The sequence below is a fragment of the Labilibaculum sp. K2S genome, assembly GCF_030372765.1.
Lineage (GTDB): Bacteria > Bacteroidota > Bacteroidia > Bacteroidales > Marinifilaceae > Labilibaculum.
This window is the reverse complement of the sequence record NZ_JAUCMW010000026.1, coordinates 1-57,671: the sequence shown is the minus strand read 5'-3', so window position 1 is coordinate 57,671 and position 57,671 is coordinate 1. Positions and strand designations below refer to the sequence as shown.

The 57,671-nt window shown below is 36.3% G+C and carries 50 protein-coding genes (1 of these 50 running past the window's edge); 34 read left to right on the top strand and 16 right to left on the bottom strand.

The window, feature by feature from the left end; translation table 11 throughout:
* A protein-coding gene (locus QUH73_RS19065) for a hypothetical protein (protein WP_289532035.1) crosses the window boundary here: on the bottom strand, positions 1–1,384 show its 5' portion. The gene continues 665 nt to the left of window position 1, outside the view; the window shows 1,384 of its 2,049 coding nt (coding positions 1–1,384); its start codon is at positions 1,382–1,384; its stop codon lies off the left edge, out of view.
* A 276-nt stretch (positions 1,385–1,660) separates the two neighbouring features.
* On the opposite strand from QUH73_RS19065, the gene QUH73_RS19060 reads away from it, so the two are divergent.
* The 17 genes from QUH73_RS19060 (at position 1,661) to QUH73_RS18980 (ending at position 25,537) form a co-directional block, all read left to right on the top strand.
* Positions 1,661–2,368, top strand: coding sequence for a YebC/PmpR family DNA-binding transcriptional regulator (locus QUH73_RS19060; protein ID WP_289532034.1), 708 nt, complete (start codon positions 1,661–1,663; stop codon positions 2,366–2,368).
* Positions 2,369–2,711: 343 nt separating this feature from the next.
* Positions 2,712–3,488, top strand: a complete 777-nt coding sequence (locus QUH73_RS19055; RefSeq protein ID WP_289532033.1) for an enoyl-CoA hydratase/isomerase family protein — start codon at positions 2,712–2,714, stop codon at positions 3,486–3,488.
* A gap of 136 nt (positions 3,489–3,624) precedes the next feature.
* A complete protein-coding gene (locus QUH73_RS19050; protein ID WP_289532032.1) occupies positions 3,625–4,953 on the top strand; it encodes a 3-hydroxyacyl-CoA dehydrogenase family protein in 1,329 nt (442 codons plus the stop codon).
* A 178-nt stretch (positions 4,954–5,131) separates the two neighbouring features.
* Complete coding sequence (locus QUH73_RS19045) at positions 5,132–6,376, top strand: thiolase C-terminal domain-containing protein (RefSeq protein WP_289532031.1); 1,245 nt, start codon at positions 5,132–5,134, stop codon at positions 6,374–6,376.
* Between the two features lie 104 nt (positions 6,377–6,480).
* Positions 6,481–7,620 (top strand): acyl-CoA dehydrogenase, encoded by a 1,140-nt coding sequence (locus tag QUH73_RS19040; RefSeq protein WP_289532030.1) that lies wholly within the window; start codon positions 6,481–6,483, stop codon positions 7,618–7,620.
* 166 nt (positions 7,621–7,786) lie between these two features.
* Entirely contained in the window at positions 7,787–8,536 is a 750-nt protein-coding gene (locus tag QUH73_RS19035) for an electron transfer flavoprotein subunit beta/FixA family protein (protein WP_289532029.1), read from the top strand.
* A 98-nt stretch (positions 8,537–8,634) separates the two neighbouring features.
* Positions 8,635–9,600, top strand: a complete 966-nt coding sequence (locus QUH73_RS19030; RefSeq protein WP_289532028.1) for an electron transfer flavoprotein subunit alpha/FixB family protein — start codon at positions 8,635–8,637, stop codon at positions 9,598–9,600.
* Positions 9,601–9,658: 58 nt separating this feature from the next.
* Entirely contained in the window at positions 9,659–10,918 is a 1,260-nt protein-coding gene (locus QUH73_RS19025) for a 4Fe-4S dicluster domain-containing protein (protein ID WP_289532027.1), read from the top strand.
* Positions 10,919–10,990: 72 nt separating this feature from the next.
* Positions 10,991–11,788 (top strand): (Fe-S)-binding protein, encoded by a 798-nt coding sequence (locus QUH73_RS19020; protein WP_289532026.1) that lies wholly within the window; start codon positions 10,991–10,993, stop codon positions 11,786–11,788.
* A gap of 16 nt (positions 11,789–11,804) precedes the next feature.
* Entirely contained in the window at positions 11,805–15,155 is a 3,351-nt protein-coding gene (locus QUH73_RS19015) for a methylmalonyl-CoA mutase family protein (RefSeq protein ID WP_289532025.1), read from the top strand.
* A 108-nt stretch (positions 15,156–15,263) separates the two neighbouring features.
* Positions 15,264–16,871: a carboxyl transferase domain-containing protein gene (locus QUH73_RS19010; RefSeq protein WP_289532024.1), complete on the top strand. Its 1,608-nt coding sequence runs from the start codon at positions 15,264–15,266 to the stop codon at positions 16,869–16,871.
* A 50-nt stretch (positions 16,872–16,921) separates the two neighbouring features.
* Complete coding sequence (locus QUH73_RS19005; RefSeq protein ID WP_289532023.1) at positions 16,922–17,722, top strand: enoyl-CoA hydratase-related protein; 801 nt, start codon at positions 16,922–16,924, stop codon at positions 17,720–17,722.
* A 34-nt stretch (positions 17,723–17,756) separates the two neighbouring features.
* Positions 17,757–19,736 (top strand): acetyl/propionyl/methylcrotonyl-CoA carboxylase subunit alpha, encoded by a 1,980-nt coding sequence (locus tag QUH73_RS19000; RefSeq protein ID WP_289532022.1) that lies wholly within the window; start codon positions 17,757–17,759, stop codon positions 19,734–19,736.
* 71 nt (positions 19,737–19,807) lie between these two features.
* Positions 19,808–21,625, top strand: a complete 1,818-nt coding sequence (locus QUH73_RS18995) for an acyclic terpene utilization AtuA family protein (protein WP_289532021.1) — start codon at positions 19,808–19,810, stop codon at positions 21,623–21,625.
* Between the two features lie 128 nt (positions 21,626–21,753).
* Positions 21,754–22,899 carry an acyl-CoA dehydrogenase family protein gene (locus QUH73_RS18990; protein WP_289532020.1) on the top strand — a complete coding sequence of 382 codons (1,146 nt, stop codon included), beginning with the start codon at positions 21,754–21,756 and terminating at the stop codon, positions 22,897–22,899.
* 106 nt (positions 22,900–23,005) lie between these two features.
* Positions 23,006–24,082, top strand: coding sequence for a butyrate kinase (gene buk, locus QUH73_RS18985; RefSeq protein ID WP_289532019.1), 1,077 nt, complete (start codon positions 23,006–23,008; stop codon positions 24,080–24,082).
* Between the two features lie 345 nt (positions 24,083–24,427).
* Positions 24,428–25,537 carry a hypothetical protein gene (locus QUH73_RS18980; protein WP_289532018.1) on the top strand — a complete coding sequence of 370 codons (1,110 nt, stop codon included), beginning with the start codon at positions 24,428–24,430 and terminating at the stop codon, positions 25,535–25,537.
* Positions 25,538–25,695: 158 nt separating this feature from the next.
* Here the strand turns inward: QUH73_RS18980 and QUH73_RS18975 are convergent, their stop codons facing one another.
* The 9 genes from QUH73_RS18975 to QUH73_RS18935 all read right to left on the bottom strand — a co-directional run bounded on the left by QUH73_RS18975 (position 25,696) and on the right by QUH73_RS18935 (position 32,822).
* Entirely contained in the window at positions 25,696–25,881 is a 186-nt protein-coding gene (locus QUH73_RS18975; RefSeq protein ID WP_289532017.1) for a hypothetical protein, read from the bottom strand.
* Positions 25,882–26,061: 180 nt separating this feature from the next.
* The gene (locus QUH73_RS18970; RefSeq protein WP_289532016.1) at positions 26,062–26,376 is read right to left on the bottom strand and encodes a heavy-metal-associated domain-containing protein; all 315 of its coding nucleotides are present in this window, start codon (positions 26,374–26,376) and stop codon (positions 26,062–26,064) included.
* A 21-nt stretch (positions 26,377–26,397) separates the two neighbouring features.
* The gene (locus QUH73_RS18965) at positions 26,398–28,617 is read right to left on the bottom strand and encodes a TonB-dependent receptor (protein ID WP_289532015.1); all 2,220 of its coding nucleotides are present in this window, start codon (positions 28,615–28,617) and stop codon (positions 26,398–26,400) included.
* Between the two features lie 161 nt (positions 28,618–28,778).
* On the bottom strand, positions 28,779–29,216 hold the full coding sequence (locus QUH73_RS18960; RefSeq protein WP_289532014.1) for a hypothetical protein: 438 nt from the start codon (positions 29,214–29,216) through the stop codon (positions 28,779–28,781).
* Positions 29,217–29,418: 202 nt separating this feature from the next.
* Positions 29,419–30,033, bottom strand: coding sequence for a cytochrome b/b6 domain-containing protein (locus tag QUH73_RS18955; RefSeq protein WP_289532013.1), 615 nt, complete (start codon positions 30,031–30,033; stop codon positions 29,419–29,421).
* A 1-nt stretch (position 30,034) separates the two neighbouring features.
* Entirely contained in the window at positions 30,035–30,997 is a 963-nt protein-coding gene (locus QUH73_RS18950) for a cytochrome c3 family protein (protein ID WP_289532012.1), read from the bottom strand.
* Between the two features lie 92 nt (positions 30,998–31,089).
* Complete coding sequence (locus QUH73_RS18945) at positions 31,090–31,494, bottom strand: c-type cytochrome (RefSeq protein WP_289532011.1); 405 nt, start codon at positions 31,492–31,494, stop codon at positions 31,090–31,092.
* A gap of 30 nt (positions 31,495–31,524) precedes the next feature.
* Positions 31,525–32,439: a DUF5777 family beta-barrel protein gene (locus tag QUH73_RS18940; RefSeq protein WP_289532010.1), complete on the bottom strand. Its 915-nt coding sequence runs from the start codon at positions 32,437–32,439 to the stop codon at positions 31,525–31,527.
* An 11-nt stretch (positions 32,440–32,450) separates the two neighbouring features.
* Positions 32,451–32,822 (bottom strand): hypothetical protein, encoded by a 372-nt coding sequence (locus tag QUH73_RS18935; protein WP_289532009.1) that lies wholly within the window; start codon positions 32,820–32,822, stop codon positions 32,451–32,453.
* Between the two features lie 399 nt (positions 32,823–33,221).
* On the opposite strand from QUH73_RS18935, the gene QUH73_RS18930 reads away from it, so the two are divergent.
* Positions 33,222–33,863: a Crp/Fnr family transcriptional regulator gene (locus tag QUH73_RS18930; RefSeq protein ID WP_289532008.1), complete on the top strand. Its 642-nt coding sequence runs from the start codon at positions 33,222–33,224 to the stop codon at positions 33,861–33,863.
* A 36-nt stretch (positions 33,864–33,899) separates the two neighbouring features.
* Here QUH73_RS18930 and QUH73_RS18925 read toward each other — a convergent pair whose 3' ends face one another.
* Together QUH73_RS18925 and QUH73_RS18920 are read right to left on the bottom strand one after the other, a co-directional pair.
* Positions 33,900–34,868 carry a CobW family GTP-binding protein gene (locus tag QUH73_RS18925; protein ID WP_289532007.1) on the bottom strand — a complete coding sequence of 323 codons (969 nt, stop codon included), beginning with the start codon at positions 34,866–34,868 and terminating at the stop codon, positions 33,900–33,902.
* A 12-nt stretch (positions 34,869–34,880) separates the two neighbouring features.
* Positions 34,881–35,396, bottom strand: a complete 516-nt coding sequence (locus QUH73_RS18920; RefSeq protein WP_289532006.1) for a nitroreductase family protein — start codon at positions 35,394–35,396, stop codon at positions 34,881–34,883.
* Positions 35,397–35,549: 153 nt separating this feature from the next.
* Here QUH73_RS18920 and QUH73_RS18915 point away from each other — a divergent pair, with 153 nt between their 5' ends.
* The 3 genes from QUH73_RS18915 to QUH73_RS18905 are packed head-to-tail and all read left to right on the top strand — an operon-like array spanning position 35,550 to position 38,041.
* Positions 35,550–36,692: an MFS transporter gene (locus QUH73_RS18915; RefSeq protein WP_289532005.1), complete on the top strand. Its 1,143-nt coding sequence runs from the start codon at positions 35,550–35,552 to the stop codon at positions 36,690–36,692.
* Between the two features lie 2 nt (positions 36,693–36,694).
* A complete protein-coding gene (locus tag QUH73_RS18910) occupies positions 36,695–37,546 on the top strand; it encodes a hypothetical protein (protein ID WP_289532004.1) in 852 nt (283 codons plus the stop codon).
* 6 nt (positions 37,547–37,552) lie between these two features.
* Positions 37,553–38,041 carry a YchJ family protein gene (locus tag QUH73_RS18905; RefSeq protein WP_289532003.1) on the top strand — a complete coding sequence of 163 codons (489 nt, stop codon included), beginning with the start codon at positions 37,553–37,555 and terminating at the stop codon, positions 38,039–38,041.
* A 128-nt stretch (positions 38,042–38,169) separates the two neighbouring features.
* Here the strand turns inward: QUH73_RS18905 and QUH73_RS18900 are convergent, their stop codons facing one another.
* Positions 38,170–38,829 (bottom strand): hypothetical protein, encoded by a 660-nt coding sequence (locus QUH73_RS18900; RefSeq protein WP_289532002.1) that lies wholly within the window; start codon positions 38,827–38,829, stop codon positions 38,170–38,172.
* Between the two features lie 173 nt (positions 38,830–39,002).
* Between QUH73_RS18900 and dapA the strand changes: the two genes are divergently transcribed.
* The 13 genes from dapA (at position 39,003) to QUH73_RS18835 (ending at position 55,305) form a co-directional block, all read left to right on the top strand.
* Positions 39,003–39,890 carry a 4-hydroxy-tetrahydrodipicolinate synthase gene (dapA, locus tag QUH73_RS18895; RefSeq protein WP_289532001.1) on the top strand — a complete coding sequence of 296 codons (888 nt, stop codon included), beginning with the start codon at positions 39,003–39,005 and terminating at the stop codon, positions 39,888–39,890.
* A gap of 405 nt (positions 39,891–40,295) precedes the next feature.
* A complete protein-coding gene (locus QUH73_RS18890; protein WP_289532000.1) occupies positions 40,296–41,078 on the top strand; it encodes a hypothetical protein in 783 nt (260 codons plus the stop codon).
* Positions 41,079–41,596: 518 nt separating this feature from the next.
* Positions 41,597–43,690 carry a hypothetical protein gene (locus QUH73_RS18885; RefSeq protein ID WP_289531999.1) on the top strand — a complete coding sequence of 698 codons (2,094 nt, stop codon included), beginning with the start codon at positions 41,597–41,599 and terminating at the stop codon, positions 43,688–43,690.
* Positions 43,691–43,715: 25 nt separating this feature from the next.
* A complete protein-coding gene (locus QUH73_RS18880; RefSeq protein WP_289531998.1) occupies positions 43,716–44,777 on the top strand; it encodes a DUF6340 family protein in 1,062 nt (353 codons plus the stop codon).
* Between the two features lie 88 nt (positions 44,778–44,865).
* Complete coding sequence (locus QUH73_RS18875; protein ID WP_289531997.1) at positions 44,866–46,104, top strand: M48 family metallopeptidase; 1,239 nt, start codon at positions 44,866–44,868, stop codon at positions 46,102–46,104.
* Positions 46,105–46,108: 4 nt separating this feature from the next.
* Complete coding sequence (locus QUH73_RS18870; protein ID WP_289531996.1) at positions 46,109–47,347, top strand: competence/damage-inducible protein A; 1,239 nt, start codon at positions 46,109–46,111, stop codon at positions 47,345–47,347.
* 253 nt (positions 47,348–47,600) lie between these two features.
* Positions 47,601–48,935, top strand: coding sequence for a TolC family protein (locus QUH73_RS18865; RefSeq protein ID WP_289531995.1), 1,335 nt, complete (start codon positions 47,601–47,603; stop codon positions 48,933–48,935).
* 26 nt (positions 48,936–48,961) lie between these two features.
* A complete protein-coding gene (locus tag QUH73_RS18860) occupies positions 48,962–50,047 on the top strand; it encodes an efflux RND transporter periplasmic adaptor subunit (RefSeq protein WP_289531994.1) in 1,086 nt (361 codons plus the stop codon).
* A gap of 34 nt (positions 50,048–50,081) precedes the next feature.
* The gene (locus QUH73_RS18855) at positions 50,082–53,312 is read left to right on the top strand and encodes an efflux RND transporter permease subunit (protein ID WP_289531993.1); all 3,231 of its coding nucleotides are present in this window, start codon (positions 50,082–50,084) and stop codon (positions 53,310–53,312) included.
* Positions 53,313–53,341: 29 nt separating this feature from the next.
* On the top strand, positions 53,342–53,650 hold the full coding sequence (locus QUH73_RS18850) for a hypothetical protein (RefSeq protein ID WP_289531992.1): 309 nt from the start codon (positions 53,342–53,344) through the stop codon (positions 53,648–53,650).
* Positions 53,651–53,670: 20 nt separating this feature from the next.
* Entirely contained in the window at positions 53,671–53,859 is a 189-nt protein-coding gene (locus QUH73_RS18845) for a YgaP family membrane protein (RefSeq protein WP_289531991.1), read from the top strand.
* Between the two features lie 138 nt (positions 53,860–53,997).
* The gene (locus QUH73_RS18840; RefSeq protein ID WP_289531990.1) at positions 53,998–54,828 is read left to right on the top strand and encodes a YecA family protein; all 831 of its coding nucleotides are present in this window, start codon (positions 53,998–54,000) and stop codon (positions 54,826–54,828) included.
* 15 nt (positions 54,829–54,843) lie between these two features.
* On the top strand, positions 54,844–55,305 hold the full coding sequence (locus tag QUH73_RS18835) for a hypothetical protein (protein WP_289531989.1): 462 nt from the start codon (positions 54,844–54,846) through the stop codon (positions 55,303–55,305).
* A 29-nt stretch (positions 55,306–55,334) separates the two neighbouring features.
* On the opposite strand, the gene QUH73_RS18830 is transcribed toward QUH73_RS18835, so the two are convergent.
* From QUH73_RS18830 to QUH73_RS18820, 3 genes are all read right to left on the bottom strand, one after another.
* Entirely contained in the window at positions 55,335–55,733 is a 399-nt protein-coding gene (locus tag QUH73_RS18830) for a hypothetical protein (protein WP_289531988.1), read from the bottom strand.
* A gap of 60 nt (positions 55,734–55,793) precedes the next feature.
* Entirely contained in the window at positions 55,794–56,195 is a 402-nt protein-coding gene (locus QUH73_RS18825; protein WP_289531987.1) for a hypothetical protein, read from the bottom strand.
* Positions 56,196–56,429: 234 nt separating this feature from the next.
* Positions 56,430–57,602, bottom strand: a complete 1,173-nt coding sequence (locus QUH73_RS18820; RefSeq protein ID WP_289531986.1) for a DUF418 domain-containing protein — start codon at positions 57,600–57,602, stop codon at positions 56,430–56,432.
* Positions 57,603–57,671: the final 69 nt, after the last annotated feature.

The following is a 57,671-nucleotide window of genomic DNA, read 5'->3' as shown; positions in this document are numbered from 1 at the left end:
GAGCCTTTTGACCTTTGGCAGCACCGCCCCAGGCGTGTCCCGAGCCTCTTGCCGGATCAACCGCAATATGATCACCCAACCATTGTGCTCTTTCCTTATCGTAACCCAGTTTTACCAATAGATTTGGTAAATCTGCTTCCAAAGCAACCGCGTTAGGGTACAATTTACGGGTCTGGGCATCCAGTTTCGACTCATCCATTCCGCTGCGGGCTTTAAAACCATCGTACCAAATGTCGAAAGGCTCCAAATCACGACCTAATCTTTGCTTAATTAGTTCACCAACTTTTTTAGTTTCCTCGGAGCGCATAAAATCCGTAAAGATTTTTTCAGTTGCTTCCGCAGATATTTCTTTGGCACCATCATATTGTCTTTTGATGAAGGTATTCTGATCCGGATAGTAAGAATCGATTGCCTTATTGGCATGGAAATTATTCAGAATTTGCTGATATCTTTCATTTGGTTCAGGAGCAGCTTCAATTGTTTTTCCATCCTGATAAACCAGATTGGTATACGGATCCCATTCCAAATTCCCATTGTTAATCACCTTTTCAGGGATTTCCTGAGAGATAATGCGCTGCATCACCTGATAAATCATCTTCTGCTTTTCTAAACCATCCTTTTTGTTGGCATAGTTGGCTTTAAGCTCATCACGCAGGTTCCAGTGCGACAAAAGAACTTTGTCTTCAGGGAAGAAACGATTTCCTTCAGCATCAGTTAAATGACCTACATAAATGTTGTAATCCATAATGTAAACATCCGATTCGGCAGCAACCTTACCTGCTTCCTGTAAAAGTTCTGCAGGAACTCGGGCTGTAAAATAATCACCCAAACGGGCATAAGCCCATTGCTGACGAGTCCACTTCTTAGCATTTGCTTCTTTTTCGTCCAAACTAAAGGGCGGAAAATTCAAGGCAATAATAAAAGCAATTTTATTTTGGTAGAAATCATTCATCCAGTGCGAATCTACGCTGTAAGCACCAAATGCATTATCAATAGCATGTTGTTCGAAGGTGTTCAAGTGCACCGGTTCCAGTAACTCAAGAGTAATTTTGTTGAAATTACCGGTGATGATCTCAATGTTTCTTGAAATCTTTTGAAAAACAAGTTCTCTTTCCTCCTGATCGGAGATATAGTTTTCTTTACAGAAGGTTTTAAAATCTTCTTCTGAGCCATCACTGTCGCGCCAAAGGTTGGCGGCATGTTTTACGCCTTTTTCCATAAGGGATTTGTTTGTGCCTGCATTTGAATTTCCAAGCTCATCAGTTACCTGAGCTATGGTTTTGGCCGAAATAGCAGAGACATCTGCCTTTTTATCCATTTTTACTTGATTTCCGCAGGAGGACAGCAGTAATGCTGCAGAAAACAGAATGATCATCTTTTTCATTTGATTAGGGTTGTTATTTGTTTGACTATGTATCGCTAAAAATACGAATTCAAGCTCATTCAAACAATGAGCTTTTTCATGCTTTATAGTTGCGTAGAGGGACCGAAAACAGAAAAAATGAAATGCAATTTGTGCTGTAAATAAATCATTGAAACACAACATTTATAATTCACTCTTTTACCCAAACTTCATTTACTATTTTAAAAAAAATGTACTTTCGTTTTACAGATTGAATAACATGTGCTATTTTTGCGCAAAATATTATATACATAAATTATGGGAAGAGCATTTGAATTTAGGAAAGCGCGAAAGTTTAAGCGTTGGGATAAGATGGCCAAAGCCTTTACACGAATAGGAAAAGATATCGTGATGGCAATAAAAGAAGGTGGCCCTGATCCGGCAACGAATTCTCGTTTGCGTGCAGTTATTCAAAATGCGAAGGCAGTAAACATGCCTAAGGATAATGTTGAAAGAGCAATTAAAAAAGCAACTTCTAAAGATCAGAAGGACTATAAGGAAATTATTTACGAAGGATATGCTCCGCATGGTATTGCTGTTTTAGTTGAAACTGCAACCGATAACCACACCAGAACGGTAGCAGATGTTCGTTCTTATTTTTCAAAATGCAAAGGTAGTTTAGGTACTGCCGGTAGTGTTGAATTCATGTTTGAACACAAATGTCATTTTCAGATTGAAAACAAAGGTCAGGATATTGAAGAGTTGGAGTTCGAATTAATCGACATAGGAGTTGAAGAGGTATTTGCAGAAGACGAAGGAATTATGCTTTACGGTAATTTCCCTGATTTTGGAAAAATACAAGCTTACCTGGAAGAAAACGAAATTGAGGTAATTTCATCAGGTTTCGAAAGAATTCCAATGGATACTAAAGAATTAACGGAGGAACAAGTTGCTGATGTTGAAAAATTGCTGGAGAAACTCGAAGACAATGACGATGTTCAGAATGTTTACCACAATATGGCATAAGAAAATCGTCGTTTAATTTATAATTTCATGATATAGAGCCTGATTCGTTTAACGGATCAGGCTTTTTTATTATACTAAGGTGTAGAAAAAGAATTAAGGGTCTTTTTTTGACTTTTTTTATTTTCTTAAAGCCTTGTAAATGTTGGGGGTGTGAGCTAAAGTCGTGTCAGTCAGAAATCTTACCTTTTGAAAGTTAAGAGTTTTTATTATATTTAGATATGTAGATGAAAAAACATCTAATAACACACCTATGAAACCTTCATCTTTGAATAATTGTGAATTCTATTTTAAAATTCAAAGCATGATAAGTTCCATGTGGCAACTATAATTGAATTATATACACATGCACTTTAATTATTTAAAATTTGAAAAAAGAGACAAAATAGGAATTTTGACTCTTAACCGTCCTGAAGCCTTGAACGCCTTAAATGAGGGTGTTTTTAAAGAGCTGGACTGTTTTTTTAACAGCAAAGAAATTATCCAAAGCATTAGAGTATTAGTAATTACGGGAGAGGGCAAAGCCTTTGTTGCCGGTGCTGATATTAAAGCCATGCAGGAATATTCTCCGCAGGCAGCCTATGATTTTTCTGAAATAGGAAAACAGGTTTTTGATCAGATTGCTAATTTGGAGATACCGGTTATTGCTGCAATTAATGGTTTTGCCCTTGGGGGAGGGTTGGAATTGGCACTATCATGTGATATACGTGTAGCCAGTGAGAAAGCCAGGTTGGGTTTGCCTGAAGTGAATTTGGGTCTGATACCCGGATTTAACGGTACACAAAGATTGCCGCGTTTGGTTGGAGCCGGAAATGCCATGTATCTTATGATGCTTGGAGAAGGCATAACAGCTGAAGAAGCCTATCAATTGGGAGTGGTTCAGAAATTGGCGCCACCCGAAACACTTCTCGAAGTGAGTTTGGATTTGGCCGGAAAAATAGCCTCTAAAGGTTCCAATGCCGTGCGGTTAATTAAAGAAATGGTTCGCGAAGGTTTGGAGTTGTCGGGCAAAGATGCAGGCAAAATGGAATCCAAAGAATTTGGCCGTCTTTTTAAGGAGGATCAGACCGAAAGGGAAGAAGGCATAAGCGCCTTTTTAGAGAAGCGAAAACCAAACTGGTAACAATCAAAAATTGTAGGGAGGTTTATTGTTCTTGGAACAATAAGCAGGAAGTGCAGATGGGTTTTTGATTTAGCTCAAATGGGAAACATGTATCACATCAAATAATCGTAAAATCAAAATTTAAACAATAAACAATATGGATTTGATCCGAAAAATGGAAAATGTTAGTGTATTGGGTGCCGCAGGAAAAATGGGAAGCGGTATTCTTGTTTTATTATCTTTTGAAATGGCCAAATTAAAAATTGGCCAAAAAGAAGATAAGGACTTTGTCTTAAACGCTGTTGATGTATCACAATCAGCTTTAAACAGCTTATTGGGTTACGTAAAATCACAATTGGTAAAGCACGCAGAAAAAAATATAGTTGAATTACGAACCTGGTACGAGGATCGTGAGGATTTGATTGATAATGATGAGATTATCAGTCAGTTTGTATATGATGTGATGGAGATGATACAAACATCAACCCGTATAGAAACTGCTTATGACTCTCAATTGATATTTGAAGCCATAAAAGAGGATAAAGCTCTAAAAGTAAAATTGTTTTCTCAAATCAAAAAAAATAATCCTGATGCTTGGTTTTTAACCAATACTTCATCCATTCCAATTGGTGAAATCGAAAAGGAAGCTGGATTGAAAGGTGATATCATTGGTTATCATTTTTACAATCCTCCGGTAATTCAAAAATTGCTGGAGATCATTAAAACGGATCATACGAATGATGATTTAGCTGCCTTTTCGGTGAATTTAGCCAAATCGATGCGCAAAATTGTCGTTCAGTCAAGAGATGTTGCCGGTTTTATAGGAAATGGTCACTTTATGCGTGATGCTTTGTATGCGCTTAAATTGGCAGAAGAATTAGCAAAAACAGAAGGATGGGCAAAGGCCTTTTTCTTAATTGATACCATAAGCCGGGATTTGCTGGTGCGGCCAATGGGAATTTTCCAATTGCTGGATTATGTGGGAATTGATGTTACCCGATTTATTTTGGAGAGTATGCAGCCCTCATTTCCGAATGAAAAATTATCACATGCAGCCTTGAATCAATTGTTTGATAACGAAGTGAAAGGTGGTCAGTTCGCTGATGGTTCTCAAAAGAACGGTATTTTCAAATATCAGAAAGGTAGAATTACAGAAGTTTATGATTTGGAAAACGCGAAGTACGTTCCAACTGAGAATATTGAAATGGATTGTGCTGCCTTACTGGGAGAACTGCCAACGCTTAAAATCTATTGGAAATCTGTTGTTCGTGATGTGAAGAAAGCCGATCATTTAAAGAAGTTTTTTAATGAACTGCATCAAATAGATAGTGTTGGCGCGAATTTGGCGATTGCGTACGGTAAAAATTCCAAAGCAATTGGTCTGATGCTTGTTGATACAAAAGTTGCGGAATCAAAAGCCGATGTAAACACTGTTTTGCAAACAGGTTTCTTCCATGCCTACGGACCTATTAACGATTATTTTTAAACTGGATTATAAATGTTAGAAGTGAGATTCATAAAACAGATCTCGCTTTTAACACTGAATTAATGTTTGATTTACTGGATTGCCGAAATTTTATTTGTAACCGATACTAGATGATTATCTGATGTTCTGAAATTTTTCTCACTCACATCTCATATCTGTTATCTCATATTTATAAAGAATGAACGTTTTACGCAAAAAAATATACATGCTGGCCGGTTACAATACCATTTCGATGGGAACCGGCAGAAATGAATTTCATCCCAAGAAGCCTCGTCCTGGTCTGGAACACTATATTCAGGAAGCCGGTCAGGCAACTTTAAAAATGATTGGCGGTGCTAAAAATGTTGATGAAGGAGTAATCGGGAATTTTATGGCTTCGCGCTTTAATAAGCAAGCCAATTTGCCTGCTTTTTTGCCAATGATTGATGCGGGATTGAAGTACAAACCATCCGTTAGCGTGGAAGGTGCTTGTGCATCAGGCGGTTTAGCGCTGACTACAGGAATGAAATCGATTCTTGCAGAAACGGCTGATGTGGTGCTTGCTCTTGGTTTTGAAGTTCAGAATAGCATGAAAGCCATGTATGGAGCGGATGTTCTGGCTGGTGCCGGATGGCAAAAAACACGTAAAGAGGGACATGCATACTTTTTTCCGGGTGTGTTTAGTGACCGGGCAGGTGCTTACTACGAGAAATTTGGCAGGGAAATTACCCGCAAAGCCATGGCGAAGTGGTATTGCAATGCTATTGAAAATGCACGTTTGTGCAAAACAGCACAGGAATTTCATAATACAAATATGGATTTGGAAGGGACAGCAAACACTCCTGTAAATCCAAGAGCATTTGTGGATCATTTAAATGTTTTTGATTGCTCTAAAGTTTCCGACGGAGCTTCGGCGATCGCAATAGTGTCAGAGGAAGGATTAAAAAGAATTGGATTAAATGCAAAAGATGCAGTTGAAATTGTTGGTTTCGCTCATGTTGCAGCAGATATCACTCAAAAACCAGAGGTAATGACCGGTTTAACGACCATGAAGGTGGCCGTAGAAAAAGCGATGCGAATGGCTGGGATTACTATTGATCAGTTAGGAACTGTGGAAGTTCATGATTGTTTCTCTATTGCCGGAATAATGGCTATTGAGGCTATTGGTTTAGCCGAAGAAGGAAAAGGTCCTGAATTTGTTTTGGAGGGTCACACCTCCAGATGCGGGAAAATACCAGTAAACACAACGGGTGGTTTAATTGGTTGGGGGCATCCAACCGGAGCTACCGGAGTTCATCAGGCTGTAACTATTTGGGAGCAATTAACAGGGAATGCCGGAGAGGCACAAATTGAAATCATCAAGGAAAGACCCTATGCAATGTCTGTGAATATGGGGGGAGATGATAAGTCTTTAGTTGCTGTTGTTTACAAACGGGGGGAATAAATGGATGTATTACTGAATAATTAAATTGTTACATCATGTAAATCAGCTAAAAACTAATTACTATCAGCTAATAGCTTTTAATATCACACCTAAAAATTAAAACTATGAATTTTGAATTTACCGAAGAGCAGTTAATGATACGGGATGCTGCACGGGATTTTGCACAACGCGAGCTGTTACCCGGAGTAATTGAACGAGATGAGAAATCAGAGTATCCAACTGAGCAGGTGAAACGTTTGGCGGATTTAGGTTTTCTGGGAATGCTTGTTGGATTGGAATACGATGGTGGTGGAATGGATACCATATCCTATGTTTTGGCAATGGAAGAAATTTCAAAGGTCGATTCCTCGGTTTCTGTAATCATGTCGGTAAACAATTCATTGGTTTGTTGGGGGGTTGAAAAGTATGGTACAGAAGAACAAAAACAGAAATTCTTAAAACCAATGGCCCGGGGTGAGAAAATAGGAGCCTTCCTGTTATCGGAACCTGAAGCAGGCTCTGATGCAACTTCACAAAGAACTACTGCTGTTGATATGGGAGACCATTATCTGGTAAATGGTACAAAAAATTGGATTACAAACGGCAAAACGGCTTCTACTTACATTGTAATGGCTCAAACCCATCCCGAATTAAAACACAAGGGAATTAATGCTTTGCTTGTCGACTCCAAATCGGAAGGGATTACTGTTGGACCACATGAAAATAAAATGGGAATGCGGGCATCAGATACCTGTTCCGTAATGTTCAATAATGTTAAAGTCCCAAAGGAAAATCGTTTGGGTGAAGAAGGCTTTGGATTTAAACTGGCTATGCAATCGCTGGAAGGCGGTAGAATAGGGATTGCTTCTCAGGCTCTTGGAATTGCTTCCGGAGCCTACGAGCTGGCATTAAAATATGCTCAGGAAAGAAAAGCTTTCGGGAAAGAGATTATTCATCATCAGGCAATCGCATTTAAATTAGCCGATATGGCCGTTGAGATTGAGGCTGCGCGCTTTTTCTGTTTAAAAGCAGCCTGGTTAAAAGATCAGGGCAAACCGTACGGACAGGCAAGTGCCATGGCTAAATTATATGCTGCCGAAACTGCAATGAAGGTAACCACTGAGGCAGTTCAGATTCACGGAGGATACGGATATGTAAAGGAATATCATGTAGAACGCTTAATGCGTGATGCAAAATTAACTCAGATTTACGAAGGTACTTCTGAGATTCAAAAGATTGTAATTTCAAGAGGATTAATGGATTAATAGAATGCTTGCAATACATTCTTACTTGTTGTAAAATGTTCTTAGTAAGTTTCTTGACGTATTTTTAATGAATAGATAGTTTAAGTTGATTGTTAATATAAACTGCTGTAGCCGGAATTAGTTTTTACACTACTATTTCGGTACCGGATACAAAAAATAAATGCATATGAAGATACTGGTCTGTATAAGTAACGTTCCTGATACCACAACTAAAGTGAAATTCAAGGAAGATAATACTCTGTTTGATGACTCAGGTGTTCAGTGGATCATTAATCCATGGGATGAGCTGGCATTAACCCGGGCTTTGGAATTGAAAGAGGATGCCGGCAATTCGGTAGATGAGGTTTGTGTGATTCATGTCGGCGGTGCGCAAACTGATGCAACCTTACGAAAAGCACTTGCTATTGGTGCTGATAAGGCGTTTCGTATTGATGCCTGTGCAGCAGATGCATACTATGTGGCCGGACAAATTGCATCATATCTAAAGGAGAATCCATTCGATATTGTTTTTAGTGGAATAGAATCAAGCGATTACAATGGATCATCAGTAGGTGCAATGATTGCAGAGTTTATGGATTATTCTGGAGTTTCGTCTGTAACCAGTGTAAATCTTGATGGTGATGATGTTATTCTTTATCGGGCTATTCCAGGAGGAAAGCAAAAAATAAAGACCGGAGTACCATTGGTTGCTGTAGTTCAGAAAGGAATTGCAAAGGAACCAAGGATTCCTGCTATGCGTGGAATAATGATGGCACGTAAGAAACCTTTGGAGGTGATAGCGGCAACAGAGATGGAAATGCTGACTAAATCGATAAAATTTGAATTGCCAAAAGCCAAAGGAGCTTGTAAAATGATTGATCTAGAGAATGTTGAAGAGTTGGTTAAGCTGTTGAAAAACGAAGCTAAGGTATTGTAAGTGATATAATTATAATAATTAATAAATGTTGATGGATTTTGATTGTGAATTTAGTTTCATTTCTAAGATCTATTATCTCATATCTAAAAGAAAAGCTTATGTCAGTAATTGCATTTGCCAAAAATTGGAACGGGAAATTTAAGAATTCCACCTATGAATTGGTATCCTATACGAAAAACTTAGCCAGCCAATTAAATACACAGCTTATTGTTGTTTCTATTGGCGAGGTAAAGGAGGAAGAATTAAAAAGTTTGGGGAAATATGGTGCGGAGAGAATTATTTCCGTGAATGATTCTCAAATGAATACGTTAACAAGCCGTGTTTATGCTCAGGTAATTTCTGAATTAGCAGAAAAAGAAGGCGCAGACACAATTGTTATGAGCGATAATGAGAGTGGTAAAGCCATAGCTCCAAGAATTTCAGTTAAAATGAAAGCAGGAATGGCATCTGCCGTTTTGGAACTTCCGATATCGATGAATCCGTTTGTAGTTAAAAAAGGTGCTTTTTCAGGAAAAGCCTTAGAATATGTTCAAATTGATTCACCCGTAAAAGTGATAACCATTGCTAAAAATTGTTTTGGTTTTATCGAAGATCAGGTTGATGTATCGATTGAAGAATTTTCGTCGCATTTGGATGCTGCTCTTTTTAAAATTCAGGTTCTGGAGGAAGAAAAGCAGACAAATAAAGTGAACCTTGCTGATGCAGATATTGTTGTTTCGGCTGGTAGAGGGATGAGAAGTCCCGATAATTGGGGTGTTGTGGAAGAGCTTGCAGACGTGTTGGGAGCAGCAACGGCTTGTTCACGTCCGGTTTCGGATGAAGGATGGCGCGGACATGAGGAGCATGTTGGACAAACAGGGAAAGTAATAGCACCGAATTTATACTTCGCAGCAGGTATTTCCGGCGCAATACAGCACGTTGCAGGTATCAGCAGGAGCAAATGTATTGTTGCCATTAACACAGATCCGGAAGCACCTATTTTTGGTGTTGCTGATTATGGGATCATTGGTGATGTTATGGAAGTATTGCCAAAATTGACAGAAGCAGTTCGAAATTCAAAATAATAATAAGCCTGTGAAAGAGTGCTAAGTGTTTGTTACTAATTATATTAATTATTGAATCATGATAAAACAAATCCTCTTCATCATCACATTATTGATCACATTTGGCGTGTTTGCCTATTCAGTAACGCGTTTGTGGGGATTCTTTCGCTTGACAAAGCCAGCTTATCCAATTAAAAATATTGGAGCGAGAATTTCCCATACTTTGAATGTGGCATTTGGGCAAGCCAAAATATTTCGGAAGCCTGTCATTGGTTTGATGCACGCATTGGTGTTTTGGGGTTTTTTAGTGATCACTCTTGGCAGTATCGAGATGGTTGTGGATGGCGTTAGCGGATTGGACAGGGCTTTTGCCTTTACAGGATGGTTTTATGATGTGGTGATAGCTTCCGGAGATGTATTTGCCTTGTTGATTATCATTTTTATCAAGCTTTTCAGCATTCGCAGAATGTTTTTAAAGGTGAAACGCTTTTCTGGAGTGGAAATGACTTCCAAAGCCAATTGGGATGCTCAATTGTCCTTATTCTTTATTGGATTTTTAATGGTTTCCCTGATTTGTTTCAATATGGGATACATTAGCAATCATCCAAATGGATATGAAGGCGTTTATCCTGTTTCTGCCACTTTGGTGAATTTATTCGGCTGGGATTTTAGCTGGCTTCAAGAGCCGGGATGGTGGGTGCACATTTTATTGATATTCACATTTGCTAATTATCTGCCTTATTCGAAGCATTTTCATGTTTTTCTATCTATCCCTAATGTGTTTCTGGCGAATTTGGAACCAATTACAAAATATCCAAATTTAGAAAGTATAACCCGTGAAGTGAAGCTAATGCTTGATCCGGAAACTGCCTATGACGAAAATGCAGAAGTAGCCCGTTTTGGAGTTAAAGACGTTGAAGATGTGAGCTGGAAGAATTACATGGATTCCTTATCCTGCACACAGTGTGGCCGATGTACGGATGTCTGTCCTGCTAATATAACAGGAAAGCTTTTGTCTCCAAGGAAAATATTTGTTGATCTGCGAAAGCGAATGGATGAGAAAGGACCCTTGGCAATTGCAGGCAAGGAAGATAATAAATCACTCTTGCGCGATTACATTTCCGAAGAAGAGATTTGGGCTTGTACAACCTGCAATGCCTGCGCTCAGGAATGTCCGATAGATATTAGTCATCCTAATTTAATTATGGATATGAGAAGGTATTTGGTGATGGAGGAATCCGCAGCGCCAGCTGGATTAAATGTCATGTTTGCAAACATTGAGAACAATGGTGCACCCTGGCAATTCTCTCCCGAGGATAGAATGAAATGGACTGAATAATTATTTTAACTAGTTGTTGTGAAGTTGATTGATGTATTTTAAGATAAGTTGTACTTTAATTACTGTTTTGAAATGACAATAGAAACAAAAATAGATGTGCCTGTAATGGCGGATGTAACAGCGAAAGGTGAAAAGCCTGAATATTTGTATTGGGTTGGTTGTGCCGGAGCTTTCGATGACAGATATCAGAAAGTTGCACGGGCATTTGCAAAAATATTGAATCATCTTGGTGTAAGTTATGCTGTTTTAGGGAAAGAGGAAAGTTGTACTGGCGATGCTGCTAAGCGTGCCGGGAACGAAATGCTTTTTCAGATGCAAGCCATGCAAAATATTGAAATTCTTAATGGATACGAGGTGAAGAAGATCATCTGTACTTGTCCGCACTGCTACAATACATTGAAAAATGAATATCCTGACTTGGGTGGAAACTACGAGGTGATCAATTACGCGGTGTTTTTAGATGAGATGATTCGAACAGGGAAACTGAAACTGGAGAACAATCCATTTAAAGGCGAAACCATCACTTATCACGATCCATGTTATCTGGGAAGAGGAAATGGAATATATGATGCACCGAGAAATGTTGTGAAAGCAGTTTTTGGGGAAGTGAAAGAGATGAAACGGGCGAGAAGCTACGGTCTGTGCTGTGGCGCAGGAGGTGCTCAAATGTTTAAGGAAGCTGAAAAAGGAGATAAGGAAGTCAATATTGAGCGTACCGAGGAGATTATCGAGCGGAAAGTAGATAAAGTTGCATCAGCTTGTCCGTTTTGCATGACTATGTTGACGGATGGAATTAAATTAAAGAACAAAGAAGCGGAATTGCAAAATTTAGACATAGCAGAAATTATTGAGAAAGCCTTGAACTTATAGACTTTACAACTAAAGCATGACAGCAAATACGACATACAAGCTTAAAAATACGGTTCGAATTGTAACAGCAACTTCGCTTTTCGATGGCCATGATGCATCGATTAATATCATGCGAAGAATTATTCAGGCTTCGGGTGCTGAAGTGATTCATTTGGGACACAACCGCTCTGCCGAAGAGATTGTAGATTGTGCTATTCAGGAAGATGTACAAGCCATTGCCATAAGCTCTTACCAGGGTGGACATATGGAATTCTTTAAGTACATGTATGATTTATTGCAACAGAAAAATGCCGGACACATTCAAATTTTTGGAGGTGGCGGAGGAGTTATTCTACCATCTGAAATTAAAGAATTGGAAGCTTACGGAATTGCTGGTTTGTATTCTCCTGATGATGGTCGTAACCTTGGTTTGCAGGGAATGATTAATGAGGTTTTGGAGCAATCGGATTACTCATTGAATGATTTTGATTTGCCAAAAGCATCAGAAATTACAAGTGAAAATGTTAATTTACTATCAAGGTTAATCACCTTGGCTGAACATGATCTGCTTCAGGATTCGGATTTGTATCTTGAATTGAAGAACAGCGCTAAGGTCAATCACACGCCCGTAATTGGAATTACAGGTACAGGTGGTGCCGGAAAGTCTTCCTTAACGGACGAACTGATTCGCAGGGTTCAGATCGATTATCCTGAATTGAAACTGGCAATTCTTTCTGTAGATCCTTCAAGGAAAAAGAGTGGAGGTGCATTGCTTGGTGATCGAATCCGAATGAATTCCATTCATCATCCGAACATTTATTTGAGATCTTTGGCTACACGCCGTGCCAATCTGGCATTGTCTAAACATGTTGATGATGCTTTGATTTTAATGAAATCGGCAGGATTTGATTGTATTTTTCTTGAAAGTTCAGGAATTGGACAGTCGGATACTGAAATTGTGGATCACAGCGATGTGAAAGTGTATGTGATGACGCCCGAATTTGGGGCGGCAACACAGTTGGAGAAGATCGATATGCTTGATTTTGCTGATTTAATTGCCATCAACAAATTCGATAAGCAAGGGGCACAGGATGCTTTGCGCGATGTGAAAAAGCAATATCAACGAAACAACCTCCTCTGGGATCGAAATCCGGACGATATGCCGGTTTATGGAACAGTGGCCTCTCAGTTTAACGATCATGGCGTAAACGAGCTTTATCACGCCTTAATTCAGTTTTTAAACTCAAGTAATGCTACCGGATTTGCTCAGAATGGAAAACCTCTTCTTGAGGCGAGTCAAAAGATAGAAATTGTACCACCAGCCAGGGTAAGATACCTCTCAGAGATCTCCGAAACCGTAAGAAGATACAACAGAAAGGTGGAAGAGCAATCTGAATTAGCAGATCAATTGTATGCTTTAGATAAGTCTATTGAAATATTTGAAGATGATGGCGTTAAGGATGCTTTATTAGGAAAAAAACAATCTCTTTCGAAAGATTTTAAGCATCAGAATATTATAGATTCCTGGGAAGAAAAGAAAAAAAGATACAAAGAGGATATTTTCAAATATAAAGTTCGTGGTAAGGAGTTATTGGTGGAAACACATTTTGAAACTCTTTCGCAGACCAGAATCCCTAAAATCGTATTGCCGAGCTATAGAAGTTGGGGCGATATCGTAAAATGGAATCTAAAAGAAAATGTTCCCGGTGAATTTCCTTACGCAGCAGGTGTTTTCCCGTTCAAACGGGAAGGGGAAGACCCAACAAGAATGTTTGCAGGAGAAGGAACTCCCGAAAGAACGAACAAGCGATTTCATTATTTGGCGGCTGGTCAGCCTGCAGTTCGATTATCAACCGCATTCGATTCGGTTACTTTGTATGGTGCAGATCCTGATTACCGGCCGGATATTTACGGAAAAGTTGGTAATGCCGGAGTTTCTGTCGCTTCATTGGATGATGCCAAGAAACTATACAGCGGTTTTGATTTGTGCGATCCGAAAACTTCGGTATCCATGACGATTAATGGGCCGGCTCCAATGTTGGTAGCCTATTACATGAATGTAGCTATCGATCAGGAATGTGAGAAATATATTCGGGAACATGGACTGGAAGAAGAGGTTAAAGTAAAACTTGAAGTAATCTTCTCTGGGAAAGACAGAGTCTATTATGTAGGCGATTTGCCAAAAGAAAATAACGGATTGGGACTGTTGTTGTTAGGAACAACCGGAGATCAGGTATTGCCTGCTAAGGTTTATCAGAAAATTAAGGAAGAAACCATTTGTAAGATTCGGGGAACGGTTCAGGCAGATATGCTGAAAGAGGATCAGGCGCAGAATACCTGTATATTTTCTATTGATTTTGCTCTGAAAATGATGGGAGATATTCAGCAGTATTTCATCGAAAATCAGATTCGGAATTTTTATTCGGTTTCTATTTCCGGATATCATATTGCGGAGGCAGGAGCCAACCCGATTACTCAATTGGCTTTTACATTATCAAACGGATTTACCTTGGTTGAATATTACATTTCAAGAGGTATGAAGGTTGATGATTTTGCACCGAATCTTTCCTTCTTTTTCTCCAATGGAATGGACCCGGAATATACGGTAATCGGTAGGGTAGCGAGAATAATATGGGCGAAGGCCATGAAATATTTATATAAGGCCAATAATCGCTCCCAAAAACTGAAATATCATATCCAAACTTCGGGCAGATCGCTGCACGCACAAGAAATCGAATTCAACGATATCCGAACTACATTGCAGGCTTTAACCGGAATTTATGATAATTGTAATTCGCTTCATACGAATGCTTACGATGAGGCTATCACGACACCAACCGAAGAGTCGGTAAGAAGGGCAATGGCGATACAAATAATCATTAATAAAGAACTTGGTTTAGCCAAAAACCAGAACCCTTTGCAGGGATCATTCATTATCGAAGAATTAACCGATTTGGTTGAGGAAGCTGTCATGGTAGAATTTGATCGATTAACGGAGCGCGGCGGTGTATTGGGAGCTATGGAAACCATGTATCAAAGAGGCAAAATACAATCAGAATCTCTTCAATATGAGAGTTTGAAGCATAGTGGTGAATTACCAATTGTTGGTGTGAATACATTTTTAAGCTCAAAAGGTTCTCCTACAGTTCAGCCAAAGGAAGTTATTCGTTCCGATGAGGAAGAGAAAATCAATCAGGTGAAATTTAAAGACTTAGTGCAGACTAATCAGAAGGAAAAGGCTGTAAAAGCATTGGAAGAGTTGAAAGAGACAGCCTTGAGGAATGAAAATATATTTGCCTCCTTAATGGAAGTTTGCAAATTCTGTACATTAGGTCAGATAACCAATGCTTTATACGAGGTTGGTGGTCAGTACCGACGAAATATGTAATTATTCAGTAGGGACACAAGATCTTGTGTCCTGAATAAAATAATTCATTTTTTTAGAATTAATTAAGAATAAAAGATCTGATTAAACCGAAGTAAAAACAATATAGCTTTGAATCAAATAGAATCAAAAATAAACGTAAACTCTGCGGATTTCTTGAATAATAAGAAGTCTTACGAGAAATTGATGAAAGAATATCGCCATCGATTAAAGTCAATAATGCATGGTGTTGACGAAAAAGCCAAAGAGCGTCATTTGAAGCGCGGAAAGTTATTGGTAAGAGATCGCATTGAGTTATTATTGGATAAGAATACGCCTTTTTTAGAACTCTCAGCAATGGCTGCCTGCGATCAATATGAAAATCAATTTCCTTCAGCAGGCATTGTGACTGGTATTGGCGTAATTCATGGCAGAGAGTGTGTGATCGTTGCTAATGATGCAACGGTGAAAGGCGGTACATACATCAAGGAAACCATCAAGAAGCACATTCGGGCACAGGAAATTGCCATGGAAAATCATTTAGCTTGTATCTATATGGTCGATTCGGGAGGTGTTTTTCTTCCTGAGCAATCGAAGGTATTTCCTGATAAGTATGATTTTGGACGGTTTTTCTTCAATCAATCGAAAATGTCGGCCAAAGGAATTCCTCAAATCTCCATTGTAATGGGATCGTGTACCGCAGGTGGTGCCTATGTGCCGGCCATGAGTGATGAAACCATTATTGTGAAAGGACAAGGAACCATTTTTATTGGCGGACCACCATTGGTGAAGGCTGCAACAGGTGAGGATGTTACTGCTGAGGAATTGGGCGGAGCTGAAATGCATACTTCTATTTCCGGGGTAGCAGATCATTTGGCTGAAAATGACAGACATGCGGTTCAAATATGCAGAAATATATTTGAGTCGATGCCGAAAGTTCGAAAAAAAGGCTTGGAGCGTGAAGAGGTGAAAGCACCCGTGTATCCTGCTGATGAATTGTACGGATTGGCTCCAATTGATCTGAAAAAGGCCGTTGATGCCAGAGAGCTCATAGCCAGAATTGTGGATGGAAGTTCTTTTCAGGAATTTAAAGAGCGTTATGCACCAACCATAGTTACTGGTTTTGCAAAGATCATGGGTTTTCCGGTAGGCATTATAGCCAACAACGGCATTATTTTCTCTGAAACATCGCTGAAAGCAGCACATTTTATTGAATTGTGTTGTTTTCGTAAGATTCCATTGATCTTTCTGCAGAATATTACTGGTTTTATGGTGGGAAAAGAATATGAGCACAAAGGAATTGCCCGCGATGGAGCCAAAATGGTTCATGCAGTTGCAAATGCTCAGGTTCCTAAATTCACGGTAATTGTTGGCGGCTCTTTTGGAGCAGGAAACTATGCAATGGCAGGACGGGCTTACGAACCCAGATTGTTGTTTATGTGGCCCAATGCCAAAATTTCGGTAATGGGTGGCGAACAGGCGGCAGGTGTTTTGGTACAAGTGAAAGAACAACAACTTCAGAAAAGCGGGAAAGAATTCCCGAAGGAAGAACAAGATCAGTTGAAAAACAGCATTTTAGCTAAATATGAAGAGGAGGGTTCAGCCTATTACAGTACATCACGTTTGTGGGACGATGGGATAATCGATCCAGCCGATACAAGAAAAGTCTTGGCAATGGGAATAGCAGCTTCAGTAAATAAAGAGTTTGGTGAGCCTGATTTTGGAGTGTTTAGGATGTAATTGAATTTTTTAAGTCTCTTTTAGGGGATTTAGGGGTAAATAAAAAGAAAATGAAACAATTTAAAACCATAGAATTTACTATAGAAGATAAAATCGGAACGATCATGTTGAATCGTCCCGAGATACACAATGCCTTTAATGAGGTGATGATTGGCGAAATAATTGATTGTTTTGAAGAAATTGAAAAGATGAATTATGATATCATTCGTGTGGTGCTGATGAAGGGAAAGGGAAAATCATTTTGTGCCGGAGCAGATTTAAAATGGATGAAAGGCGTTGCCAATTATTCTTATCAGGAAAACTATTTGGAGAGTTATAAGTTATCAATGTGCTTTAATGCTGTTTATTCCTGCAAGTTTCCGACTATTGCTGTTGTGCATGGTGCTGCAATTGGCGGGGCGAATGGATTATTGGCAGCCTGTGATTTTGTTCTGGCACATAAGAATACCGTTTTCTCATTAAGTGAAGTGAAAATCGGCATTGTTCCGGCTTGTATTTCTCCTTACGTGATGAAGCGTGTTGGTGAATACAAATCGAAAGAGTTGATGCTTACCGGAATGAGATTGGATGGGAAAGAGGCGCAGAAAGCAGGTTTGGTGAATTGGTCTTACAGAGATAAAAAGCTGAATGCCAAATTGGAAGATCTGATTTCAAAATTAAAATCGAGTGGACCTATTGCAGTTTCTACCTGCAAGCAATTGCTTTACGATGTGGAGAATGTTTGGAATCACGAAGAAGCGATGGAAAATACAGCCAAAATGATTGCAGAACTTCGCCAATCAGATGAAGGTCAGGAAGGAATGAATTCATTTTTGGAGAAACGAAAACCTAATTGGCTAATTGAGAATTAATAATTTGTAATTATTAATTACTAATTGAATTTGAATGTACTACAAAAGACTATTAATAGCGAATCGTGGCGAAATTGCCCTTAGAATCATGCGAACAGCAAAAGATTTGGGTATACATACCATTGCCTTATATTCTGAACTCGATAGGCAGGCAGAGCACGTATTGCAGGCCGATGAGGCATATCCTTTAAAGGGAAATAATTTACAGGAAACATATCTGAATTTAAATCAGATCGTTGAAATTGCACGAAAAGCAAAAGCGGATGCTATTCATCCGGGATATGGGTTTTTAGCTGAGAATGCTGTTTTTTCTCAATTATGTGCCGATAATGGAATTGATTTTGTGGGTCCGGATGCTAATGCAATCGAATTGATGGGGAATAAGGTAAATGCCCGTGAATTTGCGAAAACCATAGGTGTTCCTGTGTTAGAAGGTGTTGTTGGAGACTCTGTGAAATTGATAGAGGAAGCGGGAAAAATGCAGTTTCCACTTTTGATTAAAGCTGCTGCAGGTGGCGGTGGCAAGGGAATGCGGATCGTTCATAAAAAAGAAGAATTACAAGCAGCTTTGGAGTCTACATCGCGCGAAGCTGCAAGCTATTTTGCTGATGGCACCGTTTTAATTGAAAGATACATACAAAATCCACGACATATTGAAGTTCAGATTTTAGCTGATCAGCATGGAAATGTGGTGCATTTATTTGAGCGGGAATGCTCGATACAGCGACGCTTTCAAAAGGTGATTGAAGAAGCTCCTTCGCCAACATTAACGCCTGAATTGAGGAAGGAAATGGGGAACATGGCTGTTTTCCTGGCTCAGGAAATGAATTATACCAATGCGGGAACTGTAGAATTCTTGGTAGATGAAGACTTGAATTACTACTTTCTGGAGATGAATACAAGAATTCAGGTAGAACATCCGGTAACGGAAATGATAACCGGAATTGATTTGGTGGAAAAACAGTTGTCGATAGCTTCGGGGCGAAAATTGAAGTTGAGACAGGAAGATATTCACATGAAAGGCCACGCCATTGAAGCCAGAATCTATGCTGAAGATCCTGAAAAGGGGTTTATTCCATCTCCTGGAGAAATTAGTTTTTACAAATCACCAAAATTGTTTGATGGTCGATTGCGTTTGGATTCTGCTATAGTGGGGGCATGCACGATTCATCCTGATTACGATCCGATGATAGCAAAATTGGTAGTTTGGGACGAAAACAGGGATCTGGCAATTGAAAGATTGCATCATGCCTTACACAATTATGAGATACACGGGATCAAGAATAACATCATGTACTTGCATACATTGCTGAATACTGATCATTTCAAACAAAATAAAATTTCAACACATTTTTGTCAGGATCATAACGATGAACTGATGCGGAAAATGAAGGATGATAAGCTTGAAATACCAGCATTCCTTTTTCAAATCAGCTTTGCATTGTTTGAGTTGAACAGAGAGAAGGTCGATTCAATTTGGGAAGAGATTGGCTATTGGAGACAGCAGGGAACAAAACTTAGAATTGTAGATGAGGAAGTACTTGATATTGAAATAATCAGTGAAAAACCATATAACATCAAAATTTCAAACTCTTATTATATTGTTGATAATGTGAGTATTGATGGCTTTCAATTGATGTTGGAGTTTAATGGTGTTAGATATCAGTTTTACCAGTCGAAAAATACAGAGGGAAAGAGTTTTGTGAGTTGTCAGGGGATAGTTCGTGAGATGATTCGATGGTCGGAGATTCAATCCAATATAGCAGATGTTGGGCTTTCTGATCAGAAAGAAGGTGATGGAAGAATTTTATCACCAATGCCTGGCAGAGTTGTTAAGATTGAAGCCAAAACGGGACAAATCGTGGCTAAAGGTGATGTACTGATTATTGTGGAAGCCATGAAGATGGAAAATAGTATTCGTGCTCCTTTTCAAGGGAAAGTTGAAAGTGTATTGGTTTCTGAAGGAGATCAGGTTAAGAATAGAACAGAATTGATAAAGTTAATGATGGATTAAACAGATCAGGTTATATGTTAACCTGAAAACTAAGCATATATTATTTTGAATTTAACGCCAAATCAAAAAATATGAAGGATAAAATCAGAATTGCAAATGCCGGTGGTTTCTGGGGCGATGACCTTGGAGTACTAAGAAGACAGTTGGAAGGTGGAGATGTGGACTACATATCTTCTGATTTTTTAGCTGAAGTAACAATGAGTATTCTTCGTAAACAACAGTTAAAAAACGAATCTTTGGGCTATGTCACTGATTTTGTTGATCAGATTGTGGATGTAGCTGATTTGATGAAAGAGAAAGGTGTAAGAATGATTACAAATGCCGGAGGAATTAATCCAATAGGCTGTGCTCGTAAAATTCTTTCGGAATTGAAAAAGAAAGGGGTTTCGATTAAAATTGCTGTAGTCGAGGGGGATAATATCATTGAAAGAATAGACGAGTTTTATCCTGCCAAAACCAGTTTTAAGAACATGGATACCGGAGAGGATTTTCAGGACATTTTCGAAAATATACAAAGTGCAAATATTTATTTAGGTGTGCCTCCTTTGTTGAAGGCTTTGGAGAGTGGTGCAGATTTGATACTGGCTGGCCGCGTAACCGATACCTCGGTAACTATGGCACCAATGATCTATGAATTGGGCTGGAAACTGGATAATTGGGATCAATTGGCTGCAGGTTTGGTGGCTGGCCATATTATCGAATGCGGAGCGCAATCAACAGGTGGGAATTTTACCGATTGGCAAAAAGTAAAACGTTGGGATAACATGGGATATCCTATAGTTGAAATGAATAAAAATGGTGAATTTTCTGTCTACAAGCATGAGAATACAGGCGGGTTAATTAGTATTGATACAATTCGCGAGCAATTGGTATACGAAATGGGTAATCCAGCTCAATATATCAGTCCAGATGTTGTTGCCGATTTTAGTCAGTTAGTGCTCGAAGAGCAAGGTGAAAATAGAGTATTGGTGAAGAATGCAAAAGGTCACCCTTCCACGCCGTATTTGAAAGTTTCAATGGCATTTGAAGATGGATACAAGGCAACAAGTTCTATTGTGATTAGTGGTGGAAAAGTATTGAACAAAGCGCAGGAGTTTGAAAAAATATTCTGGCAACGATTAAAGCATACTTATTTAAAGAAAAATACTGAATTTGTTGGGTACAACGCCTGTCATCAGCATCTGGCTGAGGATATTGATCCCAATGAAATATTACTGCGCTTATCTGTTTATGATACTGATGTATCAAAAATAAAAGACTTTTCGATGAGTATTGCTCCCTTGATCCTGAGTGGGCCTCCGGGAGTTGCCGTAACGGGTGGCAGGGCGAGAATGCAGCAGGTAATTACTTATTGGCCTACTTTAATCCCAAAAACTTGTATCTCATCAATGGTATATGTTTTGAATGAAGATGGTGAAATTAAAGAAACATCAGAAATACCTTCTGTTTTAGGAAATGAACAGGAATTAGTAGTTGCACAATCATCGAATTTTGATCATGACAATGTGAAAAAAACGAAAGGTGTAAAAATGTGTGCTGTTCCATTTCGGGAAATTTGTCTGGCCCGTTCCGGAGATAAAGGAGATACCGTAAATATTGGAGTATTGGCTCGATCGAAAGCGGTATATGAATTTTTAAAGACGGAATTAACTTCAGAGAGAATTACTGATATGTTTTTCGGCTTATCAAAAGGAAAAGTCACAAGATTCGAAATTGACAATTTAATGGCATTGAATTTTCTGTTGGAAGAAGCTCTTGATGGTGGAGGAACAAAATCATTAATGATTGATGCTCAGGGTAAAACATTTGCATCTGCACTTTTGAATCAAGAAGTTGTGGTTCCTGAGGATGTTCTTGCTACTATATTATCTGGGGAATTTCAAAAATAAATCCAGAATGGAATTTGCGAAATGATTGATAGTTGCTAACTTAATATTTGTGAATGAGGAAGCCTAAAGATTGAAGTAACAGACATATTTTCTCATTTCTGAATTATTAATTACTAATAGAAATAGATATGTTTCCATATTTGAATGATGAACATGATACGATAAGAAAGGCTGTTCGGGATTTTGCCGAACGGGATATAAAACCATTGGCTCAGGAATTAGACGAGAAAGAGGAGTTTTCTATTGAATTAACACGAAAAATGGGCGAAATGGGATTGTTTGGCATGACACTTCCTGAAAAATATGGCGGACACAGTACCGATTATTTGTCTTATATTATTGCAGTCGAAGAAATTGCAAGAGTTGATGGTTCACATGCAGCCACACTTGCTGCTCATAATTCGCTGGGAATAGGGCCATTGTATGAATTTGGCAGTGAAAAGCAAAAATTAAAATACCTTCCCGGACTTTGTTCTGGCAAAGAACTGTGGGCTTTCGGATTGACAGAACCTGAGGCTGGTTCTGACTCCCGTGGATCAAAAACATTTGTAAAAGACATAGGAGATCGTTGGGAGATTAACGGTTCTAAGATTTTTATTACCAATGGATCAACCCCTTTGTGTTCTGGTGTTACAGTTCAGGCAGTAACAGCAATAAATGGCAAAGAGAAAGAATTTAGCACTTTTATTGTTGAAAAAGGAACACCGGGTTGGAAATCCAAAACCATGCATGGCAAAATGATGTGGAGGGCTTCGGATACCTCAGAAATGTTCTTTGATGCTTGCCGCATACCCAAAGAAAATATGTTGGGAGAACGGGGAATGGGATCCAAAGTAATGCTAAAAACTTTGGATTCAGGAAGATTATCCATTGCTGCCATGGGACTTGGATGTGCTCAGGGTGCCTACGAATTGGCTCTTGCTTATGCAAAAGAGAGAAAACAATTTGGAAAAACACTTTCGAAATTTCAAGCTGTTTCTTTTAAACTGGCTGATATGGCATTGAAAATTGAGTTAGCGAGAAACCTGTTGTACAAAGCATGCTGGTTGAAAGATACAGGGAAAGAATATGGAAAAGAAGCGGCCATGGCTAAGTTGTATTGTTCAGAAATTGCGAAGGAAGTTGCAGACGAGGCAGTTCAAATTCACGGTGGATATGGTTTGATGAAAGAATATCCGGTGGAACGGTTTTATCGTGATCAGCGCCTTCTTCAAATTGGAGAAGGAACATCTGAAATTCAAAGATTGGTTATTTCAAGATATATTGGATGTTGAGATGTATTACAATGGAATGCATGTAAAATAAACTAAAACAAAAGACGAATTGTCAGAGACTGTTGTCTCCAACTTTAAATCATATAACAACACTAATATTAACACTATGAGTAGAGAACTGATACTTGCCTTAAATCCGCGAATGCAATTTACACGAATAGCTGTTTATCGGATGAATTCTCCGGTTTTTTTAAAGAAAATTAACCATAAGCCAGAGGAGATCGGTGATTTTAAATGCTTTTGCGATCAAACAAAATACCGGGCAAAGGTGATTATGGATGAGTTAAAGGCCAATGATATTTCTATTGATGAAATAAAAATTATTATTGGCAGAGGAGGACTTATCAAGCCAGTAAAATCGGGCGTTTACCGCGTTAATGAGGCAATGATTAAAGACCTTTCGAATTGTGAGTTCGGCAATGACGTTGTGAACCTTAGCGGATTACTCGCCTATACTATTTCGGAACAAATTGATGGTGCAGAAGCTTTTGTTGCCGATCCTGTTGTGGTTGATGAATTAGAAGATATAGCAAGAATAACAGGTCGCCCTGAGTTTAAAAAACGTTCTATTTTTCATGCTTTAGATCAGAAAACAAGTGCAAGAAGATATGCTCAGAGTATTTATAAGAAATATGAAGAATTGAATCTGATTATTGCTCACTTAGGGGGAGGTATCAGCATTGGAGCTCATAAAAAGGGGAGAGTAGTAGATTCAAATCAGGCATACGATGGTGATGGTCCGTTTTCACCGATTAGAAGTGGAAGTTTGCCTATGGGTGAAATGATTCAAATGTGTTTTTCAGGAAAATACACTCAGGAAGAGATGATGAAAATGCAGACAGGTGAAGGTGGTTTGTATGCTTATTTTAAAACTTATAGTGGATTTGATGTTTGTAAAATGAGAGATGCAGGTGATTCTAAAGCTAAAGAGGTATTATCGGCAATGGCTTATCAAGTGGCTAAATCAATAGGTTCAATGTATCCTGTATTTGGAGGTGAAGCTGTTGATGCTATAATTATTACCGGTGGTTTGGCTAAAGATGAAACATTGGTGAAAGAAATAAGAGGAAGAGTTGAAAAAATTGCCTCTGTTACTATCTACCCTGGAGCAGAAGTACTAAGTGCTCTTAGTGATTATGGTAGAATGATTTTGAGAAATGAGACAGAAATATTAGATTACTAGAAGAACTTATTTTAATTTATTATCAATAAGAATCAGCTTCGGCTGATTTTTTTATGCCTGAAACAAAACGAATTCCTTGTTTTTGTTCAGTTTATTGCTGATATATCACTGATACACAATGTTTTGTAAGTATGTTCGATAAAAATCGTCCTTTGAATGATAAATGTCGATTTAAAAACCAAATTCCTCGTTTTTTAAACAAAACAAACCTCTTTCCTGTAGTTTATAAATCTCGCCAGCCATTTATTGATAAGGCATTTGCATTCATATATATTTAAAAAGTATAAAGAGTGTACTCTTTGTGTCAAAAATGGAACTACTAAATTTAATCTTATATTTTTTATTATGAAGAAAACTCGCTCATTTTTTCAATTTGTAGGAATTGGAGTTTTTGCAATTTCTCTGTCAATAGCTGGTTGTACAAAAGAAGGACCTATGGGACCAGCAGGTGCTGATGGCACAAATGGAATTGATGGAACCGATGGAAATTCAACCTGCTTAGATTGCCACTCTGGAGATACCAGAGCAACTATTGAATCACAATTTGCTATGTCTGTTCATAGCAGTGGTATCAATGCAGTTGATTATGCCGGAGGAAATGCTTCCTGTGCACGCTGTCATTCGCATCAGGGTTTTGTGCAGTATGCCAATACCGGTACTGTTGCAGGAGCTATTACAAACCCAACTGCATGGGAATGTGCTACCTGTCATGGGTTACATGAATCATTTGAAGCAACAGATTATGCTTTAAGGCTAAAAGATCCTGTACACCCAATATTCGATCCTGCAATAACAATGGATTTAGGAGGAAACTCAAATTTATGCGCGAATTGTCATCAATCAAGAAGAGCTGAGCCTATTATTGACAAACCGGGTGATACATACAAAATTACCAGTACTCATTACGGACCTCACCACGGAGCACAGGCTAATGTTGTTGCAGGTGTTGGTTTTGCTGAAATTGAAGGTTCTGTTGCTTATCCTATAGCTGGTTCTGCTACTCATTTAGCTCAGGCTTCTTGTACTGGTTGTCATATGGCAGAATTTGATAATGAAAAAGATCAAGGAGGGCATACATATAATCCTTCTCTTTTAGCATGTAATACATGTCATGGTGTTACAGAGACAGATTTCAATTATGGAGGAGTACGATCAATTGTTGAAGGCCAACTTGAAACTCTAAGAGATGAATTAGTTCGTTTAGGTGTTGTTGAGTTTGCTCAAGAGTCTGTTTATGAGTTAAATGAAGAGACAGGTCTTATTGAATTAGTTGCACTTCCAGGAGAATACGTTCCAGTAGTAGGAACTTATCCTATGGTTCAGGCACGTGCATTCTTTAACTGGGCTGGATTAGAAGAAGATCGTAGTTTAGGAGTACACAATCCAAAATATGTGAAAGCTTTATTACAAAATTCAATTGAAGCTTTAGAAGCTGAGCCTACTCCAGGGAGTTAATTTACTTACAATATAACTAATAAAAGAAGTTGCTCATCTGATAAGATTGAGCAACTTCTTTTTTGCAATATTGAAGATAAGAGCTTCGATAAACTTCCTTACTATATTTTACTCTTCTCTCTGCTTATTGTTCTGGCAGAACTTCTTCTTGTGCTGGTCTAAATACCAAAAACGCCTAAAATTCCTCTGGTTAATTCACGAATAATGGTTGTACCAATAGAACTGGTCATGATTTTTTTCAAACTAATTTTTCTCTCCTCTCTTGGTTCTTGGAGTCGCCTTACGTCTGGCTGTTTCTTCTTTATCTTCTTTCTCTTTTCCCAGCATTGTTCAATTCGCTTCATCAATATTTCGTGGGCGCTTTCGCGATCTATTTAAATTATTTGCAAATTTGAGATAGCCACTCCTAAACAAGCAAGCTTAGGGTGTGAATTAAAGAATAGAGAGAAGCATCTTGAAGTGAGAATAAAAAAAACCGAGAAATTTCTCGGTTTTAAAAATAGTGAAATTCAAATGTAAAGTCATTATTCCTTTAGTTCTTGTACTTTAAATTCTAATTTTTCGACAGCCTTTTTTAATTTTTCTTTGCTGGTTACTTTAGTTTTGAAAGTAATACTTACCTGTTGTTTTTTGAAATCAACTTTCAAATCTTTAACGCCTTTTTCGAAAGGAATATTTTTTTCAATTTTGCTGGTGCATCCCACACAATCCATTTCTACCTTGAATATAACGGTGTCAACTTTCTTCTCTTTTTGGTTGCCTGCAAAAACAGTAGAGGTGATTAATAGGAAACTAAGAGCTACAATTGTTCTTTTTAAAATCTGTAATAGGTTTTTCATGATATTTGTTTTAATTATTTGTTATTCAATTGTTAAGCGAACACCTAAATAAATTTTTCGCTCTTGTATTGGTCCCCAAATCATTGAAGCATCAAAGTGTTCCTTAAAAGGATTTTCAGCTTCGATAATTGGATTCTTTTGAGTGTAATTGCCCAAATTTTCAGCTCCAAAATATAATTCCCAAATGCGAAAACGTTTTGTTATTTGAGCATTTACTAATGCATAAGATGGAGATTTTGCTCTTCTTTGAAAATTATCCGGGTTTTCTTGAGTCGATGGAATTCTCATATCACCATTAAACTGAGTTGAGAAATCAAATTGCCATTTATTAAAGTTGGTTGCGTATGATAAATTGATCAAACCTTTGTAACGATTTACGTATGGAACTTTTCTGAATTCATTATTGATATCTGCCTTAACATCCGAAAAGCGAATGGCAGTGGTTACATCAAAACGTTCTACGATCTCAAATTTTAATTCTACTTGATAGTTGTTTGCCCACGATCTTCCATCCAGGTTGTAAAACTTCACTGAATTCACGCTGTTATCCAGATCAACTATTACCTGATTGTCAAATGTTGTTCTATAAAAATCAGCGGAAGCAGTGAATCCTTTTCCAAATAGATTGAAATACTGAGTTAAGCTCAATCCAAAGTTCCATGCTTTTTCTTGTTTTAAATTGTCCGAAATTTCAAATGATCTGTTTGAAGCTAGTAAAAAGCTATTTTCAGCAATAGGGTTAGAGGTTCTACGGCCACTACCACCAGTTAATCGAATTGTTGTTTTTGGTGCAAATAGATATCTGAAATGTACGCGTGGAGTTGCAAAACCACCAAAAATATTGTTATCATCGTATCGTAATCCTGTTTGTAAGGTGATTTTTTCATTAGGAAGCCATGTGTATTCTATATATGCACCTGCAACTTTCTCTGTGCGGTTGGTTCCTAAATTATCTCCCGATAAATAATCTTTAAAGTCATCGTATATATACGATAAGCCAGCAGTATATTTGTATTTTAAATTTCCGATATATGATTGGAACAACAAATTGGCATAGAAATATTTCTGATCCGCATCGTAAGTTCTTAATCCATAAAAAGAATTTTGCTTGTGAGAGGAAAAGTTTGTGATTAATGCAAGGCTTTTATTGTCATCATTAGGAAATAAGTAACCAATTTTTGCAAATGCTTCATATCTGCGTGTATCAATATTGATACGGTATTTGTTGTTGATATCATTCGGTTGATTTGTTTCATAGCCTTTTTGACCACCAATTCGTTGTTCGTCAATGAATTTAACACCAAATTGGGTTTTGAAATTTTCACTGACATCCCAATTCCAGCGGTTCACAAAATTGTATTGTGTTACCATCGGATCATCTAAAAAGTTATCCTTGTTTTTATCTATTTCTCGATCGTTATCTTGAATGTGAGCCAGGATAGAAGTTGATAATTTTGGAGAAAACTTCACGGAAGTAATTGCATTAACCTCAGCCATTCCCATGTTATTTGCATAAGTGTTTAGATAAAATTTTGGTGATTGTTGAGGTTTCTGATACTCAATATTGATTTGGCCTGTAATTGATTCGTATCCATTTATAACAGATCCTACGCCTTTAGAAACCTGTATGGATTCCATCCAAGGACCTGGAACATATTCCATACCATAAACAGATGCTAATCCTTTGAAACTTGGATTTTTCTCCATCATCATTTCGATGTATTTACCTGTTAAACCAAGAAGTTTAATTGATTTGGCACCTGTTGCAGCATCAGCATAAGATACATCTACTGAGGCATTTGTTTCAAAACTCTCGGAAAGGTTGCAACAGGCAGCTTTACAAAGTTCTGCACCCGTAATGTTTTGCGATTGTATTGGGTTATTTCGATCTAAAATGGTCCCCAATTTACGTTTCGAAATAATAACTTCGTTTAAAGAAATGTTTGGAATAAGTTCAACCACTAACTCCGCTTTATTGATTTGTTTAATGGTTATTTCTTTTGTTTCATAACCAACAAATTGGACAACCAAAATATCAGATTTGTTGGTTAAATTCAAGGTGAAATCGCCATTGGTATTTGCGGCAGTTCCAATTGTTGTGTTTTTCCAAAATATTGAAGCTCCCGCCAGAGGAATAGTTTTCCCCGAAGCAGGTTTTTCAATTATTTTCCCTTTGATATCCTCTGCAAAAGAAATGATTGGAAGTATAGAAAGGATTATTGAAATAATTCTAATTTTCATACGTAAATAGCTAAGCACATTAGATCAGTGAGGTCATTATAAACGACGACCTATCTAATTGAAAATTTAATACAAAGTGTTTTTGATGTAAATAAAAATCCTACATGACTTCTTTATTGAAAAGAAATCGTGGAATTAATCTGATAAATGAATAGGAGGTATCAACAGTTGAAACAGCACAATACATCAGGTTTGATGCGTCTTTTCTGGTTGGAATTATAGTCTTTAAATTCCTCAGCATGTGGTTCTGGAGTGAAAAGAATTTCGATGCTTACTGCATAAGATATAAGAAGAACCAATTTTGAGGCATTTGGTGCTTTATTCGTTTTATTGATAATTGATCTTGGGTTAGTTTTAAGATATACTAAATCAAAATCACAACAAAGGTTATTGGCTTGATCATATGAATGATTTTCATCCGAATGATGATTTGTTTCACAGGGACAGTTAGAACATTCTGTATCTGAATTAATCAATACTTGCACCTCTGAATGATCACAAGAAGAACAACTATGCTTTAAAAGATGAATACCACAAAATCCTGCCAGATAGAATACCAGCAGAACAATTGATATGATATTTTTTATTGGTTGTTTCATCTTTTAAAAGACAGCTTTATTTGTGATTTGCTATTCGTAAGACAATCGTTATTCGAAATAGGGTGAAGCGTGATTTCTATTTTTTTTGTTGGTTTTAAATCTATAAACAAAAATAGTAATCATTTATTGATTTCAAATTTATATTTTCGACAAAATAAAAACCGAATCCAATGGATCCGGTTTGTTATTTAAGATAGAGTTGTTAATGCCAACCTGTTATCATGCTTTTAAAATTACTGCTAATAGAGCTTCCTATTGTACAAACATACAAATGGATGAACAAGAAAAGGGATAAAATAAAACCAATAATCACATGTACTATCGCCGTAATTAATAAACCGCTGAATCCAAATATTTGAGGAATAATGATTTCAGGAAATAGCATAGCTGTGCCACTGGCAATAATAATAGGAAATCCAACATACATAGCGGTAGAGTATATAAAACGTTGCATTGGATTAAATTTATTTTCAGCCGATATTGGATAGGGTGCATCCTGTTTTTTAAACATTCCGAAAAGATAGTATACCGATTGGTTGAAGATTCTGGTCAATAAGCCTTTGGTTTTCATTTTATACTGTTTTCCGTTTGATGTAAGCAAATTCCCAATAATAAAAAGAAGGTAATTCAGACTTATGAGTATGCCACAAAGGTTATGAAGCTCAACAGATCGTTCAAAGGAAATTAATAGGGGATTCTCAGGATTTGAATATTGCATACTGACCCCTGTAACCAAAAGGGTAATAAAAAGTATTGCATTCATCCAGTGCCAAATACGAATCCAAATTGGATATAAATAAAGTTTTTCGCTAGCCATACTATTTACGTTTAAAGATTCTGAAAAGGGTGTGAATGAAAATTCCAGATAGCACCAATCCAAAAATAATTACACTTAATATATTCAAATACTTATTACGGTTCGCACCTATAACGTACGATTCATTTATAATTACCGCGTTAATGAAACCATTGCTTTTTCGGGATTCCATACTTTTGTACTTATACAGACTGGCCATTAAGCGCGAGTTTTCGGAATGACATTTAGTACATTCACGAATAGCATTTTCTTTTGGCATAACAACGTGGCTTATCAGCAGGCTATCATTTAGTTGTGTGTGACACTCAATGCATCTAACATTTTTAAAATGAAGTTCTTGGTTTGGTAGCCAGTCGTGTGTTTTAAGAATATTGATGTTTTCCCTTTCAGTAAGTAATTCAAATTGACTTATATCAGCATGACATTTTAAACAAATATTATTGTCGTAAGTAACTGTTTCTGAAATTTTACCACCCTTACTTGCCTGTGTTTTGTAGGAATGTGGATTATGGCAGCTCCAGCAGTTGAAGGCATCAGGTGCCCGATTGTAATGCATACTCTCATAAAACGCTTCTTCAATCTCATCAAAATGAAATTTAGCATACTCCGGATCACCACCATGGCAATCATTACATGCATACATAAGTCCCATTCGTAAATTTCCAGCATGAGGAAATGATTCATATTCCGGTGAATGGCAGTCAGTGCACTTGAACATTCCATGGTTCGATTGAGCAAAAGCGATTGTGTCAATAAATCTATTGTTACACATTGCCTCTTTTATCTCAAGGCCAAAATCTTCATTCATATATTTGAATGTGTGATTTCCATGACATTTCAGGCATTTTTGGTTTTTGTCGTTACCAGATTGATTTTTTTCATTTGTTTCCTGCCCGAAACCAAGAGAAACAGTGCAAAGGAAACTAACAATCAGAATAATATGTTTAAAATTGCTTAGATTCATGCTTAAGTTATTAAGTGTTGCAATTTGGCTTTATTAAAATTTCAGAAAAAAAGGGTATAATTATTATACCCTTTTAATTGAACGATTTTCGATTACTTTTTAAATGTACGCATGTAGTTTACAACAGCCCATCTTTCTTTTTTACTAGGAATTTTAGTCTCATAGCCAGGCATTTCATCTCTTCCGGTGATAGTTTTGTACATGATCTCACCATCAGGTAGACCTTGGAAATCAGCACCTGAAAAATCACCAGGGAATGTTTTTAGACGAGCAGCTTTAGGCCCGTCTCCTAATCCTGCATTACCATGACATGAACGACAATGTTTCATGTAAACCATTTTTCCTGTGTTCACACTAGCTTTATCATTAGCCAATGGGTTTTCCATGCTTTTATATTCTGCAGGTATTTTCCAGGCTTCAGCTTTTTTCTGTTGTGCGGTAAATGCAAATCCAACAACCGCAATTGCGATAAGGATAAAAAATTTCATCTTTTTCATAAGTAATTTCTTTTAATTAAGGAGAATGAACTAGAATCTTACTAAGATATTGAACCCTACAAGAAAGTCGCCGTCTCCAATTTTGTTTTTATTGTATAAAATGTTCCTTTGCGGAGTAATTCCCTCATAGTTCGACATAAACACCTGGAACACGTGAGTACTAGTGCCAATTTCCATACCAAAAGTTAAATTGGCTTCAGGATCGGTTTGATCTGAATTGGTAAATTCTCTCATATTATCAATATTTAAAGGCTGATCATATTCAAAAAATACTGACATTGAGGATGTAACTTTTGTTCTACCAGAAAGGGTTATTGCTATTTTATCATGTTCAACTAAAGAATCTGTTTTATTAAAATGTGTAAAGCTGGGAGCTAATTGCAATGAGATATTATCATTAAATTTGTGTGCTACTATTAGTTGTGAAAAATATCCCAATCGATCTGAGAAAGCATAGTCATTACCAAAAACAACTTTATCTTGAGAGTTAATAGATAAATTTCCGTATAATGCCACAGAAACTGGAATCGAATTGGATTCGGTTTGTGTAAAAATTCTATATTTTCCCTGGAATTCCTGCAATTTATAGTCCTTAGTATATCCGTAGCCCAGCATGAATTTTTCTGTAATACCATAGTTTACTCCCATGCGAATGTTTGAGCTAGCATAAATACCAAAAACGTCTTCCAATCCATTCTCGACTAATCCAAAACGGTGTTGAATATGTAATTCAAATTCGCCGGCGAATGGAGTTACTGTAGTTTGAGTTTCTCCAAGAAGTCCAGACTCAAAAGTACCGGTAACAGGATCGTTTGCAAATTCATCTTCCTGAGCAAAGCAATTTTGTGATGCACTCAAGACGATAGCAAGAAACAAGAAAAAAGGGAACATCCATGAAAAAGTCATTTTCATAAATTTTTGAATTGAATATTTAGATCTGATCATAGTGTATAGTTTTAGTTGTCGTTGGCACCTCGGGTTATCCACTCAAGAATTAATTGTTTTTCAGTTAATGAAGCTCGGGTACTGTGAGATCCTGATTGTAATTGTGTATACAATTTGCTGGAGCTTGGAAGATCAACATTTATATAACCTCCGTTTGTTAATGCATTGAATGCATTTGATGCTCTTAAATCTGGATTAATTCCACCATCATGACAGTTGATGCAATTGGAAGTGAATATGGGTACGATATCTGTACTGAAGGATATTTCCTGATCTGGCGGGATCACGATTTGATCTACTTCAATGGTGTCGTATTCGCACGAAACAAAACACAGACTTGTCAGGAAAACCAGTAAAAGACTTACTAAGTTGTTCTTTTGCATAGTATTGAGATTTAAATTTAAGTTCTAATTATTGATGATCGTGATTAATTCATCTAGACTAAAGATAAATATTTGGCTTTGTCGCAATGGGTTTGGTACACCGAGATTTATTTTATGAAAAAAAGGAATTTGTCTAATACAAATCGATATTTATCAGTCTTTTACTAGGCTTATCTCAGTCTTTTTTTTATATTTAATAGTTGTTAGAAAAAAAAACAAATTTTCAGTGGCAGTTGACAAGCAATTTTTATTTGAAATTCACTATTTGTTTTTGGGTAATTTTCTGATAGATTTGAGAACTAACTACTAATTTGTACTCTATATCTCTAAACTACTATGGCTAAATTTTCAAAATCCGATAATTGCAAAAATTGCCTCGATTGCAATATGCGGATCCCAATGTTAAGTACTCTTTCCCGCCCGGAACTAATTGAATTGAATGAAAATAGATTTGAAGTAAAGTTTAAGGCTGGAGAAACAATCTTTAAACAAGGAACTTCTGCAACTCATCTCTTAATTTTGACAACTGGATTGGCAAAGTTATATGTGGAAGGTGTTCAGGATAAGCAGTTGATAATTAGGATAATAAAGCCTTGGGAAATTGTTGGGCAGGCATCTTTGTATTTCGATAACAGACACCATTATTCAATTGCAGCACTTAATAATACCACAGCTTGTTTTATAGAAATAAACGCTTTTAAAAAAGCCATACAAGCAAATACACTCTTTGCCGAGGAATTCATTAAGAATTGCACACAAAAAGGAATCTTTTCCTTTGAAAAAATGGTCAGTTTATCACAAAAGCAAATGCACGGACGCATAGCTGACGGACTTATTTATCTTTCGGGCAAAGTGTATGAAGCTTTAAATTTTGATTTACATCTTTCAAGACAAGATGTTGCAGATCTGACTGGCATGTCGAAGGATAGTGCCATTAGAATTCTAAAAGAATTTCATAATGAAGGCATTATTGAACTGGATGGAAGGAAACTAAAAATATTAAATTACGCACAACTGGAACGAATTAGCGAAACTGGTTGAAAATATAAGAAAACGAGAGGATATTTCCTCTCGTTTTTATTTTACAAGAAGTTCATCAAGATTTCTTTCGATTACTTTTTGATTCAGATTTTTCCCAATGATTACAATCTTACTTTCCTTTATTTCACCTTCTTCCCAAGTTCTTCCAACGGTTGCTTGTATTTGAGTATGTACAGATTGTAGTATAATTCGTTTGTCAATTCCTTCTAAAAATAGAATTCCTTTAATTCGATAAATACTTTCCTGATTAAATTTAAGAAATGGATCCAGCCACATACCCAGTTTTATTTGATCCATAGGAGTGGCAGAGGTGTAGCACATGTTTTCAATTCCATGCGTTATTTTGGTCGGGGCACTTGAGTTTATTTCAAGGCCTAATACAAATCGGTAAACCTTAGCAGGATCATAAGAGAAAGAATCAAGCAAATTTTCGTTTCCCGGTTTTGCAAATACACACTCTTCAATTCTGGCAAATTTGTTAATTTTTTCAACTTCTGTTTTAACAGCATTTGTCTTTTCACGACCAGCTACATCTGTTTTATTTATTAATATTTGATCTGATATTGCAATTTGTTTAGTTAGAACAGCTTCCTTCTCTAATATATTTGATGCATTTTCAGCATCAACCAAACAAATTACTGCGTCCAATTCAAATTCCTTTTTTATGAACGGATCAGTAATAAATGAAGCTAAAATACTACCCGGATCTGCAATTCCGGTGGTCTCAATAAGCAGGTGATTGAATTGATGATTTGATTGAATCAGATTCTTCAAAACAACATACAATTCATCATTCAAACTACAACAAATACAACCATTACTTAATTCAAAAATATCTTCATTTTTAACGTTGGCAACTAATTCAGCATCAATATTTACTTCGCCAAATTCATTTTCGATAACGGCAAATTTTTTATTCGGATAGCTTGATATTAAGTGATTAAGCAGACTGGTTTTTCCTGCACCTAAGAAACCGGTAATTACAGTAACTGGAATTTTTGACATACTCATATTCATTTAAAACTTTTCCCAATGTACAATTTCATCTAATGATTTTCTTTTCTTTTGAGGAGGTATCTTGTCCGCTGGATATCCTAAAGATAGAATTGCAACAGGTTCAATATAATCAGGCAAATTGAAAAAATCAATGCATTTTTGAATGTGAAAATTACAGACCCAACAAGTCCCCAAGCCAAGTTCAGTTGCTTGAAGAGTCATGTGATCGATGACAATCGCGGCATCAATATCACAATGATCTTTACCATCTTCAGTTCTTTTCCACGATTGGGTGTGATCACCACAAATTACGATGTAAACAGGAGCTTCATTAAACCAATTACGATGATAAATTTCAGAGAATTTATTGTGATTCTCAGGCTCACGAACTACAATAAGATGCCAAGGCTGATTGTTCACTGCTGAAGGTGCAGTTTGTCCTGCTTCCAATATTTTAATCAATTTTTCTTGCTCTATCTCTTTCGATTGATAGGAGCGAACTGAATATCTTTTCCGGCTAAGTTCCTTAAAATTCATTTTCTTTTGATTTAATGATATTTGGTACAAAATTGTAAAATAAATGATACATCCAACTAATGAATTTTCATTTTGTTTAGCATGTTGGTTTTGTTCTGTGCCATTCATAACAATTTAGTACCTTTGGCAATCAATTTTTAGAAGAGAATAAAGATGACTCAAGAGCTTAAGAAAAATATCATGTTCCAATATCTGATGTTATTGGTAATAGCAGCCACAGCGGGACATCAGGGTTGGAGAACCTTATTTAATAATTTTGCGGTAGAGGAAGTTGGCATTAATGGATTTCAGGTTGGTGTCATTCAATCTGTACGGGAAATCCCTGGTTTTTTGGCTCTTTTGGTTGTGTATTTATTGTTGGTGATTAAAGAACATCGCCTGTCGGCATTATCAGTTTTAATTGTTGGTTTGGGAGTTGCTTTAACTGGTTTTTTTCCTTCGTTTTTAGGTTTAATAATTACAACAGTTATCATGTCTGTTGGATTTCATTATTTCGAGACAACAAACAAATCTTTAACACTTCAGTATTTTACGATTGAGCAGGCACCTGTTGTATTTGCTAAGCAAAGAAGTTGGTCGGCCATAGCAAATATTAGTATGGGTGCTTTTGTTTATGGAATTGCACATTTTATTTCGCTGCAGGCAAGCTTTATTTTAATTGGTGCAGTTGTTTTTTGTCTTGGCATTTGGGCATTTTTTTGGGATCCGGCAGATAAAAATATTCCTCTTCAAAATAAGGGGATGGTTGTAAGAAAAAAATACTGGCTTTTTTATGTTTTGAATTTTTTGAGTGGCGCCCGTCGTCAGATTTTTGTTGTATTTGCTGTTTTTATGTTGGTGCAAAAATATCATTATACAGTTCAGGATGTAGCAATTCTATTTGTAATAAATAACGTTATAGCCTATTTTGTTTCACCCATGATTGCAAAAGGAATCAATCGATACGGAGAACGAAAAATGTTGTCACTGGAATATATTGGCTTGGTTTTCGTCTTTTTAGGATATGCTTATATCGAAAATGCTCTTATTGTAGCCGGATTATATATTTTGGATCATATCTTTTTTGGTTTTTCGATGGGAATCAATACGTATTTTCATAAAACAGGCGATGCAAAAGATATTGCGCCATCAATGGCGGTTGGTTTCACTATTAATCACATATCTGCTGTTGTTATACCAGTTGTTGGAGGTTTGTTGTGGATGGTAAACTGGAGAATTCCATTTGTATTTGGTGCCGTTCTATGTTTGATATCACTTGGCTTTGTTCAAAAAATAAGAACAAATACTAAAATTTAATTATGAAGGAAAAAGAAAAAATATATCACTCTCTGATTGAGATGTACAATAATGGGATTCAATCGAAAGACCCAAAAAAAATTCGTGAATTCTTAAATGACAATTCCGTTGATCTTCTAAAAGAAGAAGCTCGGTTTTATTTGGAAATTCTTCAATTACGTGCTGCTTCATTTTCTCTGTTTGGAGAGTTGAATGAAGCAGGCGAAGAGTATCGTAAGGGATATTCATCTTGTTCTACAAGTGGGAAGTGGGTTTATGGTCTGAATTGGGCTTTGCAGTTTATGGCAGAATTTTCGTTTAAGCGCGGTAAGGAGAAAATTCACGAATCAATGAACAATGGAATTAAAGTTCTGGATCAGGCGTTAATTGATTTGCCGTTCGATAAATACCGCGACTTTTATTATTTGTGTCTTTCAAATGTGAAAGCATTTATGCTTTTAAATTCTGATAGAAGAGAAGAAGGACTAGGAGTTTATACCGATTGTAAATTTATACCGGTTCCTATTCCTGAATACAATGATAAGGAATCTTTACAGGTTCTTTTTGCTCATTTCACAAAGGGGATTGCTGTTGCTATTGAGTTGAAAAACTATGATTTATTAATGAATCTGATGAAGGTGATCTCCATCGATGATCAAACCTTACAATCTGACGGGAGTTTGTTCCGGATTTTCTACGAGACGCTGGTAAGTGCCTTCGATATGCGGGCTGAGTTTATTACAGAGTTTAATGCGATGTTTAAAATTAAGGATGTTTTAGAAAGTACGACTCCTCATTTTGCTAAGTTTTTAGCTTTAATCGGGGAACAGGATTTGGATAAATTGGATCTGTTTTTTCAGGAATCTTATAGTTAGTTACCGATGGAGAATAATTGTTTTTGCGGCAATAATATAGCATACAAAGAGTGTTGTGGTGCAATTCATTCAGGCAAACGAAAAGCGATTACGGCAGAAGAGTTAATGCGCAGCAGGTATTCTGCTTTTGTTCTTGCCGATGTTGATTACATTTTAGCTACTTATTCATCTGAAACACGCCCTTCCGATCAGAAAGAGGAGATTTTAGAATGGGCTCAGTCCGTTGAATGGCTTGGATTGAAAGTGATTCACACCGAGAAAGGAAAAGCATTTGATTCTGTTGGATGGGTAGAATTTCAGGCCGGTTTTATAGAAAACGGACAGAAGCAAGTTATGCACGAAAAATCCTTTTTTAATAAGGAAAGTGGAGTTTGGGGTTATGTTTCCGGGGAATATCCAAAGCTTAATAAGGAGGAAAAAGAGAATTTGCCAAATAGAAATGATCTGTGTGCCTGTGGAAGTGGCAAAAAGTTTAAAAAGTGTTGTTTAAAATAACAATGAAATAATAAAAGAGGCTGTCTCAATAACTACGAAACAGCCTCTTTTTATATGTCCCTATTCGAGAATATTTTCAAATATTAGAATCTCATTTGAGACATCCTCATTTTTATTTAAATATATTTCTAATTCTTTCCCATATTCTTTAGAACAGAAAAAGTTTTATCTATATCAGTATCATTTACAACAAGAGTAAATTCATTTGTGGTTGAGATTACCTCACGAATATTGATGCCGGCCCAAGCGATGTTTTTAAGGATAAAATAGTAAAAGCCAAGTTGTTGACTATTGGTTGAAGGTAGTTTTAATGTGACGGATGATAAATCTTCGCTTTTACTTACAAGCATTTCATTACTAAATACTTGTTCCACTTTTTCTCTTAACGTATTGCTTACAACTAAATTGGATTCGAAAACACCCTGAACCATGGTGTAGAAAAATTCCTGATTCGGACCAATAGATTTTAACAATTCTGTGTGTTTTTCAATCAGGGTATTTGAGTTTTTATAGGTAAAATCGACCAATTGTGAGCGAACAATAATATCACCTACATTAGTAATAACTTCCTTTAAACCTGGATTTATTTTTACTTCCAAACTTGGAGCTAACCTGTTTAGTGCCATGATGATTGCACCTAGTTTAACCGGCTTTTTTACGCTCTGCTCAACCTGATTCTGAATTTTACGAGCCAAAGACGAAATGTTTATTAAACCATCTACCAAAGCCTCAGCCAAAAAGGGTTGTGAGCTAACTATTTTTTCTACAACTTGTGGAATTGTTATCATGAATTGAAGTTTGTGTTGAAGAACTACACAAAGATGTTCAAAAATTAACAGAATGTAGAATTAATGAATAAATTTTCTAAAAATTTCGTTCATTTTATTGTAGAATCTATCTTTGCAGCCGTTAATAAAATCTTGCGGATGTCTGCAAGTAAATAATCAAGGAGTATATATAAATGAGAAAAGCTTGGCAAGGATCTATTGTTGCTATTGTAACACCCTTTAATATTGATGGTAGTATTGATTATACTGCGTTTGATAATTTGATTGATTTTCATTTGAAAAATGAAACTGACGGAATTGTAGTTTGCGGAACCACTGGGGAAGCTGCCACTCTTACTAAAAAAGAGTATGCGGAACTAATTAAACATACAGTTGAAAAGGTGAATAAACGAATTCCGGTGATAGCCGGCTCCGGGACAAATTCAACATCAGAAGCAATTGAAAATTCTTGCTTGGCTGAATCTCTTGGTGTTGATGCAATTTTGGTTGTGTCGCCTTATTACAATAAACCAACAAGAAATGGTTTGAAAGATTATTTCTCTCAAATTTCTAAAGCGGTTACTGTTCCAATTATTCTTTACAATGTACCTGGAAGAACCGCCGGCAATATTCCTGCTGATTTGGTTGTGGAATTAGCGACAGAATTTGAAAATGTCGTGGGCATCAAAGAAGCATCCGGGAATTTAGAACAAATGGCTTGTATTTTGAGAGATAAACCATCTGATTTTATGGTTTTTTCGGGCGATGATGCTTTGGCTTTTCAAGCTGTTTGTATGGGAGCAGATGGTGTTATTTCTGTTGTTGCAAATTTAATACCTAAGGAATTTCATAATTTAATGACGGTAGCCTCTAAAGGTGACCTGACTAAATCAAAAGAAATTTATTTTAAATATCTGAGATTAATTCAATTGTGTTTTATAGAGTCGAATCCAATACCGGTGAAAACAGGTTTGGCAATAATGAATAAGTTAAGGGAAGAGTTTAGATCTCCTATGTGCAGAATGATGGACGAAAATAGAATTTTATTAGTAAATGAAATGATCAAATTGAAAATGGTCTAAATATTCACAGCTATTAATCGAATTATAGAGCCACTTTTTAAGTGGCTCTTTTGTTTTATTATTATTATTTGAGTGCTGTATTTTACTGTGATGTAGTTGAATAAGCTTATATGGACTGAGCTTCGCCTTTCATTTAATTAGGAAAAATAACTTTGTTTTTAAAAATCAAAATGATAAATTGAAACCAATCAGATGATAATAAGTACAAGTGCTTAGAATCACAGTGGTTTTTTCAAAATAGTGACGATTTCCTAAACTTGAATTCATTTGTTAGGAACGCTCAATGAAAGTGATTATATATTTTAAAGAATTTGTTGATAAAATGCTCTGACTATTACAACAAAAGTTGTCATTTTATTAATAAGTTTAGATGTTACAAAATGATTTAAAGGAAGTTTGCCAAATATGAATAAAGATTTACTCTTTGCATTAATTCAAAATCCTTACTTAATTCCCGGTATTTATAATTATTGTGATGGTTGGTGTGAAAGATGCAGTTTCACGGGTAATTGTCTTAATTATAAAATGATGGAAGAGGGTGTTCCTGATTTAGATACTTCTAATTCAGATGCTTCTTCTGCAATGGATAATCTGGATGAGATGTTTCAGTTAAGTATGGAGTTGCTGAAACAAGCAGCAAAGGATTTAGGAATGGAAATGCCTGAACAGGCTGAAAATTTTGATATTGAAGAAGAGGAGAAAAAAGATGATTTGATATTTAAAGGCCAAATAATGAGACAAGCAGATAAATATTCTGAATTAGTTGACAACTGGTTTGCTGAATTTGAAGCTCTCCTTTTTGTAGGTAGTATTAGCCTAAAAGAGTTGCTGGACTACAAGGATGAAGAGGAGATGAGTGAAATTGAAAAAACAGTCTTTAATTCTTATGAGATAATTCGCTGGTATCAGTTTATTATTCCCAGCAAGCTCTTTCGCTCACTTAGAAGTAAGACGAATACAGAAGAAACAGGGAATGAATTTTACAAACATGACAGTATTGCATCTGGTAAAGTGGCATTGCTGTCAATTGATGAATCGATTAAGGCTTGGACTTGTTTTATGCAGAAATTTCCTGAAACAGAGGATCGAATGCTGCCATTATTGCTGATACTCTCAGGTTTACGAACTATAGTCGAGAAGGTATTCCCCGAATCAAGAGATTTTATAAGACCAGGTTTCGATATCTAATCATTCCGCAATTGATGAAATCAGATATTTTTTAATTGCATAACCTCTCTTCAAATAGGAATCAAGTAATAGTTAAGAAGATGATAAGGAATTTTTTACGGGTTGTTAAATCCTTTTGTAAGATAGCCCTATGTAGATGCTTTGTTGTGAACTCTTTTTTATAGAAGGTTGCTTCCAATAAAGTGTTGCTGTTTATTAAAATGAATTTTAGAAGGTCATTTTTGTTTTAAACAGGAAAGTATATCACACAAAAAAAGTCGGTAACCAGCCGACTTTTTTTCTACTCACTTTAAACCTTAATCTACTATATGAAAAAACTACTTTTTGTTCTTTTGTACATTACAAATGTATGCATGAATCAAGTTAATTGGTCTAAACAAGTGTTAAAGAAGATTAAATCTTTAATTTGACCTTATTTTAAGATTAAAACCATTGGATTATAAGTAGAGATTGTTGGATTTTAAACCAGCATTTAAAGTTTGTTTGTTAAATTTGTTGAAATTCTAAAATTACTAAAATTGAATATCACCATAGTTACAGAATACTCATTATGGTGGGTATTGCCCTTTGCTTTAGTTTCTTTATTGCTTATTGTGTTGGTTTATTTTTTCAAAAAGCCATACCATAAGGATCTTTCTCTGCCTAAAATTTACATTTTAGCTTTTTTGCGGGGGCTTTCCATTTTATTACTTCTGATACTACTTTTGGAGCCAAAAATTAAATACTCTTCAGAAAAAATTGAAAAACCATTATTAGTATTTGCTCAGGACAATTCAAAGTCTCTTAAATTAACTAATGATTCTTTATTTTATTTGAATGAATATCCTACTGAAATCGAAAAATTTCTTGAGACTTTAAGTTCTGAATTTGAGATAAAGAAAATTAGTTTTGGAAATAAAGTAGAGGAACTATCTAATTATAATTATTCTGAGACGAATACAAATTTTTCAGATTTGTTTGAATTTTTGAAGAACAATTATGGAAATTTGAATAATGTTCAGGTTATTCTTGCCAGCGATGGACTTTACAATAAAGGAGGTAATCCCAGATATGATGTACAAGGTTTGAATTTTCCCATTCATACGTTACAGTTAGGGGACACGGCGCGCATCGAGGATGTTTCAGTTATATCGGTTAAAACAAATAAATTAGGTTTTGTAAAAAGTAAATTACCTGTTAGAATCGGGATTAAAGCAAGCAATTTTGATTCGGAATTAGTACAATTGAAAATTTACAATGGGTTGTCGATATTGATTGATGATGAAATTCAGATTAATAGTAATTCATTCTTTATCGAAAAAGATTTTTTTATTACTCCGGAAAAGGCCGGTTTGCAGAAGTTTAGGGTAGAAGTAATTGCACCAGGAAAAGAAAGCACCAAGAGAAATAACCAATACGAGTTTGTGGTTGATGTATTGGATAATCAGAGAAAAATAGCAATTTGTTTTGATAAATATCATCCGGACATAGCCGCGATTCAATCGGCGATTAATGAAAATTTAAATTTTACTGTCGAGTTAATTAATCTTGCACAGAAACAAGCCGATCTTGAGAAATACAATCTGGTAGTTCTGTATCAAATCCCATCTCATCTCAATTCATATTCAGGTTTTTTGCAGCAAATTCAACAAAAGGAAATTCCAGTTCTAATGGTTGTTGGTGGTAATTCGGATATTGAAGCTTTAAACAAGTTGAATTTTGGTGTTAATTTGTTAAGAAATGAAGGTTTATACACTGAATCATCCTTTGTAGGCGATGAAACTTTTAACTTGTTTGATTTAAAGAAATCGAAGGTGGAAATTTTAGAGAAAATGCCACCCTTGTTATCTCCTTTAGTGAGTTGTGTATTTACTTCGGAACATCATATTGTTGGATATCAGAGTATTAAATCGATACAAACAGAAGAGCCTCAAATTGCTTTTTCATATGCTGATAATCAGAAGATTGCGTGGATTTTTGGTGAGGGAATCTGGCGATGGAAATTGTACTTGTCTCGAATGAATGATTCCCCTGAAGTATTTTTTGATTTGATCAATAAAATGGTGCAGTATTTATCTTTGAAGATTAATCGTAACCAATTGGTGGTTAACTACTCAAAAAACACCTCCGAAGGAGATGAAATTGTGTTTGATGCTGAGATATACAATAAAAGCTACGAGTTGGTGAATCAAACGAATTTGGATTTTATTTTGACAAATCAAGCAGGTAAGTCTTTCAATTATAATTTTGAAAAACGCTCAGATAAATATCAATTAAGAATAAGCTCTTTGCCAAAAGGCAATTATTCATTTGTTGTAAAAACGCAGGATAGTGAAAATGTTTTGGAGCAAAAGGGACAGTTTATTGTTAGCTTAAATAGTAATGAAGCTAAAAATTTACAGGCCGATCATAAAATACTTTCGCAAATTTCAAGTTTAACCGGAGGCGAGGTGTTTAAACTTGACGAACAATCGGAAATGCGGACCAACATTAGAAAAAATGAGCATTCGAAATCTATTTTATCAGAGCAAACGAAATATGGCAATTTAATTGAGATGTTATTTGTATTGATTATAATTATTTTATTAATGATATTGGAATGGTTTTTGAGAAAATATTGGTTGGGAATTTAAACTTCAAGGCGAAAAAATTAATCAAATGAATAAACGTCCATCTGTTGTAAGGTCATCTATTAAAAGGATATATCTATTTGTCATCTCCTTATTTGTATTGTCATCCTGTCAAACTCTTTCGTTGTATAGTTTTCAAGGACTTAATGCACCCAAAGTTTTAATTCCTGCTGATGTGAAAACAATTGGTTTTGTTGATAGAAATACCAGTTTCAAGATTGATTCCATAAGTCAATACTATCTTGTTAACAGCAAACTTCTTGCCGACACAACTGATTATAGTACCGATATTTCAACAAGCTGTTATTTGGGTTTTACGGAGAACTTATCGGAGTATTTAGCCATGGATTCTATTCCATTTATTCAGTTGGATAAAAAGGAAATGTCAGGTGACAGAGATTATAAACCAATGAAATGGGAACTGGTTGACAGTATCTGTGAGAGTAATGGATCTGATATTTTAATTTGTTTGGAGGATATACAGTTATATAATAAATACACAGTATTTGAAGATGTATTGAACTATGGAATTACTGATGCGAATTATTTTGCAGTATGGAGAATTTACGATCCGTTAAATAAGATATATCTGGATGAACAAATTGTAATTGACAGCTTGTTTTCTGAAATAACATCACCATCATACAAAAGATTAATAGAAGAAAAACTGCCCAAAAGAAAAGATCTTTTTAAGGATGTTTCTTATGAGATTGGAAATCAATATGCAGATATGCTTGCACCTAAATGGATTGATATTACTAGAAAGTATTTTGCCTCCGGAGATGATCGCTTAGCGATTTCAAAATACTATATCGATCAGGAAGATTGGGAGAGTCCAATAGCATTATGGACAGAAATATCGAATGAAGATGACTTTAAACTTGCAGGAAGAGCTTGTTATAATTTGGCCGTAGCCTATGAAATTAAAGGAGATTTTATAACGGCAAATCAATGGATTCGAAAATCTATTTACTATTATAAAAAACTTAAATCTTTACCTTCCGAATTCAAAATTGTTGAAAAATATACAATGGAACTTATCTTGAGAACTAAAAATAAAGAGAAATTAGATCGCTTTTTTGGAGAGTGATTTTATTTTTTTTAAATAAAAAGCCTGATGAGTTTTATTTTGTCAGGCTTGTTTAATTTTGAGAGTTCAAATTTTAATACAAAACTACATGACATCAACGGTGCTGCTTTATATCATATTGGGAATTTTAACTGCAGATTTTATTTTAGAACGATTTCTTGAATTTTTAAATCATAAGAAATGGTCGCCAATTCTTCCTAAAGCATTAGAAGGAATTTACGATCAGGAAAAATATAGTCAGTCACAAAATTATCAGAAGGACAAACTTATGCCTTCGTTACTTTCGTCAGGAATCGGTTTCACTGCCACAATTTTGATGATTGCGCTTGGTGGTTTTGCATGGGTCGATGAGTTAGTCAGGAATTATTTTGAACATCCAATAGCAATTGCTTTAGCCTTTTTTGGTGTGATTCTGTTTTTTTCCAGTTTGCTGGGATTGCCTTTTTCTTACTATTCAACATTTGTAATAGAGGAAAAATATGGGTTTAACAGAACAAGCTTAAAAACCTTTGTATTGGATAAATTAAAAGGGGGATTGCTAAGTACTGTAATTGGTGGTGGCATATTGGCTTTATTAATATGGATTTATTTGCAGACCACCACAAACTTTTGGTGGATGGCGTGGCTGGTAATTGCCTTTTTCATGATTTTTATGGCCATGTTTTATTCTTCCTTATTGGTGCCTTTATTTAATAAGCAAACACCTCTGGAAGATGGAGAATTAAAAGATGAGATTAGTAAGTTTGCAGGTAAAGTAGATTTTAAATTGGATAATGTCTACGTAATGGATGGTTCTAAACGATCATCGAAAGGAAATGCATATTTTAGCGGACTTGGATCTAAAAAGAGAATTGTTCTGTTTGACACATTAATTAATGATCTTACAAAGGAAGAGATTGTTGCGGTTTTGGCACATGAAATTGGACACTATAAAAGGAGACATACACTTAGCGGCATATTTTTATCCCTACTGCAAACCGGACTGATGTTTTATATTTTTTCTTTGATAATTGCCAATCCCTTACTTTCGGAAGCATTGGGAGCGAAGCAACAAGGATTTCATTTGGGATTGATAGCCTTTGGGATTTTATATTCTCCGATATCAACCTTTTTAAGCTTGGGAATGAATATTTTATCACGAAAGAATGAATATGAAGCCGATGATTATGCCTTAAAAAATTATGATGGGAAAGCTTTAGGAGATGCTTTAAAGAAACTATCTGTTAGTTCTCTTAGCAATTTAACGCCACATCCGGTTTATGTGTTTTTTTACTATTCACATCCAAGTCTTTTACAACGATTAAAAGCATTACAATTAATAAAATAAGCAAATGCAAGCAGAGATAATTACAATTGGTGACGAAATTCTGATTGGTCAAATAGTGGATACCAATTCAGCATGGATGGCCAAAGAATTAAATGGAATAGGTATTAATGTCGGGAAAATAACCAGTATATCAGATCAGGAAGCTGATATAGTAAGTTCCCTGAGACAGGCAATGGAAAGAGTTTCCCTTGTTTTAATTACAGGTGGTTTAGGACCAACGAATGATGATATTACTAAAAAGACATTAAGCGATCTTTTTGGAATGAATCTGGTGCAGGATGATTTGTTATTTGCTAAAATTGAACAAAGACTCGCACAGAGAGGGATTCCTATGAATCGTTTCAATCGGGAACAGGCTTTGATTCCGGATGGTGCAAAAATAATCACTAATAACCATGGTACAGCTCCTTGTATGTGGTTTGAGAAAGATGGTAAGGTAGTTATCTCGATGCCTGGTGTTCCTTTTGAGATGAAGGGAATTATGCAGGACGAAATTTTACAATCATTAAAACAACATTTTTCGACACCGGTTATTTTGCACAAGACAGTAATGACTCAAGGTATTGGAGAATCTGTTATGGCGGAAATGCTTGAAGATTGGGAAGGGAATTTACCCGCTTGCGTAAAATTGGCATATTTGCCTTCTCCGGGAGTTTTGCGCTTACGAATGAGTCTTTCGGGAAATGACTTGGCAGAATTGGAGAAAATTATAGAGGAGCAGTTGTCCGCGTTAAAAAAAATAATTTCTGAGAATATATTTGGCTATGATGATCAACCAATGGAATTGACTGTAGCTAAACTTTTATCCGATAAGGGAAAGACTTTGGGCACAGCAGAGAGTTGTACCGGAGGGAAAATTGCTCACTTGATAACATCTCATGCGGGCAGTTCTTCTTATTTTAAAGGTGGTGTAGTAGCATACTCAAATGAGGTGAAGGAAAATATCTTAGGTGTGAATGGTGAGGATTTGGAAAAATATGGAGCGGTAAGTCAGCAGGTAGTGGAACAAATGGCAATTGGAGCCAGAAAAGTGCTAAATACCGATTACGCAATTGCAACATCAGGAGTCGCCGGACCCGATGGGGGAACACAGGAAAAACCGGTTGGAACTGTCTGGATTGCTGTTGCAGGGCCAAAAGAACTTATTTCTCATAGATTTGATTTGTATAAGAATAGAGAACGAAATATTCAGGTGGCATCTTTAAATGCATTAAATATACTACGGAATCTACTTCAAAAGTAAAGGATAATATTGTCTTTATATAGAGAGGCTTTCCATTTATTGGAGAGCCTTTTTTTTTATCAATTTAGAATGTGAGAAATTTCACTTTATTTAAAATTAATATTGCTATTGGTATCCTAAATATCTAAATTTCAGTTACTATAAATAAAATCAAAGTTAAGATAGAAATATATTAAAACTACAAACATGTAGATATTTGGATATGTGGATATTGTTGCTTAGATTTGAACTGAAATTAAAAGAACTAATAAATATGCGAAACCTTAGAATTTATTTCATTTTACTTTTAGTTATGGGCTTTTCAGTAAAAGGGAAATCACAAGCTGTAGAAATGAAGTTGAGTTTGAAAGAAGCTTTAGTAAAAGCTTCCGAAAACAATTGGGAAATTAATAAGGCGAAGGCTGAGGGGAGAGCTGCCAAAGCTGAATTCCGTCAAACAAACTCTGTTTTCCTGCCCATAGTGAATCTTTCTCATTCGGGAGTTGTTACCAATGATCCATTGAGTAGTTTTGGATTCAAATTAAAGCAGGAGATAACCACACAGGCTGATTTTAATCCATTGTTGTTAAATGATCCTGGTCAGACCAAAAATTTCAATACTAAAATTGAGGTTCAGCAGCCATTAATTAATATTGATGGAATTTATGGTAGAAGGGCTGCGAATGCAAAAATGCAGGCTGTTGATTACAAGACTGAGAGAACGATAAATTTTGCAAAGTTTGAGGTGAAGAAAGCCTATTATCAGCTCGAATTGGCTCAAGAGGCAGTTTTGGTTCTTCAATCTTCAAAAAAGGCTGCTGCTGAAGCATTACAGGTTACTGAAAATAATTTGGCTCAAGGTTTTGTTCAGGAAGCGGATCTGTTATCTGCAAAAGTACGAGTTCTGGAATTGGATAATCAGTTATCAGATGCAAATAATAATCAGAAGAGTGCAGGAGAGTTTTTAGCCTACCTTTTAGGTTTGGATATTAATGTGGTGATTGTTACTACAGATTTTTTGGAGAAAAAGCCTTCCTTGTTAAATGGTTTGGAACAAGATTTTCAAATTGAAAATCGTTCGGATTTGAATGCTTATAGAAAAAGCGTAGAGGCAAGGGAAAGTATGCTGAAATCGGAAAAAATGCAGTTCCTTCCGCGATTAAATGCATTTGGTGCTTACGAATGGAATGACGATAAACTTTTTGGAACATCAGCAAACAGTTACATGATTGGAGCAAGTTTATCGTGGAATTTATTCAGCGGTTATAAGAACATTGGGAAGGTTCAGAAGGCGAAGGCCGAGTTGAAAATATCGGAATTAAACTTCGCTGAATATGTATCCAAAAACAGTATGGAAATTCAATCTGCCAAAAGAAACCTGAAAGTGGCATATGATAAGATTGAATTGAGCAAATTAGCCAAAGAGCAAGCGGAAGATGCACTTCGAATACGTACTAACCGGTACAAGCAAGGATTGGAAAAAACGACTGATGTCTTATATTCTGAAACGGTTTCGATGGCACGGAATCTTGATTATATAAACAGTTTATACAACTATCATGTTGCAGTTTTTCAATTGGAATTATTACTGGAAAAAGAATTACAATAAACAATCATACTAAAGAATCTACAGATATGAACTCAAGGAATTTTTTAATTATAGCACTAATCACTTTAGGTGGATTATTATTACAATCCTGTGGAAGTGAAAGCAAGGTAAAGGAGACAGAGAAGGCTGATGTTAGCGTAGCGGTAGGAATAGCTAAATTAACAAATCAAGCTGAAACAATGAGTTTTTCAGGTAAACTGGAAGCTGAAAACCATTCGAATCTTAGTACACGAATTATGGGACAAATTGCTAAGATTAAGGTAGAAACAGGTCAAAAAGTAAATAAAGGTCAGGTTTTGGTTGAGATTCATGCAAAAGATATTCAAGCGAAAAAGGCACAAGTGAAAGCTAATGAACTGGAAGCAAAAGCTGCTTTTACAAATGCAAAGAAAGATTACGATCGTTTTACTGTATTGTTTGAGCAAAAGAGTGCTTCACAGAAAGAGTTGGATGATGTAACAACACAATACAATATGGCAAAAGCCAGATTGGAAGCTGTTAAAGAGATGGGTATTGAGGTTGAGGAAATGCTTAGATACACCACTATAAAGGCTCCATACAATGGTGTAATTACCAGAAAATACATGAACGAAGGTGATTTGGCATCACCGGGAATGCCATTGGTTGCTATTGAAAAACAAGGCGAATTTATGGTAATGGCCCGAATTCCTGAATCCGAAATTTCGAAAATCAAACAAAACGATCCGGTATTGGTTCAAATTAGTGCACTGGGTAATGTTAAAATACATGGTTTTGTTTCGGAAGTGAATCCATCTTCTCAGTATACAGGAAATCAGTTTGAAGCAAAAATAGTTTTGAAGCCTACCAACGAACAAAAAAATAATTTGTACAGTGGTATGTATGCAAATGTTTTGATTGAAAAAGGGGGCGTGCCATCTATAATGATCCCTGAAAGTGTTTTAATTCACAAAGGGCAATTGACAGGTATCTATACTGTTAGTCAAGGTGGAACAGCGATATTGCGATGGCTAAGACTGGGGAAAACTATTGGTGATCAAGTTGAAATTCTATCGGGCTTAAACGATGGTGAGAAATACATTATTTCCTTTAAAGGGAAAATTTGGGATGGAGCAAAACTTACTATTCAATAATTACAGCTGGTAGTTACAATCAAAATACAATCATATGAAAACAGGATTTGCAGGTCAAATGGCCAAACTATTCATAAATTCTAAATTAACTCCACTCTTGATGGTTGCCTTCATGGTGATTGGCGTGTACAGTGCTTATTTAACGCCAAGAGAAGAAGAACCACAAATTGATGTACCCATTGCTGATATTTTTCTAAGATATCCGGGTGCCAGTCCGGCTGAAATTGAGTCGAGAGTTATGCAGCCACTTGAAAAAGTAGTGGCAAATATTCCTGGTGTTGAATATGTTTATTCTACATCAATGCCGGGGCAGGCGATGTTAATTGTTCAGTTTTATGTTGGTGAAGACATTGAAAGATCTTTGGTAAAGATGTACAATGAAATCATGAAACACATGGATGAAATGCCAAAAGGCACTTCAATGCCACTAATTAAAACACGTGCAATTGATGATGTTCCGGTATTGGGATTAACATTTTGGAGTGAGAATTATGATGATTTTCAATTAAAAAGATTAGCACAGGAAGTAAACAACGAAATAGAAAAAGTTAATGATGTTTCGGAAACCAAAATAATTGGCGGACGTTCACGTCAAGTGAGAGTTATTTTGAATCGGGCACAAATGGCTGGCTATAATATTGATGCTTTGAGTATTGCCCGGCAAATTGAAATATCTAATCAACAAATAGGATCAGGAGCATTTAATAAACATGACACAGAATATTTAGTTGAAACAGGTCGGTTTCTTGAAAATTCAGAAGATGTTGCAAACCTGGTTGTTGGCGTATACAATGGCAGTCCAATTTATTTGAAACAAGTTGCAGAGGTTATCGATGGTCCGGAAGTGCCGTCACAATATGTGAGTTTTGGTTATGGGAAGGTAAATGAGGCTAAGGAACTTGCAAAAGGAAATTACCCTGCTGTTACCATTTCAGTGGCCAAACGCCGGGGTGCTGATGCAATGAAAGTGGCGGAACAAATTTTAACAAAAATAGCCGTTTTGGAACAGGAATTAATTCCTGCCGATGTTCATGTTGAGGTGAGCAGGAACTATGGTGAAACCGCTTCAGACAAAGTTTCCGAGCTGTTGATGCACCTTTTAGGAGCTATTATTGCCGTTACATTTGTTGTGATGCTGGCCATGGGATGGCGTGGTGGTTTGGTGGTGTTTTTGTCAGTACCAATCACTTTTGCCTTAACCATGTTTAGTTACTATTTTCTGGATTATACATTGAACCGGATTACCTTATTTGCTTTGGTCTTTGTTACCGGAATTGTGGTTGATGACTCCATTATTATTGCGGAGAATATGCACAGGCATTTTAAAATGAAACAGCTGCCGTTTATGCAGGCGGCCTTGCGTTCAATCGACGAAGTAGGAAACCCAACAATTTTGGCAACTTTTACTGTTATTGCTGCAGTTTTACCAATGGTATTTGTTTCTGGTTTAATGGGACCTTACATGAGTCCGATGCCGATTGGAGCATCTATTGCAATGATTTTTTCCTTACTGGTAGCGCTTACCATTACTCCTTATTTGGCTTATCGTTTGTTACGATTTAAAGAAAAAGAAGATGCTGATGAGAAGGCTTTTAAGTTGGAAGACACAAAGGTATACAAACTGTATTCAGCAACAATTTCGCCCATGTTGGAATCAAAATGGAAGAGGTGGAGTTTTATTGGTACAGTGGTTGTTCTTTTGCTGGCTTCAACTACATTGGTTTATTTTAAACAGGTTGCTGTTAAAATGCTTCCTTTCGATAATAAGAACGAATTTCAGGTGGTTATTGATATGCCTGAAGGAACTACCCTTGAGCGTACCGCTGTGGTTGCTAAAGAATTGGCAGTTTACATTTCTCAACAAGAAAATGTAGTTGATTATCAGACTTATGTAGGTACAGCAGCACCAATGAATTTTAATGGTTTGGTTCGTCATTACGATTTGCGTCATGGTTCTAATGTTGCTGATATTCAGGTGAATTTAACGCATAAAAATGAGCGTGACGAGCAAAGTCACGATATTGCAAAGTTAATGAGACCTGCACTGCAGGAGATTGGAAAGAAATTTAATGCAAATGTGAAAGTTGTTGAAGTTCCACCAGGACCACCGGTAATGTCGACCTTGGTTGCTGAAATTTATGGTCCGAATTTAGAAGAACAACGAGATATTGCAGCTCAGGTAAAAACTCTTTTTGAAAAAACGGAAGATGTTGTTGATGTTGACTGGTTGGTTGAAGATGATCAAACTGAATTTCAGTTTAATGTGAACAAAGAAAAGGCAATGTTGGCCGGAGTTTCGACTCAGCAAGTGGTTCAAACTTTAAATATGGCATTACAGGGACAGGAAGTTACCCAGTTGTACCAAGAGTCTGAACACAATCAGGTTGGGATTGATTTACGTTTGCAGGAGAAGGATAGAAGTAGTGTTGCCGATCTGAAAAGAATCAATATTCTGTCACAATCGGGGCAATTGGTTGCGTTGGGCGATATTGTTGATGTTCATGAGAGAATTAAGGAGAAAAGTATCTATCGTAAAAATCAGAAACGAGTGGTATACGTTACTGCCGATGTAGCCGGTAAATTGGAAAGTCCGGTATATGGAATTATGAATATCGCTAAAAACCTAAGTGATATTAAGCTTCCTGAAGGTTATGATTTGAAAGAGGAGTATACCCAACAGCCGTTTTTAGAAGATGATTACAGTTTGAAGTGGGATGGGGAATGGCAAATAACCTATGAAGTTTTCCGCGATTTAGGAACAGCCTTTGCTGTGGTGTTACTGGTTATCTATTTGTTGATCATTGGATGGTTCCAGAATTTTAAAGTTCCTTTTGTGATGATGATTTCAATTCCATTATCTCTTGTTGGAATTTTGGTTGGACACTGGTTGATGGGAGCTTTCTTTACCGCTACATCTATGATTGGATTGATTGCCCTTGCGGGGATAATGGTGAGGAATGCTATTCTGCTTATTGACTTTATTAATCTTCGTCTGGAGGATGGCATTCCGTTAAAAGAAGCTGTTATTGAAGCTGGAGCCGTGCGCACAACACCAATTCTGCTTACTGCAGGAACTGTTGTAATTGGAGCTGTTGTAATCCTGTTCGATCCTATCTTTCAAGGTTTAGCCATATCACTGATGGGAGGTTCTATTGCTTCAACATTTCTGACTTTAGTTATTGTACCTCTTATCTATTATATGACTGAAAAGAAAAAATATCCTGTAATTGAATCCGAATCAAGTGTGATTAAGGACGAGGAATAAAATCTTAAACTAATCTAAACTCTAAGCATATGAAAGTTGTAATTATATTTTGTGTGAGTGCTTTTTACAATGATTTGAAAAAAATCTATCGCAACTCTGGTGTTGAGACCTATAGTGAATTTGATGTAAAAGGATTTACCCGAAAATACGATAAGGATGGCGCAGCTACAAATTGGTTTGCTTCCAGTAAGGAATACTACGATTCAATAGCAACATTTACTTTTTTAGAGGAAGAAAAAGGATCCGCTTTATTGAATCAGATCTCTAAATTCAACCAGGAATTAGAGTGTTGCAGTCCAATGCATGCTTATATGCTGGATGTTGAAAAGTTTATTTAAATGATTTAGTATAAAATAAAATGAGAGAGAGAATTATTAGAGGCATTGCAGGAACATTAGTGTTGGTAAGCATTTTATTGGCATTTTACGTAAATATAAACTGGTTGCTGCTGACTGCTTTTGTTGGTTTAAATCTGTTACAATCATCAATCACCAAATGGTGCCTGATGGATGATATTTTAAAGAAGATTTTTAAAGTGGAGGATTAATCCATTTAGTTTTAGTTTGGGTATAAAGCTCTGAATGCAAATTCAGGGCTTTATTTTTTTTTGAATTCTGCTGTAAAGAATAGTCTAAATTCATGAAAAGCCTTAATATTCTATATCTTTGCCGGATAATACAGAATTATGATACGATCTACTGAACACGCATTCGAAATAATCGATACCCAGCTTAAGGGAATTCCATACGAAGCAATTGATTTCTTGAGAAATCAGGAAAATAGCGAAGAGTTAAGAAAGAAATTGGTTTTCGCCTTTACAAATGCTTACAATGGTGAGGCATACTATTCTGACGAGTACAGAGTGATGTTGCCGGCACCATTATGGTATTGCATTGTTGCAGAGAAACATTTGTCGGAGGAATTGTTCGGGCCATTATTGGAACTGTTTACTGTTGAGGAAGATTGGGATTTGATGAACGAACAGGCTGTTTATTTGGCAGGACTGCTTGCCAGAAAATATCCGGAACAATTCGTAGGTAAGGTGCTCGGTTTTATTGAAGAAAACATTAAATCAGATAATAAAAAGCCTTATCTCTATTGTTTTGAGGCATTGTATTATGCAGCTGATGAACAGTTTGATCGAATTCATTCCATATTGGATAAGGAGAATTTTCATTGGGTAGATCATTACATTCGTGTATTGGGTGATTTGCAACGTGATGATACTCTTCAAAAATTCAAGGAGATTCTGCCAAAATTCGAAGGCAGGCACACTGCGGTTGAGTTGCAATACTATATTGATGTAATGGAAGGTAAGATTTCTGATTTTGAGAAAGGTACTGCATTTTGTGAAATGCGCGATGCGGAATGGAAGAACCATTATCAGCAGATGGAGCATATTTTTGCTTTTTCGGAATCTCCGGTTGAGCAAGGCACAAAAATCAATAGGAACGACCCATGTCCATGTGGTTCAGGGAAGAAATACAAACAATGTTGTTTAAAGAATATGTCGTAATCAGATGTTAATTCTATGAGCAAATACTTAGAAATAAAAAAAGAGTTGTACCTGTATGTATATCAGACAATAGAAGAGAAGTTACAACACAATAAACTGACTTTGCAAGAACTGAAAGAATCAGCAGGAAGCGAAACCAAAAGCAGTGCGGGAGATAAGCATGAAACCGGACGGGCAATGGTTCATTTGGAACAGGAGAAAATGGCTCAGCAATTTGCTGGCAATCAAAACATGCAAAGCATACTGGCTAAAATTGATCCTGAAATTTCGAATCCTTCTATTTCTCTTGGATCTCTTGTAATTACTGATAAACTTCGATTTTTTGTTTCTGTTGCTTTGGGAAAAGTTGAATTAGACAAAAAAGAATACTATCTGGTTTCTCTTACATCTCCGCTTGCAAAACAATTTACCGGCAAACAAAAAGGAGATACTGTTCAATTCAATAATCAAGACTATGCAATTGAAGAGATTGTATAGTTTGTTTTAATTTGCACATAGAAAGTTGATTATACGCTTTCTAAGCATGTTTCATGTGCAATTTTGCTTATTTCCTGAATTGCTCCAAATAAGTCAACTAAATCTTCGTCAGTGGGTTCCGAACGATGATACTTTTCCAAGGAACAAATAGATTGGATGTTTTCGTATTTTAAAATACGGGTTTTAAGGGTTTCGTCAATTGGCATCACCTCTTCCAGACCATAAATAAGATCACTGTAGGTATGATTTTGAGGCATGTTTTGATGATAGTCCAGTATCGCCATGATGTATCCTTCTAAAGACATCGATAACATATTGTATCTAACCGTATTTCCCAAGATGCTTTTTTCACCTTTTGGTGTTGCTCCTTTTAGAAATTGGTCTCCATCCTGCATCCATCGGTTCCAGTTTAATTTTCTTGCTGTCATATCGGATTATTTACGTGCAATGATTGGTAATAGAATTTAATTAATTGGGAACTAATATAACTAGCATCCGGAATTGCAGGAACTACAAGATGTACTGCAATTTGAAACGCTTACATGTGTCACATTGCCATTTACAATTGTGAGAGGATGCAATTCTTTTTTGTCGAACAGTTTAATGTTTTCGTCTAAATTATTTCCCTGAGCGGGATACAAGGCAATTCCCATTTCGGTAAATAAATGAATGGCCATGATTGGCATTTCTCTTATTATCACCGAAAGAATCCCTTTACGTTTTAATGCAAAACTGATGTTGCCAATTTTGCTTGTTAATGCATTGGTTGGAAGCCATTCATAAGTTTTATTCAAGCTATCATATATGCAGTAAGAGGCCGCATCGTCAAATTCTTTTGTAATCTTATTTTTTTCATTTTCATGATCAACCACTGGTATCAATACTTTCATAATTCATTTGTTTGTTGGCAGTTCTAAAAAAGATACAAGCTAACAATCAAAATAAGTACCGTAAACAGATAGCTGTTCTGTTTCAGAGCATTAACAAATTATAGGGATACAGAAAATTTCATTTTTGTAGGGGTTTTGATCGAAAATCTACAAAAATGTATGATTGCCTGCATTGGTACACGGTCGGGATCGTGTTGAGAATTCCTAAGGAATTGATGATGCGGAGAGTAAAGCTTATTTAGCACCCAACCAGGTAGCTTTGTGCCAGATAGCCTCCAAGGGGCCGTGAGAATGTTTCTTATCCCACCAGGTGCAAAACAGGCCTAGAATTAGAGCAAGGCTGATACCGATTAACAAACTATAAGTCGCACCTGTGTATTGATACATTCCCAAACCAAATCCGTAATAGATGCCGGCACCTAACATGGATTGAAATACATAGTTGGAAAGGCTCATTTTACCTATTGCTGAAAATGGTGTCAGAACATTTCGAAATGCATTGGTGTTGAAGAGTAAAACAAATCCTGATACCAAAAACACCATGAATGATAGATTACACCACGAGGTTTCGATGATTTGCACTGAGCGACGAATGGCTTCACTACCAATTAATCCGCCAAGGTTTTTTTGAAGAATAAATAAGGGAATAAATGCAATGATTGAAATAATAAAAGTCTTTGTCCAAAATTTGGTGTTTTTATCTGATTTAGAAAAAAGATTCATACGACCGGCCAGCATCCCGAAAAGAAAAGTTGAAAGAATATGAAAAAAACGGCCATTTTCCCAGCTCCAGGCAATAACGGCTCTCTTCCCATTCGTTAAATTGCCGTATACAGTACTTAAAAATGAATCTGCTTTTACGTATTCATCCATTCTGCCGAAATAGGTCCATGATATGGGGTTGGCTATTTTAATATCAGGATTTTGTATGGCTTTAAACAGGGTAAATAATTCGTAAGGCTGAATGAACAGGAGTAAAGCAACAGCAAATATCCACTTGTTGTTTAGTTTCACCAAAGGGATCAAAAACAAACCCACGAAAGCATAAAGAGTAAGTATATCACCTTGGTAAAATGCTGAGTTTATAATCCCAAAAATGAAAAGAAGCAGCAAACGCCAGGCAAAGCGTGCTCTAAAATCATTGCCTCTTTTGTTTTGATTATTTGTCTGAATAAAAAAGGTTAAGCCAAACAGTAAGGCGAATATCGCGTAGGATTTACCTCCGAAAAGGAAAAACAAAGAATCCCAAATTATTTTATCTAAAGAAACCATCCATGCCGGAAGATTCGCGGGCGAAAAATAGACGTCGAAATGCTCAATATTGTGCAGGAGCATAATGGAGACAAGTGCAAATCCTCTTAAGGCATCGACAACATGTAAACGATTTTTGATTACCGGGGCATTCATTTGTGATTGGCTTGCACTAGTGTCCCATTAAAATATAAAAAAGTTCTTTGAAAAAATTGAAATTTAGTT

What these genes read in the sequence shown, in the direction of transcription:
- QUH73_RS18975 (WP_289532017.1), bottom strand. Translation starts at nt 25,881, where the DNA reads ATGAAGCGAATTGAACAATGCTGGGAAAAGAGAAAGAAGATAAAGAAG.
- QUH73_RS18915 (WP_289532005.1), top strand. Translation starts at nt 35,550, where the DNA reads ATGACTCAAGAGCTTAAGAAAAATATCATGTTCCAATATCTGATGTTA.
- QUH73_RS18930 (WP_289532008.1), top strand. Translation starts at nt 33,222, where the DNA reads ATGTTAAGTACTCTTTCCCGCCCGGAACTAATTGAATTGAATGAAAAT.
- QUH73_RS18940 (WP_289532010.1), bottom strand. Translation starts at nt 32,439, where the DNA reads ATGATCAGATCTAAATATTCAATTCAAAAATTTATGAAAATGACTTTT.
- QUH73_RS18990 (WP_289532020.1), top strand. Translation starts at nt 21,754, where the DNA reads ATGTTTCCATATTTGAATGATGAACATGATACGATAAGAAAGGCTGTT.
- QUH73_RS18875 (WP_289531997.1), top strand. Translation starts at nt 44,866, where the DNA reads ATGACATCAACGGTGCTGCTTTATATCATATTGGGAATTTTAACTGCA.
- QUH73_RS18995 (WP_289532021.1), top strand. Translation starts at nt 19,808, where the DNA reads ATGAAGGATAAAATCAGAATTGCAAATGCCGGTGGTTTCTGGGGCGAT.
- QUH73_RS19030 (WP_289532028.1), top strand. Translation starts at nt 8,635, where the DNA reads ATGTCAGTAATTGCATTTGCCAAAAATTGGAACGGGAAATTTAAGAAT.
- QUH73_RS18965 (WP_289532015.1), bottom strand. Translation starts at nt 28,617, where the DNA reads ATGAAAATTAGAATTATTTCAATAATCCTTTCTATACTTCCAATCATT.
- QUH73_RS18820 (WP_289531986.1), bottom strand. Translation starts at nt 57,602, where the DNA reads ATGAATGCCCCGGTAATCAAAAATCGTTTACATGTTGTCGATGCCTTA.
- QUH73_RS18980 (WP_289532018.1), top strand. Translation starts at nt 24,428, where the DNA reads ATGAAGAAAACTCGCTCATTTTTTCAATTTGTAGGAATTGGAGTTTTT.
- QUH73_RS18970 (WP_289532016.1), bottom strand. Translation starts at nt 26,376, where the DNA reads ATGAAAAACCTATTACAGATTTTAAAAAGAACAATTGTAGCTCTTAGT.
- QUH73_RS19020 (WP_289532026.1), top strand. Translation starts at nt 10,991, where the DNA reads ATGACAATAGAAACAAAAATAGATGTGCCTGTAATGGCGGATGTAACA.
- QUH73_RS18860 (WP_289531994.1), top strand. Translation starts at nt 48,962, where the DNA reads ATGAACTCAAGGAATTTTTTAATTATAGCACTAATCACTTTAGGTGGA.
- QUH73_RS18905 (WP_289532003.1), top strand. Translation starts at nt 37,553, where the DNA reads ATGGAGAATAATTGTTTTTGCGGCAATAATATAGCATACAAAGAGTGT.
- QUH73_RS18920 (WP_289532006.1), bottom strand. Translation starts at nt 35,396, where the DNA reads ATGAATTTTAAGGAACTTAGCCGGAAAAGATATTCAGTTCGCTCCTAT.
- QUH73_RS18910 (WP_289532004.1), top strand. Translation starts at nt 36,695, where the DNA reads ATGAAGGAAAAAGAAAAAATATATCACTCTCTGATTGAGATGTACAAT.
- QUH73_RS18955 (WP_289532013.1), bottom strand. Translation starts at nt 30,033, where the DNA reads ATGGCTAGCGAAAAACTTTATTTATATCCAATTTGGATTCGTATTTGG.
- QUH73_RS18880 (WP_289531998.1), top strand. Translation starts at nt 43,716, where the DNA reads ATGAATAAACGTCCATCTGTTGTAAGGTCATCTATTAAAAGGATATAT.
- QUH73_RS19025 (WP_289532027.1), top strand. Translation starts at nt 9,659, where the DNA reads ATGATAAAACAAATCCTCTTCATCATCACATTATTGATCACATTTGGC.
- QUH73_RS18855 (WP_289531993.1), top strand. Translation starts at nt 50,082, where the DNA reads ATGAAAACAGGATTTGCAGGTCAAATGGCCAAACTATTCATAAATTCT.
- QUH73_RS19045 (WP_289532031.1), top strand. Translation starts at nt 5,132, where the DNA reads ATGAACGTTTTACGCAAAAAAATATACATGCTGGCCGGTTACAATACC.
- QUH73_RS18935 (WP_289532009.1), bottom strand. Translation starts at nt 32,822, where the DNA reads ATGCAAAAGAACAACTTAGTAAGTCTTTTACTGGTTTTCCTGACAAGT.
- QUH73_RS18845 (WP_289531991.1), top strand. Translation starts at nt 53,671, where the DNA reads ATGAGAGAGAGAATTATTAGAGGCATTGCAGGAACATTAGTGTTGGTA.
- QUH73_RS19015 (WP_289532025.1), top strand. Translation starts at nt 11,805, where the DNA reads ATGACAGCAAATACGACATACAAGCTTAAAAATACGGTTCGAATTGTA.
- QUH73_RS18925 (WP_289532007.1), bottom strand. Translation starts at nt 34,868, where the DNA reads ATGTCAAAAATTCCAGTTACTGTAATTACCGGTTTCTTAGGTGCAGGA.
- QUH73_RS19060 (WP_289532034.1), top strand. Translation starts at nt 1,661, where the DNA reads ATGGGAAGAGCATTTGAATTTAGGAAAGCGCGAAAGTTTAAGCGTTGG.
- QUH73_RS19005 (WP_289532023.1), top strand. Translation starts at nt 16,922, where the DNA reads ATGAAACAATTTAAAACCATAGAATTTACTATAGAAGATAAAATCGGA.
- QUH73_RS18830 (WP_289531988.1), bottom strand. Translation starts at nt 55,733, where the DNA reads ATGACAGCAAGAAAATTAAACTGGAACCGATGGATGCAGGATGGAGAC.
- QUH73_RS19040 (WP_289532030.1), top strand. Translation starts at nt 6,481, where the DNA reads ATGAATTTTGAATTTACCGAAGAGCAGTTAATGATACGGGATGCTGCA.
- QUH73_RS19050 (WP_289532032.1), top strand. Translation starts at nt 3,625, where the DNA reads ATGGATTTGATCCGAAAAATGGAAAATGTTAGTGTATTGGGTGCCGCA.
- QUH73_RS18825 (WP_289531987.1), bottom strand. Translation starts at nt 56,195, where the DNA reads ATGAAAGTATTGATACCAGTGGTTGATCATGAAAATGAAAAAAATAAG.
- QUH73_RS18835 (WP_289531989.1), top strand. Translation starts at nt 54,844, where the DNA reads ATGAGCAAATACTTAGAAATAAAAAAAGAGTTGTACCTGTATGTATAT.
- QUH73_RS18890 (WP_289532000.1), top strand. Translation starts at nt 40,296, where the DNA reads ATGAATAAAGATTTACTCTTTGCATTAATTCAAAATCCTTACTTAATT.
- dapA (WP_289532001.1), top strand. Translation starts at nt 39,003, where the DNA reads ATGAGAAAAGCTTGGCAAGGATCTATTGTTGCTATTGTAACACCCTTT.
- QUH73_RS18840 (WP_289531990.1), top strand. Translation starts at nt 53,998, where the DNA reads ATGATACGATCTACTGAACACGCATTCGAAATAATCGATACCCAGCTT.
- buk (WP_289532019.1), top strand. Translation starts at nt 23,006, where the DNA reads ATGAGTAGAGAACTGATACTTGCCTTAAATCCGCGAATGCAATTTACA.
- QUH73_RS18900 (WP_289532002.1), bottom strand. Translation starts at nt 38,829, where the DNA reads ATGATAACAATTCCACAAGTTGTAGAAAAAATAGTTAGCTCACAACCC.
- QUH73_RS18960 (WP_289532014.1), bottom strand. Translation starts at nt 29,216, where the DNA reads ATGAAACAACCAATAAAAAATATCATATCAATTGTTCTGCTGGTATTC.
- QUH73_RS19055 (WP_289532033.1), top strand. Translation starts at nt 2,712, where the DNA reads ATGCACTTTAATTATTTAAAATTTGAAAAAAGAGACAAAATAGGAATT.
- QUH73_RS19000 (WP_289532022.1), top strand. Translation starts at nt 17,757, where the DNA reads ATGTACTACAAAAGACTATTAATAGCGAATCGTGGCGAAATTGCCCTT.
- QUH73_RS18950 (WP_289532012.1), bottom strand. Translation starts at nt 30,997, where the DNA reads ATGAATCTAAGCAATTTTAAACATATTATTCTGATTGTTAGTTTCCTT.
- QUH73_RS18850 (WP_289531992.1), top strand. Translation starts at nt 53,342, where the DNA reads ATGAAAGTTGTAATTATATTTTGTGTGAGTGCTTTTTACAATGATTTG.
- QUH73_RS19035 (WP_289532029.1), top strand. Translation starts at nt 7,787, where the DNA reads ATGAAGATACTGGTCTGTATAAGTAACGTTCCTGATACCACAACTAAA.
- QUH73_RS18945 (WP_289532011.1), bottom strand. Translation starts at nt 31,494, where the DNA reads ATGAAAAAGATGAAATTTTTTATCCTTATCGCAATTGCGGTTGTTGGA.
- QUH73_RS18870 (WP_289531996.1), top strand. Translation starts at nt 46,109, where the DNA reads ATGCAAGCAGAGATAATTACAATTGGTGACGAAATTCTGATTGGTCAA.
- QUH73_RS18865 (WP_289531995.1), top strand. Translation starts at nt 47,601, where the DNA reads ATGCGAAACCTTAGAATTTATTTCATTTTACTTTTAGTTATGGGCTTT.